This window comes from Mycobacterium sp. E2327, from assembly GCF_001672675.1.
Taxonomy (GTDB): domain Bacteria; phylum Actinomycetota; class Actinomycetes; order Mycobacteriales; family Mycobacteriaceae; genus Mycobacterium.
The window spans coordinates 1-45736 of record NZ_LZKE01000237.1; the positions used below are offsets into that span (position 1 = coordinate 1).

At 70.3% G+C, this 45736-nt stretch carries 42 protein-coding genes and 1 pseudogene; 20 read left to right on the forward strand and 23 right to left on the reverse strand.

Translation table 11 applies throughout. The features are described 5' to 3' along the window. Together A5712_RS27255 and A5712_RS27260 are read right to left on the reverse strand one after the other, a co-directional pair. Nucleotides 1–290, reverse strand: a 290-nt coding sequence (locus A5712_RS27255; RefSeq protein ID WP_156766797.1) for a DUF222 domain-containing protein, incomplete at its 3' end; no start/stop codon positions are given. 80 nt (nucleotides 291–370) lie between these two features. Further along, nucleotides 371–1951 carry a CdaR family transcriptional regulator gene (locus A5712_RS27260; protein ID WP_068112725.1) on the reverse strand — a complete coding sequence of 527 codons (1581 nt, stop codon included), beginning with the start codon at nucleotides 1949–1951 and terminating at the stop codon, nucleotides 371–373. 84 nt (nucleotides 1952–2035) lie between these two features. Between A5712_RS27260 and pruA the strand changes: the two genes are divergently transcribed. The 4 genes from pruA to A5712_RS27275 all read left to right on the forward strand — a co-directional run bounded on the left by pruA (nucleotide 2036) and on the right by A5712_RS27275 (nucleotide 5710). After that, the gene (gene pruA / locus A5712_RS27265; protein ID WP_068112728.1) at nucleotides 2036–3667 is read left to right on the forward strand and encodes an L-glutamate gamma-semialdehyde dehydrogenase; all 1632 of its coding nucleotides are present in this window, start codon (nucleotides 2036–2038) and stop codon (nucleotides 3665–3667) included. Continuing rightward, nucleotides 3667–4626, forward strand: coding sequence for a proline dehydrogenase family protein (locus A5712_RS27270; RefSeq protein ID WP_068112731.1), 960 nt, complete (start codon nucleotides 3667–3669; stop codon nucleotides 4624–4626). Before pruA ends, A5712_RS27270 begins: the two co-directional genes overlap by 1 nt. Before the next feature lie 87 nt (nucleotides 4627–4713). Further along, nucleotides 4714–4953: a hypothetical protein gene (locus tag A5712_RS31125; protein WP_156766798.1), complete on the forward strand. Its 240-nt coding sequence runs from the start codon at nucleotides 4714–4716 to the stop codon at nucleotides 4951–4953. Nucleotides 4954–4963: 10 nt separating this feature from the next. Continuing rightward, nucleotides 4964–5710, forward strand: coding sequence for an MBL fold metallo-hydrolase (locus tag A5712_RS27275; RefSeq protein WP_068112734.1), 747 nt, complete (start codon nucleotides 4964–4966; stop codon nucleotides 5708–5710). 3 nt (nucleotides 5711–5713) lie between these two features. Here the strand turns inward: A5712_RS27275 and A5712_RS27280 are convergent, their stop codons facing one another. Genes A5712_RS27280 through A5712_RS27320 form a run of 9 tightly spaced genes read right to left on the reverse strand, consistent with a single transcriptional unit; the run spans nucleotide 5714 to nucleotide 13461 of the window. Continuing rightward, the gene (locus A5712_RS27280) at nucleotides 5714–6319 is read right to left on the reverse strand and encodes a TetR/AcrR family transcriptional regulator (RefSeq protein ID WP_068112840.1); all 606 of its coding nucleotides are present in this window, start codon (nucleotides 6317–6319) and stop codon (nucleotides 5714–5716) included. Next, nucleotides 6319–7389, reverse strand: a complete 1071-nt coding sequence (locus A5712_RS27285) for a zinc-binding dehydrogenase (protein ID WP_068112740.1) — start codon at nucleotides 7387–7389, stop codon at nucleotides 6319–6321. Before A5712_RS27285 ends, A5712_RS27280 begins: the two co-directional genes overlap by 1 nt. A 9-nt stretch (nucleotides 7390–7398) precedes the next feature. Continuing rightward, the gene (locus A5712_RS27290; RefSeq protein ID WP_068112742.1) at nucleotides 7399–8568 is read right to left on the reverse strand and encodes a lipid-transfer protein; all 1170 of its coding nucleotides are present in this window, start codon (nucleotides 8566–8568) and stop codon (nucleotides 7399–7401) included. Further along, nucleotides 8565–9017 carry a MaoC family dehydratase gene (locus A5712_RS27295; RefSeq protein ID WP_068112744.1) on the reverse strand — a complete coding sequence of 151 codons (453 nt, stop codon included), beginning with the start codon at nucleotides 9015–9017 and terminating at the stop codon, nucleotides 8565–8567. The genes A5712_RS27290 and A5712_RS27295 overlap by 4 nt, the downstream gene beginning before the upstream one ends. Continuing rightward, on the reverse strand, nucleotides 9014–10129 hold the full coding sequence (locus A5712_RS27300) for an acyl-CoA dehydrogenase family protein (RefSeq protein WP_068112747.1): 1116 nt from the start codon (nucleotides 10127–10129) through the stop codon (nucleotides 9014–9016). The genes A5712_RS27295 and A5712_RS27300 overlap by 4 nt, the downstream gene beginning before the upstream one ends. 8 nt (nucleotides 10130–10137) lie before the next feature. Next, on the reverse strand, nucleotides 10138–10536 hold the full coding sequence (locus tag A5712_RS27305) for a Zn-ribbon domain-containing OB-fold protein (protein ID WP_068112750.1): 399 nt from the start codon (nucleotides 10534–10536) through the stop codon (nucleotides 10138–10140). After that, complete coding sequence (locus tag A5712_RS27310; RefSeq protein WP_068112754.1) at nucleotides 10536–11084, reverse strand: MaoC family dehydratase N-terminal domain-containing protein; 549 nt, start codon at nucleotides 11082–11084, stop codon at nucleotides 10536–10538. The genes A5712_RS27305 and A5712_RS27310 overlap by 1 nt, the downstream gene beginning before the upstream one ends. Then, entirely contained in the window at nucleotides 11081–12280 is a 1200-nt protein-coding gene (locus tag A5712_RS27315) for an acyl-CoA dehydrogenase family protein (RefSeq protein WP_068112757.1), read from the reverse strand. The genes A5712_RS27310 and A5712_RS27315 overlap by 4 nt, the downstream gene beginning before the upstream one ends. After that, on the reverse strand, nucleotides 12280–13461 hold the full coding sequence (locus A5712_RS27320) for a cytochrome P450 (RefSeq protein WP_068112760.1): 1182 nt from the start codon (nucleotides 13459–13461) through the stop codon (nucleotides 12280–12282). Before A5712_RS27320 ends, A5712_RS27315 begins: the two co-directional genes overlap by 1 nt. A 201-nt stretch (nucleotides 13462–13662) precedes the next feature. Between A5712_RS27320 and A5712_RS27325 the strand changes: the two genes are divergently transcribed. The 5 genes from A5712_RS27325 to A5712_RS27345 all read left to right on the forward strand — a co-directional run bounded on the left by A5712_RS27325 (nucleotide 13663) and on the right by A5712_RS27345 (nucleotide 21190). Beyond that, complete coding sequence (locus A5712_RS27325; RefSeq protein ID WP_068112763.1) at nucleotides 13663–15132, forward strand: aldehyde dehydrogenase family protein; 1470 nt, start codon at nucleotides 13663–13665, stop codon at nucleotides 15130–15132. Then, nucleotides 15129–17285 (forward strand): CaiB/BaiF CoA-transferase family protein, encoded by a 2157-nt coding sequence (locus A5712_RS27330; protein WP_068112766.1) that lies wholly within the window; start codon nucleotides 15129–15131, stop codon nucleotides 17283–17285. The genes A5712_RS27325 and A5712_RS27330 overlap by 4 nt, the downstream gene beginning before the upstream one ends. Before the next feature lie 47 nt (nucleotides 17286–17332). Continuing rightward, the gene (locus A5712_RS27335) at nucleotides 17333–18241 is read left to right on the forward strand and encodes an alpha/beta fold hydrolase (RefSeq protein ID WP_068112769.1); all 909 of its coding nucleotides are present in this window, start codon (nucleotides 17333–17335) and stop codon (nucleotides 18239–18241) included. 22 nt (nucleotides 18242–18263) lie between these two features. Continuing rightward, a complete protein-coding gene (locus A5712_RS27340) occupies nucleotides 18264–19694 on the forward strand; it encodes an acyl-CoA synthetase (RefSeq protein ID WP_068112772.1) in 1431 nt (476 codons plus the stop codon). Between the two features lie 218 nt (nucleotides 19695–19912). After that, nucleotides 19913–21190 carry an MFS transporter gene (locus A5712_RS27345; RefSeq protein ID WP_068112842.1) on the forward strand — a complete coding sequence of 426 codons (1278 nt, stop codon included), beginning with the start codon at nucleotides 19913–19915 and terminating at the stop codon, nucleotides 21188–21190. Between the two features lies 1 nt (nucleotide 21191). Here A5712_RS27345 and dapD read toward each other — a convergent pair whose 3' ends face one another. Then, a complete protein-coding gene (gene dapD, locus A5712_RS27350; RefSeq protein ID WP_156766799.1) occupies nucleotides 21192–22145 on the reverse strand; it encodes a 2,3,4,5-tetrahydropyridine-2,6-dicarboxylate N-succinyltransferase in 954 nt (317 codons plus the stop codon). A gap of 35 nt (nucleotides 22146–22180) precedes the next feature. On the opposite strand from dapD, the gene dapE reads away from it, so the two are divergent. Genes dapE through A5712_RS27365 form a run of 3 tightly spaced genes read left to right on the forward strand, consistent with a single transcriptional unit; the run spans nucleotide 22181 to nucleotide 23922 of the window. Next, on the forward strand, nucleotides 22181–23245 hold the full coding sequence (dapE, locus tag A5712_RS27355; RefSeq protein ID WP_068112779.1) for a succinyl-diaminopimelate desuccinylase: 1065 nt from the start codon (nucleotides 22181–22183) through the stop codon (nucleotides 23243–23245). Nucleotides 23246–23277: 32 nt separating this feature from the next. Further along, on the forward strand, nucleotides 23278–23526 hold the full coding sequence (locus A5712_RS27360; RefSeq protein WP_068112784.1) for a type II toxin-antitoxin system Phd/YefM family antitoxin: 249 nt from the start codon (nucleotides 23278–23280) through the stop codon (nucleotides 23524–23526). After that, complete coding sequence (locus A5712_RS27365) at nucleotides 23527–23922, forward strand: type II toxin-antitoxin system VapC family toxin (RefSeq protein WP_068112787.1); 396 nt, start codon at nucleotides 23527–23529, stop codon at nucleotides 23920–23922. 134 nt (nucleotides 23923–24056) lie between these two features. Here A5712_RS27365 and A5712_RS27370 read toward each other — a convergent pair whose 3' ends face one another. After that, nucleotides 24057–25553, reverse strand: a complete 1497-nt coding sequence (locus A5712_RS27370) for a cellulase family glycosylhydrolase (protein ID WP_082973692.1) — start codon at nucleotides 25551–25553, stop codon at nucleotides 24057–24059. A 75-nt stretch (nucleotides 25554–25628) separates the two neighbouring features. Next, nucleotides 25629–27770 (reverse strand): AAA family ATPase, encoded by a 2142-nt coding sequence (locus A5712_RS27375; protein WP_068112789.1) that lies wholly within the window; start codon nucleotides 27768–27770, stop codon nucleotides 25629–25631. Between the two features lie 61 nt (nucleotides 27771–27831). On the opposite strand from A5712_RS27375, the gene A5712_RS27380 reads away from it, so the two are divergent. Together A5712_RS27380 and fadD6 are read left to right on the forward strand one after the other, a co-directional pair. Continuing rightward, a complete protein-coding gene (locus A5712_RS27380; RefSeq protein ID WP_068112793.1) occupies nucleotides 27832–28374 on the forward strand; it encodes a TIGR00730 family Rossman fold protein in 543 nt (180 codons plus the stop codon). Between the two features lie 48 nt (nucleotides 28375–28422). Continuing rightward, a complete protein-coding gene (gene fadD6, locus A5712_RS27385) occupies nucleotides 28423–30204 on the forward strand; it encodes a long-chain-acyl-CoA synthetase FadD6 (RefSeq protein WP_068112797.1) in 1782 nt (593 codons plus the stop codon). A 40-nt stretch (nucleotides 30205–30244) separates the two neighbouring features. On the opposite strand, the gene A5712_RS32555 is transcribed toward fadD6, so the two are convergent. Beyond that, the gene (locus tag A5712_RS32555) at nucleotides 30245–32059 is read right to left on the reverse strand and encodes a PE family protein (RefSeq protein WP_068112801.1); all 1815 of its coding nucleotides are present in this window, start codon (nucleotides 32057–32059) and stop codon (nucleotides 30245–30247) included. Nucleotides 32060–32270: 211 nt separating this feature from the next. Further along, complete coding sequence (locus tag A5712_RS32560) at nucleotides 32271–34031, reverse strand: PE family protein (protein ID WP_082973693.1); 1761 nt, start codon at nucleotides 34029–34031, stop codon at nucleotides 32271–32273. Between the two features lie 170 nt (nucleotides 34032–34201). On the opposite strand from A5712_RS32560, the gene folP reads away from it, so the two are divergent. The 5 genes from folP to A5712_RS27420 all read left to right on the forward strand — a co-directional run bounded on the left by folP (nucleotide 34202) and on the right by A5712_RS27420 (nucleotide 37294). Next, on the forward strand, nucleotides 34202–35026 hold the full coding sequence (gene folP / locus A5712_RS27400) for a dihydropteroate synthase (protein ID WP_156766801.1): 825 nt from the start codon (nucleotides 34202–34204) through the stop codon (nucleotides 35024–35026). Beyond that, complete coding sequence (locus A5712_RS27405; protein ID WP_068112811.1) at nucleotides 35023–35979, forward strand: glucosyl-3-phosphoglycerate synthase; 957 nt, start codon at nucleotides 35023–35025, stop codon at nucleotides 35977–35979. The genes folP and A5712_RS27405 overlap by 4 nt, the downstream gene beginning before the upstream one ends. A 38-nt stretch (nucleotides 35980–36017) precedes the next feature. Continuing rightward, entirely contained in the window at nucleotides 36018–36371 is a 354-nt protein-coding gene (locus A5712_RS27410) for a DivIVA domain-containing protein (RefSeq protein ID WP_068112814.1), read from the forward strand. A gap of 2 nt (nucleotides 36372–36373) precedes the next feature. Next, nucleotides 36374–36940: a DNA-3-methyladenine glycosylase I gene (locus A5712_RS27415; protein WP_068112817.1), complete on the forward strand. Its 567-nt coding sequence runs from the start codon at nucleotides 36374–36376 to the stop codon at nucleotides 36938–36940. A gap of 186 nt (nucleotides 36941–37126) precedes the next feature. After that, nucleotides 37127–37294 carry a DUF3117 domain-containing protein gene (locus A5712_RS27420; RefSeq protein WP_003406247.1) on the forward strand — a complete coding sequence of 56 codons (168 nt, stop codon included), beginning with the start codon at nucleotides 37127–37129 and terminating at the stop codon, nucleotides 37292–37294. Nucleotides 37295–37301: 7 nt separating this feature from the next. Here A5712_RS27420 and glgA read toward each other — a convergent pair whose 3' ends face one another. After that, a complete protein-coding gene (gene glgA / locus A5712_RS27425) occupies nucleotides 37302–38465 on the reverse strand; it encodes a glycogen synthase (RefSeq protein ID WP_068112847.1) in 1164 nt (387 codons plus the stop codon). A 155-nt stretch (nucleotides 38466–38620) separates the two neighbouring features. On the opposite strand from glgA, the gene glgC reads away from it, so the two are divergent. Further along, nucleotides 38621–39835: a glucose-1-phosphate adenylyltransferase gene (gene glgC, locus A5712_RS27430; protein ID WP_068112822.1), complete on the forward strand. Its 1215-nt coding sequence runs from the start codon at nucleotides 38621–38623 to the stop codon at nucleotides 39833–39835. Between the two features lie 82 nt (nucleotides 39836–39917). Here glgC and A5712_RS27435 read toward each other — a convergent pair whose 3' ends face one another. The 6 genes and pseudogenes from A5712_RS27435 to A5712_RS27460 all read right to left on the reverse strand — a co-directional run. Next, nucleotides 39918–41600: a CocE/NonD family hydrolase gene (locus tag A5712_RS27435; protein WP_068112825.1), complete on the reverse strand. Its 1683-nt coding sequence runs from the start codon at nucleotides 41598–41600 to the stop codon at nucleotides 39918–39920. Nucleotides 41601–41618: 18 nt separating this feature from the next. After that, on the reverse strand, nucleotides 41619–42293 hold the full coding sequence (locus A5712_RS27440; RefSeq protein WP_068112828.1) for an isoprenylcysteine carboxylmethyltransferase family protein: 675 nt from the start codon (nucleotides 42291–42293) through the stop codon (nucleotides 41619–41621). 13 nt (nucleotides 42294–42306) lie between these two features. Further along, nucleotides 42307–43950: an ABC transporter permease gene (locus A5712_RS27445; RefSeq protein WP_156766800.1), complete on the reverse strand. Its 1644-nt coding sequence runs from the start codon at nucleotides 43948–43950 to the stop codon at nucleotides 42307–42309. Beyond that, nucleotides 43947–44858 carry an ABC transporter ATP-binding protein gene (locus A5712_RS27450; protein ID WP_068112834.1) on the reverse strand — a complete coding sequence of 304 codons (912 nt, stop codon included), beginning with the start codon at nucleotides 44856–44858 and terminating at the stop codon, nucleotides 43947–43949. Before A5712_RS27450 ends, A5712_RS27445 begins: the two co-directional genes overlap by 4 nt. Then, complete coding sequence (locus A5712_RS27455; protein ID WP_068112837.1) at nucleotides 44848–45486, reverse strand: TetR/AcrR family transcriptional regulator; 639 nt, start codon at nucleotides 45484–45486, stop codon at nucleotides 44848–44850. The genes A5712_RS27450 and A5712_RS27455 overlap by 11 nt, the downstream gene beginning before the upstream one ends. Before the next feature lie 80 nt (nucleotides 45487–45566). Beyond that, nucleotides 45567–45736 (reverse strand): annotated as a pseudogene (locus A5712_RS27460) (methyltransferase); the annotation flags it as partial.

Below are 45736 nucleotides of genomic sequence, written 5' to 3' on the forward strand. Positions count from 1 at the left end.
ATGGTCTGGCACACCGACCTGATCAAAGACCCCGACACACTGCGGTTGGTCGACGAGGCGCTGGCCGCCGACGCCAGCGCGTGGCTGATGCCTTGCGCCGCAGCCACTTCGGCCGCTATCGCATCCCAGTTATCGCATGACCAGTGCGCGCGATCCGTCGCGCCGTCGGCGCGGCGGGTGACCAGCTCGGCGATCGCCGCCAGCCGGCGCGCCGCGGCGGCCGCCTCGGCGCGGGCGCCGTCGGTGATGGCATCCACCACGTCGGCGTCGGGCGCCTGGGAATCGAACATATTTTCGAACGTAGTGATCCCCACTGACGTGAGCCAGTAGCGCGAACCCCAATTGTGGACAAACTGCCAACTGTGGATAACTAGGCCGGGCGTTCGGTCACCCGCAGCCCCAGCGAAAACAGCAGCCGCGCTTCGGGATCGGAAAGGGAGGTGCCGAGCAGCTTCTCGATTCGTCGCACCCGGTAGCGGACGGTGTTGGGATGCACCCGCAGCGCGGACGCGGCGGCGCCGACGTCGCCGAAGCTGTCCAGGTAGGTGCGCAGCGTCTCAGCCAGCACGGGATCCTGCTCCCGCAGGTCGCGGATCCGGGGATCGACCAGGCGCTTGTCGGCGCCGACCAGGGTGACGATCTCGTCGAGCAGGACGGTGGTCCGCGCTTCGGCCAGCGTGGTCACCTGTCCGAGAATCGGGTGTCGCTCGGCGCTGTCGAGCACGCGGTCCACCTCCGCGCGCGCCGCGGCGACCTCAGTCAGGGCGGCGACCGGCGCGGCGATGGCCGCGCGTAGCTCGACGCCGAGTTCGGTGCGCAGCGCGCCGATCGTGCCGCGCACCCACGAGGTGACCGACCGGGTGGGCGCGGTCTGCGGCAGCAGCACATAGATGCGCGAGCCGCGCGCGGCGACCTGAGCGTCGCGGCGAAAGGCGCTGGCGCTCAACGCCAGGACGTCGGCCAGCCGCGGATGCCGGGCCCGGGTGTCCCAGCCGATGAGCGCTGCGGCCCCGTCGGCGGCGAGGCCGAGTTCGCGGGCGATGGCGGGCACGTCGGCGGGCTCGTCGTCGCTGAGGCCGAGGAGTTGTTGCACCCGTCGCGCATGGGTGGACGGCCGGGCGGCCAGCCGGGCCATGATCCGGGCGGCCAAAACTGCTGCCCCGCGCAATATCTCGTCGGCGTCGTCGGCCAGCGGCTGCGAGCCTTGCTGCACCCAGATGGTGCCGGCGAACGTCGGCGGCCGTCGCGCACCGGCCGGTGGCTGATGGATCCCGATGGCCAGCCGCGGGCGCAGGCCCAACTCCGGGCGCTCGGCGACGCGCACCACCTCGCCGCTGGACCGCAGCGCATCGAAGATGCCCCACTGGCCGATCCACTCCAGATGCTCGGGCGGGCCGGCGCGCCCCAGGATGGACAGGCGGCGCAGCTCGTCGGCCTCGTCGTTGGAGGCCGAGTAGGCGAGCACGTGCGACTGGGCGTTTTCGATGGAGACCATGCCGTGGATGCGCTCGGCCAGCGACTGCGCCAGGCCGAACAGGTCGGTGCCCGAATCGTCGACCGGATCGCCGCGGTCGCCGTGATGTTCCAGGACATGGTTGACCAATTGGTAGAGCCGTTCCCAGCGCGCCCGCGGTTCGACGGCCACCACCGCCGACCCGGCCGCGACCGCCGTCGCCACCAGGGCGGCCGACGGCTCCTTGGCGAAGATGGCGACCGGCGCGCGCGCTTGTTGATCGAGCCAGCGCAGCGCCTCGTCGTCGCGGACCCCGAGCAGGAAGAAGACGTCGGCCGAACCGGCCGCCGCGGCCAGGCCCAGCCGCACGTCGTCGGAATCGATGAGCGCCGCCGATCCCACCGGAAGGTCGAGGCCGCGGGGGGCGTCGACAAGGCTGACCAGCGTCGCGTCCAGCGCAAGCAGCAGCTGGCCCAGGCCGACGCGCGCCGTTTGCATGTTGTCCGATCTTACTAGCTTGTGCGGCAGTTATTGTCCAATCGGCTAACAGGATCGCGCCCCGCGCGGGGGACCCTTAGCGGCATGGACGCGATCACCCAGGTGCCACTGCCCGCCAACGAGCCGGTCCACGACTATGCCCCGAAATCCCCCGAACGCGCGCGCCTGCTCACCGAGCTGAGCGCCCTGGCCGACAACCCGATCGACCTGCCGCACGTCATCGCCGGCAACCATCGGATGGGCGACGGCGAGCGCATCGACGTCGTCCAGCCGCACCGGCACGCCGCAACGCTGGGCACCCTGACCAACGCCGGTCACGCCGACGCGACGGCCGCCATCGAGGCCGCGATGGCCGCCAAGGACGCCTGGGCGGCGATGCCCTTCGACGAGCGGGCCGCGGTGTTCCTCCGGGCCGCCGACCTGCTGGCCGGGCCGTGGCGGGAAAAGATCGCGGCCGCGACGATGCTCGGGCAGTCCAAGTCCGCCTACCAGGCCGAGATCGACTCGCCGTGCGAGCAGGTCGACTTCTGGCGGTTCAACGTGGCGTTCGCCCGGCAGATCCTGGCGCAGCAGCCCATCAGCGGACCCGGCGAGTGGAACCGCGGCGAGTACCGCCCCCTGGACGGATTCGTCTACGCGATCACGCCGTTCAACTTCACCTCGATCGCCGGCAACCTGCCGACCGCGCCCGCGCTGATGGGCAACACCGTCGTCTGGAAGCCGTCCATCACCCAGACGCTGTCGGCGTATCTGACCATGCAACTACTGGAGGCCGCGGACCTGCCGCCCGGCGTGATCAACCTGGTCACCGGCGACGGGTTCGCGGTTTCCGATGTGGCCCTGGACGATCCGCGGCTGGCCGGCATCCACTTCACCGGGTCGACGGCCACCTTCCAACACCTGTGGCAGCGGGTGGGCGCCAATATCGGCCGCTACCGCAGCTATCCGCGGCTGGTCGGGGAGACCGGCGGCAAGGACTTCGTCGTCGCGCACCCCTCGGCGCGCCCGGATGTGTTGTGCACGGCGCTGATTCGCGGAGCCTTCGACTACCAGGGGCAGAAATGCTCGGCGGCGTCGCGGGCGTTCGTCGCGCATTCGGTGTGGCAGCGCATGGGCGACGACTTCCTGGGGAAGACGGCCGCGCTGCGCTACGGCGACATCACCGACCTGACCAATTACGGCGGCGCCCTGATCGACCGGCGCGCCTTCATCAAGAACGTCGACGCCATCGAGCGGGCGAAGGGCGCGCCCGGGATGACCATCGCGGTGGGCGGCGAATACGACGACGCCGTCGGCTATTTCGTGCGGCCGACCGTGCTGCTGTCCGACGACCCGACCGACGAGTCGTTCTCGACCGAGTACTTCGGCCCGCTGCTGTCGGTGCACGTCTATCCCGACGACCAGTACGAACGAATCCTCGACGTCATCGACACCGGTTCGCGGTACGCGTTGACCGGCGCGGTCATCGCCGACGACCGGGCCGCGGTGCTGACCGCGCAGGAGCGGCTGCGGTTCGCCGCCGGGAACTTCTATGTCAACGACAAGCCGACCGGGGCGGTGGTCGGGCGCCAGCCGTTCGGCGGCTCGCGCGGCTCGGGCACCAACGACAAGGCCGGATCGGTGCTGAACCTGTTGCGCTGGACGTCGGCCCGCACCATCAAGGAGACGTTCGTCCCGGCCACCGACCACACCTATCCGCACATGGCGGCCGACTGATGGGCGGGCTGTTCGCCCGCACCGTGCGCCCGGCCATCATGGCGGCCCGGCGGCACGAGGGGTTGCGCCGGGCCGCCGAGCGGTTGCCGGTCACCCGCCGGGTGGTGCGCCGGTTCGTGCCGGGGGAGACGATCTCGTCGGCGCACGATAGCGTTGCCGCGCTGCGTGATTCGGGCCGCTGGGTCAGCGTCGACTACCTCGGCGAGGACGTCACCGACGGCGACGACGCCGATGCGGCGACGCAGACCTACCTGGATCTGATCGAGGTTCTGGACCGGTCCGGCGACTTGGGTGACGACGGCGGCCGGCCGCTGGAGGTGTCGCTGAAGCTGTCGGCGCTGGGCCAGTCGCTCGAGCGCGACGGCGAGAAGATCGCGCGGGAGAACGCCTGGACCATTTGCTCGGCCGCGCGGCGGGCGGGCGTCTGGGTGACCGTGGACGCCGAGGACCACACCACCACCGATTCGACGCTGTCGATCGTGCGCGACCTGCGCGCCGACTTCCCTTGGCTGGGCACGGTTTTGCAGGTCTACCTGCGGCGCACGCTGGGCGACTGTGAGGAGTTCGCCGCGTCCGGCGCCCGGATCCGGTTGTGCAAGGGCGCCTATGACGAGCCGGCGTCGGTGGCCTACCGGGACGACGCGGAGGTCACCGACTCGTACCTGCGGTGCCTTCGGGTGCTGATGGCCGGGTCGGGCTATCCGATGGTCGCGACGCACGATCCGGCCATCATTTCCGTGGTGCCCGCCATAGCGGACGAATTCTGCCGCGGTACGGGGGGTTTCGAATACCAGATGCTGTACGGCATCCGCGACGGCGAGCAGCGACGGTTGGCCGACGCGGGCAACCGGGTGCGGGTGTACGTGCCGTTCGGCACCCAGTGGTACGGATACTTCCTGCGGCGGCTCGCCGAGCGCCCGGCCAACCTGGCGTTCTTCCTGCGGGCGCTGGCTCATTGAGTGCGCACTGAGGGCGTTGGGCGTGAACGCACGGTGAAAAGATCGTGTTCGCGCCGCCCTTGGAGCACACGCAGATAGATTCGGGCCATGCGTATGAAGCAGCTGTTGGCCGGTTTCACCGTCGCCGCGGCGCTGGGGGTGGGCGCATCCGGTATCGGCGCCCGCGCGGCGCACGCCGACCCGCCGCCACCGCCCGGGCAACCCTCGGGTCCGCCGCCCACGCCTCCGCCTGCCCCGCCGCCGTCCCAGGCCCCGCCGTGGTCGCCGCCCTGGACTTTCCGATTCCCGTGCCGGGCGCGGGATAGCGGCCGCATGCCCCGGGCGTAGCCTCTCGGGCATGAGCCTGGTTATCGACGAGATGCCCGACCTCGGCATCACGCGGGTGTCGCGCTGGATCTTCAACTGTTATGTGCTGAGCGGCGACGACGGCGTGGTGGTCGTCGACGCCGGGCTGCCGCGGGTCACCCGCGACCTGGCGCCGGTCGTGGGTCGGTTCGGCGGAACCCTGCACGCCGTGGTGGCGACGCACGGGCACAGCGATCACGTCGCGGGCGCCTCAACACTCGCCGCTCGCTACGGTGCGCCAATCTGGTTGCCCGACAAGACACTTACCTATCTCGACGGGGTGAAGCCGCGAACGCCGACGCCCGCGAAAGCGGCAACCATCTGGCCCACCATGATCGACCAGCCGTTCGATCGAATCGGCGTCGCGGGGCTTTTCGGCGGCGCCCGGGTGGCGGGGTACGGCACCCCGCTCGGTATGCGCTGGAGGGGGCCGTCGCCCGCCGGTGGGCTCGCCGACGGCCGGCCGCTGCCCGGCGCGTCGGAGTGGACCGTGATCAGCGCGAGCGGTCACACCGACGACAGCGTCGCGCTGTGGAACCCGACGACCCGGACGCTGCTGTCCGGCGATGCCGTGCTCACCGCTGGCGGCAGGGCCTGGCACACACCGGAAATCGTCGACGCGTCAACCGCCGCCGCTACCCGCGAGCGCCTCGAAGAGCTACCCGTCGCGCACCTGCTGCCCGGCCACGGCCGACCCGTCCACCACGCCGAAACCGTTTGGCCACAACAGCGCCGCTGAGTGCTAACCGCGGCGCGGTCGCGGGCGATCGCTGCCGAAGCCCCGCACCACGTGTGCCCGCACAAACTCCGCCGCCACCTCGGGGTCGTCCATGTCCAGGGTCGATGACGGGGTGCTGAAGAGCGAGAAGAGTATTCGGGCGAACCATTCGCCGGCGGACTCGATGTCGAGGTCTTTGCGGACCTCGCCGGTGAGCCGCGCCGCGGCGAGATACGGCGCGAAGAAGTCGACGCACTCGCGCAGCAACACGGCCGCGTCCTTGGTCAGCAGCAGGCTGACCGCGTCCTCGTCGAAGTACTTCTCGGAGGCGATGACCCGCCGCGCCTGGGTCACGAAAACCGCCGCGCGGCTGAGCTTGTCCTCGAGCGAGCTGCCCTGGGCCATCGCCCGGGACATCTCGCGGTAGAACCGCTCGGAGGCGTGTTCGGCGCACGCCTCGATGATTTCGGCCTTGTCGCTGAAGTACTCGTAGATGGTGCTGCGCGACACCCCGGCCGTCCGGGCGATGTCGACGATCGTCGCCTTCTGCAGCCCCTGTCTGCCAAAACAGGCGAATGCGGACTCGACGATGAGCTCGCGCGTATCGGTGGTTTGCGCCGCCTGTGACATCACGGCACCAACGCCCCCCTCGGCACCAGCCCGGCATCGGCGGCGGCGAAGGCCTCGTTGACGTCGTCCAGCCGGAAGGGCTTGGGCATCAGCCGATCGAACGGAAAATCGGTGTGCCGCAGGAAGGACAAGCCGATCGCCAGCGTCACCGGGTCGTAGAGCATCACGCCGCGCACCGACTTGTTGCCGTAGACAAGAGCACTGGGGTCGAGCTCGAAGGTGCGCCCCATCCCGACATTGCCGACCTCGAGCAGGGTGCCACCGTTGTTCAAGAAGCCGATTCCGTCGGGGATGACGCCGGGCACACCCACAACCTCGAGCACCCAGTCGGCGCCGATGCCGTCGGTGTGTGCACGGACAAGCTCGGTCACCTCGTACGACGAGATGTCGCTGGCATCGATGCAATGGGTCGCGCCGAAATCCGATGCGACGTCGAGCCGTTCGGCGATCTTGTCGATGACGATGACGGCCGCCGCGCCGGCGGTCCGGGCCACTGCGGCGGCGTTGATGCCCAGCCCGCCCGCGCCCTGGATGACGACGGTGTCGCCCAGCCGGACGTCGCGCAGCGCGAACAGCACTTGCGCCAGAGCGCAATTGAGCGGCGTCACGGCCTCGTCGGGGAGTTCCTCGGGCACCTTGTACAACGGCTGCCGCCGGCTGGTGTAGTAGTACTCACCATGCGCGGCCACGAAGTGCGGCGCCTGCTCGTGCGTGCGGTATTCGCCGGCCATCAGGTTCTGGCACGCGTACGACCTGCCGCGCGCGCAAGCGTGACACTGCCCGCAGGTCCAGAAGTACGGTGTGACGACGCGGTCGCCGACGGTGAGCGGCTTGCCGGTCGCGTCGGTCGTCATCCCCTCGCCGAGTTCGACTATCTCGCCGACCATTTCGTGACCCAGGGCAAACGGGCACGGCAGCGGCAGCTCGCCGCGGAAGATGTGCAGGTCGGACCCGCAGATCCCCGCCATCCGCAGCCGCAGCGCCGCGGTCCCGGGCGCCGGCGCGGTCAGCGGGAATTCGGCCAGCTCGATCGGCCCCCCGGGTGCGGTCAATACCGCGAGCTTGGGCATGAGTTCCCCCTAATCGGCGGGTGCGAGGATCAGGCCGCTGGTGGGGACGCCGGTTCCGGACGTGACCAGCACGTGCTCGACGTTCTCGACCTGGTTGTGGGACGTGCCGCGCACCTGCCGCACGCCCTCGGTGATGCCGTTCATGCCGTGGATGTAGGCCTCGCCGAGCAGCCCGCCGTTGGTGTTGATCGGAAATTCCCCACCCAGCGACAGCCGGTCGACCGTCGCGAAGTCCTTCGCCTCGCCCCGCCCGCAGAAGCCGAGCTCCTCGAGCTGCGTGAACACGAACGGGGTGAAATGGTCGTAGATGAAAGCGGTTTGGATGTCCTGAGGCTTGAGGCCCGAATCGCGCCACAGCTGGTTGGCGACCACCCCCATCTCCGGAAGCCCGGTGATGTCGTCGCGGTAGTAGCTGGTCATCATCTCCCCGTTGGCGGCCGCGCCCTGAGCGGCCGCGGTGATCACCGCCGGCGGCTGTCGAAGGTCGCGGGCGCGTTCGGCGCTCGTCACCACCAGAGCGACCCCGCCGTCGCTCTCCTGACAGCAATCCAGCAGCCGCAGCACGGGTTCGACGATCCAGCGCGAGTTCTGGTGGTCCTCCAGGGTGATCGGGCGCTGGTAGAACCATGCGTCGGGGTTCTTGGCCGCGTGCGCCCGGTCGACGACGGCGATGCGGCCGAAGTCCTCGTTGGTCACCCCGTACGTCGACATGTAGCGCTGGGCGTGCATCGCGACCCAGGCGGCGGGGGTGAGCAATCCGAACGGCGCGTAGTGCGCCATGAACAGCGGCGTCGCGCTCATGTCGCGCCCGCTGCCGCCGAAGCGGAAGCCGGAGCGCTCGTTGAAGGCGCGCCAGCACACCACCACGTCGGCGACGCCGGTCGCGACGGCCATCGCCGCGTGCACGACCGTGCCGGCCGCCGCGCCGCCGCCGTGGTGTACGCGGGAGAAGAAGCTCAGGTCGCCGATGCCGACGTTGCGGGCGATGTCGATCTCGTCGCTGGAGTCCATGGTGAAGGTGACCATGCCGTCGACGTCGGCGGGTGCCAGGCCGGCGTCGTCGAGTGCGGCGCTGACCGCCTCACAAGCCAACTGCAGCTCGCTGCGCCCGGATTCCTTGGAGAACTCGGTCTGGCCGATGCCGACGATGGCGCAACTCCCGGGCAGCAAGCGGCTCATGAGCCGGCCCCGTCGAGCAGGCTGAGGACGGCGGTGCCGGAGACGTGATCGCCAAGGCTGTTGGAGCCCTTGAACGTCACCTCGACGAAGTTCTCACCGTCCGAACCTTCTGTCTTCGATGTCACGCTGCCGGTGAAGCGCAGCGGATCATCGGGAAAGCACGGCACGCCAAGGCGGATCGACAGGTTCTTCACCATCGCCTCGGGGCCGGCCCAATCGGTGAGGAAGCGCACGCAATACCCGTTGGTCGTCAGAATGTTCATGAACAGGTTCGGCGATCCCTGCTTGTTGGCGTAGTCGCGGTCGTGGTGCACCGGCATGAAATCCCGCGACGCGATGGCGCCGGCGACGATCATCGTTGTGGTGATGGGGATCTCGAGCGGGGTCACCTCGTCGCCGACGCTGATGTCGGCCCACTTGAGGGTGGTGCGGCTTTGGGTGGCTGTCATCGGTTTCCTTCCGAATAGGTGCTGCCGATACTGGCCAGCTGCGCAGTGGCGGGACCGAGGGCGAGCTCGTTGTGCTTGGCCCACAAAAAGTAGCGGTGCAGGGGATAGGTGACGTCGATCCCGATGCCGCCGTGCACCTGTTGGGCGGTGGCGGCGACGCGGGCGCCGGCCTCGGCGGCCCAGAACTTCGCGATGCGAGCCGCCCGCTGCGCCTCTTCGGGGGGACGTCCCCGCGCGACGAGCCAGGCCGCATGCCAGGTGGTCCATCGGATCGCTTCGACGTCGATGAAGGCGTCGGCCAGCCGCTGTTGCACCGCCTGGAAGCTGCCGATCGGCCGGCCGAACTGCTCACGACCGGTGGTGTAGTCGGCCGCGATGCGCAGCGCGCGCTCGGCGACGCCGAGCTGGATCGCGCACAGGCCCACCAGCGCCCGAGTGTGCAACGAGTCGATCGGGCCGGCGAGCCGATCGTCGGCGGAAACCGTTGCACCATCGAGGAACACGTCCGCGTGCGGCTCGCGGTTCGTGGTCGCGACCGGGCGGATCTCGACGCCGCGGGCGTCGGTGGGCAGCAGGAACAGGCCGGCGTCGCCGTCGTCGGTGCACGCGGGCACCAGGATGGTATCGGCCAGCTGTGCCGCCGGCACCAGCTCTTTGGCGCCGTCCAGTCGCCAATTCGGCCCGTCGCGAAGAGCTTTGGTGGACGGCCGCGTCGGATCGGAGCGGCCGGGCTCTTGCAGGCCCGCGCTCAGGATGTGGGTTCCGGCGACGACGCTGGGGAGGAACCGCCGCTGTTGTTCGGCGGTCCCGTGCCGGGCGATCGGGTCGGCGCCGAGCACGAGCGTCGCGTACGCGGGCACCGGCGCGACGCTGAAGCCCACCTCGGCCAGGAGCACCCCCAGCTCCACGAAGCCGCCGCCGTTACCGCCGACCGCCTCGGGCAGCGCGGTGCCCAACAGGTCGGCGGCCGCGAGTTCCGCCCATAGCGCGGCGTCGTAACGGGTCTCGCCGGCCTCCAGCTCGGCGAGCCGTTCGGGGGTGGCCCGGCGCTCGAAGGTGTCGCGGCCGAGTTTGGCGATCGTCTCCTGCTCTTCGGTGAACGTGAAATCCATTGCGCCGCCTACCGAACAGGCCGGAATTGGTGGAGGACCAGATCGTTATCGAACGCCTGATAGTAGACCTCGACGGGCATGCCGACCGTGACGTCGGCGGGGTCGATGCCACACAGGTTCGACACCACCCGCACCCCCTCGTCGAGCTGCACCAGCGCCACGATGTAGGGATAGTCGAAGAACGGGAACCGGGGTTCGTGCGGCATCACGTAGCTGTAGACGGTGCCGCGGCCCGAGGACTCGACCGCCTCCCAGTCCAGGGACCGGCAGTTGGGGCACATGGGGCGGGGCGGGTGGCGCAGCGTCCCGCACCCGCCGCAGCGCTGAATCAGCAGTTTGTGCTCGCGCAGGCCATTCCAGAAGAACTCGGTGTCCGGGCTGATCGCCGGCGCCAGCCGCGGGGCCATCAGGCTGCCGGCCTGAATCGCAGCACGCGGAATCGCTGCCGCCCCAGCACCTCACCGTTCTGATCGGTGTAGGTGATCAACCAGGTCAAGAAGAATCCGGTGCCCAGCGCGGTCTTCTTCTCGTCGGAGACCTCCTCGAACACCGACGTTGCGCGGATGACGTCGCCCAGCCGCGGGTAGCGCTCGATCTCGAACTCCGAGTTGGTGGCCACCGTGCTGGTGTATCCGGCCTCGTCCAGGAATGCCGTTGGGTTGCTGAGGATCTCGACGGGGGAGCCGCCCCGGTCCCCGATGCCCTCCAGTTTCGGGGCCGGCATCGTCCACGTCTGCAGCATCACCGGTGGCGACACGATGCCGCCGAACCGTGACGACGCCGCGAACTCCGGATCGAGGTAGACGGGGTTCATGTCGTCGAGCGCATGGGCCCAGTGCCGGATCATCGGCTGGTTGACCGGATCCGGTGCCACCGACGGCTTTCCGGTCCCGCCGGTGGGCTGGCCCACGAGCGCCCGCAGCTTCGTGAGCACCTCGGCATCTTGGTCGGTCATGTTCCTCCTGTTTCCTGCTGGGGGCGAAGGTCGCGGGGCGCCCTCGGCATCCCCAACCCGGCCATGGCGATGATGTCACGCTGAATCTCGTTGGCGCCACCGCCGAACGTGTTGATGACCGCCCATCGATAGGCGGTCTCCAGGGCGCCGCGCAACGGCGCGTCGTCGCCGCGGCGCACCCCGTTGCCGTCGAGCACCTCCAGCAGCTGGCGCGCGACCTGCTGCGTGAGCTCGGTTCCGAAAACCTTGGCGGCCGACGCTTCTCCCATGTTGAGCTCGCCCTTCGTCATCGCAGCGTTGACCCGCGTGTTGACGAGCTTGTACGCGGCCACCTGCGCCTCGACCCTGGCCAGCGCGAGCCGCACCCAGGGCTGGTCGATGACGCGGCCACCGTCGAGTTCGGTGGTGGTCGCCCAGTCCAGGGTCTTCTCGAAAAGCGGCTCCAGCGCGCCGAGGTTGCCCAGCGCGGCACGCTCGAAGTTCAACTGTGTGGTGATCAGCTGCCAACCCTGGTTTTCGCCCGCCACGATGGCGCTGGCCGGGACCCGGACGTCGTCGTAAAACGTGTAGAAGGTGGAGATGCCCGGCATCGTATGCAGCGGCTGCCAGGAGAAGCCGGGCGACGAGGTGGGCACGATGAAGATCGAAATGCCCTTGTGCTTCTTGACGTTCGGGTCGGTGCGGGCGGCCAGCCAGACGTAATCGGCGTAGGCGGCGCCGCTGGTGAACATCTTCTGGCCGTTGATCACATAGTCCGAACCGTCGCGCACCGCGGTGGTGCGCAGCGACGCCAGGTCGCTGCCGGCCCCCGGCTCGGAGTAGCCGATCGCGAACTCCACGCTGCCGTCGAGGATGGCGGGCAGAAATTTCCGCTTCTGTTCCTCGGTGCCGCACTGCATCAGGGTGGGGCCGACCGTGTTGAGCGTCACCAGCGGGATCGGCGCGTTGACCCGCTGCGCTTCCTGGGCGAAGATGAACTGCTCGATCGCCGAAAAACCCCGTCCGCCATACTCTTTGGGCCAGCCGACACCGAGCAGGTTGGCCGCGGCCAGGGCGCGAACGCATTCGCGCACCTCGGGACCGCCCTCCATGCGCTCGCTGAGCGCCATCGTGCGTTCGGGCGTCATCACCCGCTCCAGCGCGGCGCGGATCTCGGCGCGCAGCTGTTGTTGCTCGGGCGTGTAGTCGAGCTCCATCAGTGGGCCGTCCCGAGCCGCACGGGCATCCGCTTCACGCCGGGCACCATGGTGGCGCGCATCCGGTCCACCTCGCCGACCAGCTCCAGCCGGGGGAAGCGGCGCAGCAGCTCGTCGAACATCACCGAGGCCTCCAGGCGGGCCAATTGCGCACCGACGCAGGAGTGTTCACCACACCCGAACGCGATGTGCGGATTCGGGTGGCGGGTCACCTTGAACTCCTCCGAGTCGGCGCCGAAGATGTCCTCGTCGCGGTTGGCCGACCCGTACAGCATCACCACCGTGTCGCCTTCAGCGATCCGCTGCCCCCGGATCTCGACGTCGGCCGTCGCGGTGCGGGCCATGTGCACCACCGGGCTGTTCCACCGCAGCATCTCCTCGACGGCGCCCGGGATCAGCGAGCGGTCCTCGACCAGCAGTCGGCACTGGTCGGGGTGGGCGATCAGCGCCCACGTGCCCAAAGCGATGAGATTGCGGGTGGTTTCGTTGCCGGCGACCAACAGCAGGAAGGCGAAGTTGAGCAGGTCCTCGTCGGTGAGCCGGATCCCGTCGATCTCCGCGCCCGCCAGGACCGACAGCAGGTCGTCGCGCGCCTCGACGCGCCGCTGGGCGATCAGCTTCTGGAAGTACTCGAAAAGCTGGCCCATGGCCACAAAGGGATCGAGTTCGATCTCCGGGTCGGCGGTGCCGGTGGCGGCGTCCGACCAGGCCCGGAACTGCTCCCAGTCGTCGGGCGGGGCGCCGATGAGCTCGGCGATCATTCGGGTGGGCAGCGGCGCGGCGATCTCTTCGGCGAACTCGTGGACGGAATCGGGCTGTACGTCGTCGAGGATGCCCCGCACGATCTCGCGGATCTTCGGCTCGAGGACGGCCACCCGCCGCCGGGTGAACCCGGAGTTGATCAGCTTGCGCATCTGCCGGTGCCGCGGCGGGTCGGTGAAGATCAGGCTGCCGGGCTGGACCGGGCTCGGCTGTGCGGGATCGGGGATCGTGATGCCCTCGGTGGAGCTGAAGAGCGCCGGGTTGCTCGACACGAAGCGGATGTCCTCGTACTTCAGCAGCGCCCAGAAGTTCGTCACGTCGTTCCAGCACACCGGCGACGACGCGCGCAGCTCCCGGTACGCCGGGTACGGATCGCCCGCGTAGAAGTCGGGGGAGTGCAACGGAAATATGGTCCGCACGGCCAGCCTCCCTGACGGACGATCCGACACATCACACCAATGTGTCTTGCGACGTTGTGTCTACTCGGTCCGGCCAGGTCTGTCAATGGACCGCCAACGCCGTGAAATAGGGGGGAATTCGTTCAATTGATGATTGACGCCGGAGGGCCGCGGGTGAACACTGACTGTCTAGATGACCGACGTTCGGGTGAGGAAGCGCGCATGACCGAGCTACAAACTGCGGGAACTCTTGTCGACACCTACCAGCTCTACATCGACGGCAGATGGGTCGACCCGGAGGACGGTCGCTACGACGACATCAATCCGGCGACCGAGCAATCGATCGGCACCGCGCCCGACGCGAGCATCGCGCAGGTCGGCGCGGCGATCGACGCCGCGCGACGGGCCTTCGACAGCGGGCCGTGGGGCCGCATGGGCCCATCGGAGCGGGCCGGCTGCCTCAACCAGCTCGGCACGGCGCTGCTCAACCATGCCGACGAGTTTTTCGCGCTGTCGCAGGCGGAGTGGGGCTGCGTTTCGAACGAGCGGATGATGCAAATCGACGGCGCCGGATACATGTCGATGGTCGCGGCCCAGCTCGCCGAACAGCTTGGCGAGCAAGCGGTGACCGGCATGAGCGCGGGCACCACGTTGCTGCGTCACCAGCCGCTGGGCGTCGTATCGGTCCTGACGCCGTGGAACTTCCCGCATTGCCTCAACGTCATGAAGCTCAACCACGCGCTGGCCGCGGGCAACACCGTCGTGCTCAAGCCCTCGCCGCTGACCCCGCTCGCGGGGCTCGCGCTCGCGCGGATCATCGACGAGGAGACCGACATCCCGCCCGGCGTGGTCAACGTCGTCACGCCGTCGGGCATCGAGGCGGCCAAGCTGCTCACCACCGACCCGCGGATCGACATGGTGAGCTTCACCGGCAGCTCCGTCGTCGGGCGCCAGGTCATGTCCGCCGCGGGCGACACCATGAAGCGGATCCTGCTGGAGCTGGGCGGCAAGTCGGCCAGCATCGTCCTGGACGACGCGCAAGTCACCGACGAGATGTTGCAGCAGATGCTGTTCGACTCGTGCTCGCTGCACGCGGGGCAGGCCTGCATCCTGCACAGCCGGATGCTGCTTCCCGACTCGCTGCACGACGACGTGGTCGACCGGCTGGTGGCGCTGGCCCGCAACGTCAAGGTCGGCGATCCCGCCGACCCCGACGTGCAGATGGGGCCGCTGATCAGCGCCGCGCAGCGGGACCGGGTCCAGGCGCATGTCGACGGGGCGGTCCACGACGGGGCCCGGCTGGCGACCGGCGGTGGCCGCCCGGCCGGCCTGGACGTCGGATTCTATTTCGAGCCGACGATTCTCACCGGTGTCGACCCGGATTCGACCATCGCCCAGGAGGAAGTGTTCGGGCCGGTGCTGACGGTGCTGCGCTACCGCGACGACGACGACGCGGTCGCCATCGCCAACAACTCTCAGTACGGGCTTTCCGGGGCGGTGTGGGGCGGCGATGTGGACCGTGCCGTCGGTGTCGCGCGACGCATCCGCACCGGGCAGGTCGCGGTCAACGGGTGCGGTCCCGGCGGCGCGCCGTTCGGCGGGTTCAAGCTCAGCGGGTTGGGGCGCGAGGGCGGCGGCATCGCCGGGCTGTACCAGTACATGGAGGCGATGGCCATCGGGGTTCCCGCGTGAGCGGACCCCTTGCGGGGCTGTCCGTCGTCGAAATCACCAGGGAGATCTCCGGCCCTTATGCGGCAAAGCTTTTCGTCGACCTCGGTGCTGAGGTCACCAAGGTTGAGCCGTCGGGCGGAGATCCGTTGCGCCACTGGGGCAGTGGCGGGTTGTTCGAGTACCTCAACGCCGGCAAGCGAATTGTGGCACTACAGGACGCCCCGGACCTGATCGCGCAGGCGGATGTGGTGGTGGAGAACCTCGGGCCCGGAGAGCTGGAAGCGTTGGGCTTCGATCTCGACAGCCTGGTGCTGCTCCGCATATCTGCCTTCGGGCAGTCCGGGCCGTGGCGGGACCGGCCGGCCACGTCGCTGACGCTGCAGGCGGCGTCGGGCTGGGTCAGCGCCCGCGATCCCGACCGCCCGCCGGTGCAGGTCGGCGCGCGGATCGCCGAGTATGTCGCGGGTGCCTACGGCGCGCTGGGCGCATTGACCGCGCTCCGCCTTGCGTCCGATCAGGTTGTCGGAGTTGATGTTTCGGAATTCGAATCATTGCTCTCGACCCTGCCGTATCCCATGCTGATGGCACAGAAGATGCTCAGCCTCGGCTTGCCCCCCAACGCCCGGGGAGCTCCCATGCTGGGTGTGGTCCGCGCCGCGGACGGCTGGGTGGGAATCAACTGCCTGACGGGTCAGCATTGGCTGGATGTGTGCGCGATGCTCGGCCTGCCAGAGTTCGGCGACCAGCAGATCCCGATCATGCTGGGCGGCCCCGAACGCGCCGAATTCTACGCTCGCGCAGAGCCGTTGCTCGCCGAGCAGACCGTCGCCGAGATCGTCGAACTCGCCCAGGCGATGCGCATTCCGGCCACCCCGGTCAACGACGGCGCCACCGTGCTGGAATGTCCGCAATACGCCAAGCGCGAGTTCTTCGTGGACGGTGGGGGATTCCAATATCCCCGCGCGCCGTTCCGGCCGACGAAAGGCCCTGCGGTGCAGCAGGATCCGGTGCCCCCTCGGGCGTCGGCGGCACTTCCGTTCGCGGGACTGAAAGTCCTCGATTTGAGCACCTTCTGGGCCGGCGCGTACCTGACCTGCTACCTGGGCGCGTTCGGCGCCGACATCGTCAAGGTCGAGTCGATCCAGCGGCCCGACGGGTTTCGCTACTCCGGCGCGTTTCCCTTCGAGGGTGACGACTGGTACGAGCGCAGCGGCCTGTGGCAGGCCACCAACCTCAACAAGAGAGACCTGACGCTGGACCTGACCTCGGGGCGCGGCCGGGAGATCGTGCGGCGGCTGGCCGCGCAGGCCGACGTCGTCGTGGAGAACTTTTCCCCGCGAGTGGTGGAGCAGTTCGGTCTGGACTACGAGTCCCTGGTAACGCTGAAGCCCGACGTGATCATGGTGCGGATGCCGGGTTTCGGCTTGCAGGGCCCCTGGCGCGATTACGTCGGCTGGGCGCTGAACTTCGAGCAGACCGCGGGCATGTCGGCCGTCACCGGGTACGCCGACGGGCCGCCGTGCAACCCGCAGGGGCCGGCCGACCCGATCGTCGGCGTGCACGCCGGGGTCGCGCTGCTGGCGGCGCTGGAGCATCGGCGTCGCACGAGGGAGGGGCAACTGATCGAGGTCGCCCAGATCGAGGTCGCCGCCGCCGTGACCGCCGAACCGGTGATCGAGTACTCGATGAACGGCGTCGTGCAAACGCGGGAGGGCAACCGTCGACGCGGCTACCTGCAGGGCGTGTACCCGACAAACGTCGACGACGTGTGGGTGGCGCTGTCGCTGCCCGGGGACCCGAACGTCGACCATGACGCGTTCGACGAGATGGTCGCCGCCTGGACCCGCACCCAGACCCCCGAGGCGATCGTCGAAACCCTTCACGCACAAGGCATTCCGGCCGAACCGTTGATCACCGGCGAGAAGATGTACGACCTGCCTCAGCTCGACGCGCGCGGATACTACGAGGAGTTCACCCATCCCGTCACCGGAGCGCACCGGTATCCCGGCTGGCCGTTTCGCATCACGCCCGGGCCCGCACGCCACCACCGCGGCGCATCGCCGACGCTGGGTCAGCACAACGACGAGATCCTGTCAGGGCTGGGCCTGTCGGCGGACGAGCTGGCCACGCTGCGGGCCGAACGGGTCATCGGCGACCGGCCGCTGAACGCGTAGACCTGTGAGCCTTTGGTAAACCGCGCGTCACATGAAAAGCTTCAGGCATGGCCATCGCGATCGCCCGCCCCAAGCTCGAAGGCAACATCGCGGTCGGTGAGGACCGCCAGATCGGTTTCGCCGAGTTCGGCGCCCCGTGGGGTCGCGCGGTCTTCTGGCTGCACGGGACCCCCGGCGCCCGCCGGCAGATCCCGGTCGAGGCCCGCGTCTACGCCGAACAGCACGACATCCGGCTGATCGGCATGGACCGGCCGGGCACGGGTTCGTCGACGCCCCACCGGTACGAGAACATCCGGGCCTTCGGCGAGGACCTGCGCACGATCGCCGACACGCTGGGCATCGACAAGATGGCGGTCATCGGCCTGTCCGGCGGCGGGCCGTACGCTCTCGCGTCCGGCGCGGTGCTGACCGATCGCGTCGTCGCGGTCGGCGTGCTCGGCGGCGTCGCGCCGTTCCTCGGCGACGAGGGGATCACCAGCGGCCTGATGAACCTGGGCAAGCGGGCGGCGCCGTTCTTGCGGCTGGGGGGCGACCCGCTGCGGATCGGCGCCAGCCTGGTGATCCGGGCGATCCGTCCGGTCGCCAATCCCGCGCTGTACCTGTACGCGGCGATATCGCCGGAGGGCGACCGGCGCCTGCTCACCCGGCCGGAGTTCGCCGCGATGTTCCTCGACGACCTGCTCAACGGCAGCCGCAAGCAGCTGGCGGCCCCGTTCAACGACGTGATCCTTTTCACCCGGGACTGGGGATTCCGGCTCGACGAGGTCAAAGTCCCGGTCCGCTGGTGGCACGGCGACAGCGACCACATCGTCCCGTTTGCCCACGGTGAGCACGTCGTGTCCCTGTTGCCCGACGCCGAGCTGATCGTGCTGCCCGGCGAAAGCCATCTGGCCGGGCTGGGCCGCGGCGAGGAGATCCTGTCCACCCTGATGAAGATCTGGGACGAGCAAGCCTGACGCTGCCGGGTAGCCTGCAGTCGTGCTGCTGGCATCGCTGAACCCCTCGGCCGTTACGACCACCGACATCGCGGACGCGGTCAGCATCGACGGCGTCACGCTCAGCCGCAGCGACCTGGTCGGCGCCGCCACCTCGGTCGCCGAGCGGGTGGCCGGCGCGGAGCGGGTCGCCGTCCTGGCCACGCCGTCCGCGGCGACCGTGCTGGCGATCACCGGCTGCCTGATCGCGGGAGTGCCCTTCGTGCCGGTGCCCGCCGACGTCGGCGTGGCCGAGCGCCGGCACATGCTCACCGACTCCGGCGCGCGGGCGTGGCTAGGGCCCGAACCCGCCGACGACTCGGCAGCCGAAGGGCTGCCGCACATTCCGGTGCGACTGCACGCCCGCTCCTGGCACCGCTATCCCGAGCCGTCCCCCGATGCCACCGCGATGATCATCTACACGTCGGGCACCACCGGGCTGCCCAAGGGCGTCGTGCTGAGCCGCCGGGCGATCGCCGCGGACCTCGACGCGCTGGCCGAGGCCTGGCAGTGGACCGCCGACGACGTCCTGGTGCACGGCCTGCCGCTGTTCCACGTCCACGGGCTGGTGCTGGGACTGCTCGGCTCGCTGCGGATCGGAAACCGCTTCGTGCACACCGGCAAACCCACGCCCGCCGGCTACGCCAAAGCCGCCTCGGAGTCGGGCGGCTCGCTGTTCTTCGCGGTCCCGACCGTGTGGTCGCGCGTGGTCGGCGACGCCTCGGCGGCCGAGGCGCTGCGACCGGCGCGGCTCCTGGTGTCCGGCAGCGCGCCGCTGCCGGTGCCGGTGTTCGACCGGCTGGCCCAGCTCACCGGGCACCAGCCCATCGAACGCTACGGCGCCTCGGAATCGCTGATCACCATCTCCACCCGGGCCGACGGCGAACGCCGCGCGGGCTGGGTCGGCCTGCCGGTCGCCGGCGTGCAAACCAGGCTGCTCGACGACAACGACAACCCGGTGCCGCACGACGGGGAAACCGTTGGGCGGCTTCAGGTTCGGGGCCCGATGATGTTCGACGGCTACCTGAACCGGCCCGAGGCCACCGCCGAGGCGTTCGGGGCCGACGGCTGGTATCGCACCGGCGACGTCGCGGTCGTCGACGACGGCGGCATGCACCGCATCGTCGGACGCGAGTCGGTCGACCTGATCAAGTCCGGCGGATACCGCGTCGGCGCGGGCGAAATCGAAACCTCGCTGCTCGGGCACCCCGGCGTGCAGGAGGCGGCCGTCGTCGGGCTGCCCGACGAGGACCTGGGCCAGCGCATCGTCGCCTTCGTCGTCGGCTCGTCGGATCTGAACACCGACGAACTGATCAACTACGTCGCCCAAGAGCTGTCGATCCACAAGCGCCCGCGCGAGGTGCGCCTGGTCGACGCGCTGCCCCGCAACGCCATGGGCAAGGTGCTCAAGAAGCAGCTGCTGTCCGAGGGCTGAGCGCGGCCGGCCCCGGTCGCGAGCGTGCGCAGATGTACACGTATTACGGCGTGTCGCCGTACAAACACGGGCGCTCGCGGCCGTCAGCGAGGGCTGAGCGCTTAGGTGACACGCAGCGTTTTGCCAGGTTTTCCATCGAGCGTGACGGCGCACCTTCACCTACCGTCGTAGTCGTGACGGAACTGCCGACGATTGCGGCCCAGCCCGCCCGCACGCCCATGCGGCGGGTGGCGGCCGCCTGCCTCGTCGGCTCGGCGATCGAGTACTACGACTTCCTCATCTACGGCACCGCTGCCGCGCTGGTGTTCCCGACGGTGTTCTTCCCGCGCCTCGGTTCGACGCTGGGCGTCGTCGCCTCGCTGGCGACGTTCGCGACGGCGTTCCTGTCCCGGCCGCTGGGCGCCGCCGTGTTCGGGTACTTCGGCGACCGGCTGGGCCGCAAGAAGACGCTGATCGCCACGCTGCTGATCATGGCCGTCTCGACCGTCAGCGTCGGGCTGGTGCCCAGCACGGCCGCCATCGGCGTGGCCGCCCCGTTGATCCTGATCGTGTTGCGACTCATGCAGGGGTTCGCCGTCGGCGGTGAATGGGCGGGGTCGGCGCTGCTGAGCGCCGAGTACGCGCCCGCCGGCAAGCGGGGCCGCTACGGCATGTTCACCCTGCTCGGCGCCGGCACCGCTTCCGTACTCGCCAGCCTGACCTTCTTGGGCGTCAACTTCAGCATCGGGGAACGCAGCGCCGCGTTCATGCAGTGGGGATGGCGGCTGCCGTTCCTGTTCAGCGCCGCGCTGATCGGGATCGCGCTCTACGTGCGGCTCAACATCGACGAGACCCCGGTGTTCGCCGAGGAGAAGGCCCGCGACCTGGTGCCCAAGGCGCCGCTCGGGGAGGTGTGGCGGCTGCAGCGCCGCGAGATCCTGCTGGCCGGCGGCAGCCTGCTGGGCGGATTCGGTTTCGGCTACCTGGGTCACACCTATCTGCTCATCTACGCCAATTCGCACCTCGGCTACACCCGCGGCTTCATCTGGTCGGTGGGCGCGCTCACCGGGCTGGTCAGCATCGCGACGGTGGCGGCCTCGGCCACCCTGTCCGACCTGGTCGGGCGCCGCCGCCTGATGTTGCTGGGCTGGTCGCTCCTGTTGCCCTGGGCGTTCGTGGTGATGCCGCTGCTGAACACCCGCAACCCGGCGCTGTACGTGGTTGCCGTCGTCGGGATGGCGATCGGTGGGGCGATCGGCTCCGGGCCCACCGCCGCCTTCATCCCGGAGCTGTTCGCCACGCGGTACCGCTACAGCGGGTCGGCGCTGGCCCTCAACCTCGCCGGGGTCATCGGTGGGGCCCTGCCGCCGCTGCTCGCCGGGACGCTTTTGGCGACGTACGGCAGCTGGGCGATCGGCGCCATGTTGGCCGCGCTGACGTCGGTCGGCCTGGTCTGCACTTATTTGCTGCCGGAAACCAACGGCACGACACTGGGCCTGGAGGACGTGCCCCGCTGACTCAGTTGGCGTGCAGGTCCTCGTTCAGCGCGATGCCCTGACCGTCGCGGGCCACCACCTCGACCGCCCCGGTGACCGAATTGCGCCTGAACAACAGGTTGTTGGTACCCGAGAGCTCGCGGGCCTTGACCGCCTTGCCGTCGGGCGTGGTCACCTTGGTGCCCGCGGTGACGTACAGGCCGGCCTCGACGACGCAGTCGTCGCCCAGTGAGATGCCCAGGCCCGCGTTGGCGCCGAGCAGACAGCGCTTGCCGATCGAAATGACTTGCGTGCCACCGCCGGACAGCGTGCCCATGATCGACGCGCCGCCGCCGACGTCCGACCCGTCGCCCACCACGACCCCGGCGGAGATGCGCCCCTCCACCATCGACGCGCCCAGGGTGCCGGCGTTGTAGTTGACGAAACCCTCGTGCATCACCGTCGTGCCGGGCGCCAGGTGCGCGCCCAGGCGCACCCGGTCGGCGTCGGCGATGCGCACCCCGGTGGGCAGGACGTAGTCGACCATTCGCGGGAACTTGTCGACGCCGTAGACGGTCACCGGCCCGTGGCGGCGCAGCCGTGCCCGGACCGCCTCGAAACCCTCGATCGCGCAGGGACCGCGATTAGTCCACACGACGTTGGTCAACACCCCGAACAAGCCGCCGGCGTTCAGCCCATGCGGCGCCACCAACCGATGCGACAGCAGGTGCAGCCGCAGGTAGGCGTCGTAGGCGTCGGCGGCCACGTCGTCCAGTGAACCGATGACGGTGCGCACAGCGACGGTCTCGGTGCCGCGATCGTCGTCGCGGCCGACCAGCGCGACCAGTTCCGGCGGAACGTCGGACAACGCGAGGCGCGAGGTGCCGCCGGTGGCCGATTCCGTCAGTTCCGGTGCGGGAAACCACGTGTCGAGCACCGACCCGTCGTGGGCGAGCGTCGCCAGCCCAATGCCTACAGCTCCAGTCACGGCGGTCAGGTTACTTGCCGGGCCGAACCACTACCCTTGGGGGCGTGCTGGACCTACGCGGGGACCCGATCGCGCTGACCGCGGCGCTGGTCGACATCCGCAGCGAGTCGCGGGACGAGGCGCGCCTGGCCGACGAGGTGGAGGCCGCCCTGCGCGCGCAGACCGCCGGCTTCGAGATCGTCCGCAATGGCGACGCCGTGCTCGCGCGCACTTCGCAGGGTCGGCCGTCGCGGGTGCTGCTGGCCGGGCACCTCGACACCGTGCCGGTGGCCGAAAACCTGCCCAGCCGCTTGGACAACGGCGAGCTGTGGGGCTGCGGCACCGCGGACATGAAATCCGGCGACGCGGTCTTCCTGCACCTGGCCGCCACCGTGGCCGAGCCGGTGCACGACCTGACCCTGGTCTTCTACGACTGCGAGGAAATCGACGCGGCGGCAAACGGTTTGGGCCGCATCCAGCGCGAGCTGCCGGACTGGTTGTCCGCCGACGTCGCGATCCTGGGCGAACCCACCGGCGGCTTCATCGAGGCCGGCTGCCAGGGCACGCTGCGGGTGGTGATCAGCGCCGCCGGCACCCGCGCGCATTCCGCACGATCCTGGTTGGGCGACAACGCAATTCACAAACTGGGTGCCGTTCTGGACCGGTTGGCTTCCTACCGCGCGCGCAGCGTGGACATCGACGGCTGTGAGTATCGCGAGGGGTTGTCGGCGGTGCGCATCGACGGCGGCGTGGCCGGCAACGTGATCCCCGACGCGGCCGCGGTGACCGTCAACTTCCGCTTCGCCCCGGACCGGTCGGTCGAGGCGGCGCTGCAACACGTGCACGCGGTGTTCGACGGGCTCGACGTTCACATCGAGTTGACCGACTCCGCGGCGGGCGCGCTGCCCGGCCTGTCCCAGCCCGCCGCCAAGGCGCTGGTCGAGGCCGCCGGCGGCCAGGTGCGCGCGAAATACGGCTGGACCGACGTGGCGCGGTTCGCCGCGCTGGGGATCCCGGCGGTCAATTTCGGCCCGGGTGATCCGAACCTGGCGCACACGCGCGACGAGCGGGTGCCGATCGCCAACATCACCGCCGCGGTGGAGATGCTGCGCAGATATCTCGGCGCGTAGCGCCATGTAGCACAATCTGCTACAGTAGGCGGATGCCTAGGACAATCGCCCAACGCGAACTACGGAATGACAACGCTAGGGTGATCGAAGCGGTTGCGAGCGGTGAGACCTTCGTTGTCACGCGAAACGGTGAGCCGGTGGCCGAACTGCGTCCAATCAGAGCGGGTCGTCGCTCGTTTGTCTCGCGCAATGAGGTCGCGGCGCTGGCGACATCCGCGGTGCGCATTGATCATCGTCGGTTCCGCGCGGACTTGGATCGGTTGATAGATCAGGGCCTCTGAGTGTCGTCCGGTCTCCTCGACACTTCCGTCGTCGTCGATTGGCATGACCCGGCGGTGGTCACCGCGTTGCCCGACGAGATGGCGATATCCGCAATCACGGTGGCGGAATTGGCGGCGGGCCCGCACTTGGCCGCCGACGCTCTGGAAGCTGCCAAGCGCCAAGCTCGATTGCAAGAAGTCGAATCGATTCTGGAACCAATCCCATTCGACGCGGCCGCCGGACGCAGCTACGGGCTCGTGGTTGCCGCGGTGGTCCGCGAAGGTCGGAAGCCAAGGAGCCGATTCGCCGACCTGCTCATCGCAGCTACCGCGCATGCCAGTCGTTTGGACCTTTACACGCGAAACGGCGATGACTTCGCGGGGTTAGAGGGGCTTGTTCGCGTCGTGGCGATCTGACGAGACGATCGCGGGTCGGCGGGCCGGCTCGAGCCTCGCGCCAGCGCAGCGCTCGGCGCCGACGGCCACGCCAGCGCGTCCCCCGCAAGCGGGTGGTACCCCCAGCTCGGCGGAGGATTGCGGGCGTCAGGGCGTCACGGTGTCACGACCACGTCGACCCGGCCCGCGCCCGCGTTCGCCACCACGGCTAGCACGGGCGCGTTGGGCGGCGAAACAACTTGTCCCCCGGTGACATTCGCGTGGTAGCCGTTCGGAAACTCGACGGGCGGCACCGAGATGAATGTCTGCGCGCCGGCGGCGAAGCTGCCGGCGTGGTCGGCCCGCTCGGTGGTGTAGCAGAGCCGGAAGACGCCCGACTGGAACGACCACTCCCGCGGCGTGCCCGCCACCACCTGCGGGTACGGCGCGGCGAGCACCGCCAGCTTGGCCGCGTTGACATTGGCGCCCGTGGGCGGCTGCCTCGGGTCGAAGACCAGCGCCTGGTCGGTCGGCGACGAGCTCGTCTTGTCGTTGCCGGTGTACGCCCACTCCAGCCAGCCCATCCGCTGCCGGTCGGTGTGGCGCATCACCTCGGCGATGTTCTTCAGGTCGTTGGTGGCGCCGAACTCGGTCAGCAGCGGCGGGATGTGGTGGAAGAACGCGTAGAGGTTCGCGTTGGTGATCGTGAGGCCGTCCTGGAAGCGGCAGGTGATGTTCTTGTGCAGCACCGATTCGATGGCGCAGTAGTCGTGGAAGGAGAAGCCGGTGCTCGGGTCGACCACCCCGCCCAGGTCGGTGTGCACGCCCTCGTCGGACAGCGTGTTCGGCTCGAAGAACACGAGCGTGGTGGGGTCGGCCGCGCGGATGACCGGCACCACCTTCCGGTAGAACACGGTCAGCTTGTGGTCCTGCACCGGGCAGCCCAGGACGAAGTCGAAGCAGCCCTCCCAGATGAAGCCGGGCCACGGCTCGTTCAACACCTCGTAGCCGAACACCCCAGGGTTGCCGTGGAAGAAGCCCGCGACGTGGGCCCACGCCCGCGCGTAGTGATCCTGCAGCCCGATCCCGTCAGGCGCGGGGGCGTTGCGCCAGAAGGCATTCCAGGCGTACTCCTCGGCGGGGTTGAGGAAGTAGTTGCCGGGAAAGCCGAGTTGCGGGTTGGGCAGGCCCGCCTGCGCCACGGCCCACGCGGGGGCGCCCTCGCCCTGGAACGCCTCGTTGTAGAGGTCCTGATGGAAGTCGAGCAGGCTGACGATGCCGTGCGACGCCAGGGTCGCCACGGTCTGCGCGATCGAGCTGAGGTAGTTGTCGTCGTAGCTGAGCGGCTGCGGCTCCACGGCGGCCCAGATGACACCGACCCGCATCGCGTTGAACCCGTTGGCCTGCAGGAAGGCCGCGTCGTCGTCGCCGAACCCGTCGGCCGACGGCGTGTACGGCGGAATCTTGTACACCTGGTTGAGCCCGTGCAGGATCACCACGCGTCCGTCGGCGTCGGTCATCCAGCGGCCGGCGTGGCCGAGCGGCAGCGTCGGGCCGGTGGGCGCCGCCAAGGCGCGGGGCGGGGCGACGACCGACGACGCGTCAGTCGTCAGCGCGGCGATCAGCAAACCGGCCGCGAGCAGCCGGGCCGCGCGCGAAGGGCGGATACGCATGCAGCCTCCAAGCCCCGAGCGAAATCACTTTCGGAAACAGTGAGGCGCAATAGTCACAGTGGTAACGCGGGCGCGTCACGGTTGGCGCACAATGCGGCGCGCCTGCGCGGCGGCGTCGGCGGCCGCGGCGCGCATCCCGGCCGCCGCCAGCTCGTCTGACACGGCCCGCAGCGCGGCCTCGTCGCCGGACGCCAGGGCGCGGGCGTGGGCGAGCGCCAGGCCCCCCACCGCGCAGTCGACCTCGGCGCCCAGCCGGGCCAGCGGGTCCACCGCGCGGGTGTCGCCGAGGCGGACGGCCTCGTGCCAGGCGCGCAGCGCCACCGCCGACTGCCCGCCGCGCTCGGCCATCCGGGCGGCGTCGCGGGCGGCGGCGACGGCGCCGGCCGAGTCGCGCGTGGCCGCCAGCCGCCGCGCCCGCGCCATGCCGAGCTCCGGGCCGAACAGCGCCGACTTCGTGCCGTGCCGAGACTCGGCCCGGCTCAAGGCCTTCGCGGTGGCGGCGATGTCGCCCTGCTGGGCCAACGCGGTCGCCAGCAGCGTCAGCGACAACGGCCCCCACGAGTAGCCGGTGCGTTCCAGCGTGGCGGCGGCCGGGCCAAGCAGCGCCGCCGCCTGCGCGAACTCGCCCTCGGCGATCAGCACATGCGCCAGCAGCACCTCGCCGATCGCGCGGCCCGGCTGCTGCAATTCGGCGAAATCGGTGAACTGCTGGGCCAATTCGCGCGCGTCGGGCAGCCGGCCCGCCATCAACAGCGCGGTGGTCTGGCCCAGCCCGATCGTGAACCGCAGCAGCCCGGGGTGTTCGGCGGACAGGGCGCGCTGCGCCAGCGGCTCCACGTCGCCGAACCGGCCCTGCCGCGCCGCGCACAGCGCGGCGGCACTGGCGGCCCAGGCCACCGCCTGGTCGCCGGCCGACGGTGAATCCAGCACGTCGCCGGCGATCTTGACGGCGTAGCCGACGTTGCCGGCGTTCATCGCGAACGTCGCGCTGAGGGCGTCGAGGGTGGTGCGCGGGCCCGGATCCGTCACCCGATTGCGGACGGTGCGCAGGAACGCGGTGGCCCGCTCGGGTTCGCTGAGCATCCAGAACTGGTTGGCGGCCCGCAGCAGCGCCCAGTCCATCAGCGCCGGCTCGGCCAGCGCGGCGGAGTCGACCTCGGCGAGCAGCGCGTCGGCCTCGCGGCCGCGGCCCTGCCACCCGAGGGCGTGCGCCAGCGACAGCCGCGCCGCCAGGCCCCCGGACCGCTCCAGCGCCGAGCGGGCCAGACGTTCGCCGAGCGCGAGGTCGCCCAGGCGCAGCGCCTGCTGCGCGGCGTCGGCGACGTCGGCGACGCGCTGGGGGGCGTCGCTGTCCAGGGCCAGGGACGCCAGCCGCAGCCGATCGCTGAGGTGGTCCGACGCGCGTTGGGACAGCAGCTCGACGACGTCGGTGCGCCGTCGCCGGGCGTCGTCGGGACCGAGCGCGGCGCGCGCCCGCTCGGCGAACAGCGGATGCGCGGTGTACACGACCGGCTCGTCAGGAACATCCGAACTGCCGCCGCGCACCCGGGTTTCCGCCGCGCCGAGATCCTCCGCCTCGCCGACCGCGCCCGCCCCGGCGAGGGCGGTCAGGTCGGCGACCGACAGCGGCTCGGCCACGGCGAGGTAGTCCAGCACCGCCCGCGCCGGGGCGGGCAGCTCGGCGATGAACGCGTCGACCTGGGCGGCTGTGGTCGCGCCGCCGGGCGCCTCGACATCGATTCGCGGCAGCAGGCCGTCGGTCCACAGCGCCGCGATGGCGTCGGGCGCCGCCGAAAAATCCGGGCCGCGGGCGGTGACCACCATCCGGCCCGTGCCGGCCAGCGCCAGCTGGTAGACCAGCGTGGCCGACAGGATGTCGAGCTGGTGGGCGTCGTCGACGACGAGCAGCAGGTCGTCCCCGCCGGCCAGCGACGCCCGCGCGGCCCGCAACAGGGCGGCCGGCTTGCCGAGGTCGGAGATCGCGACCAGGTGGCTGAACGCCCCGAACGGAACGGCGCGCTCGGTCGGGGTGCCGGTGACCCAGCGGGTGAGGGTGCTCGGGTGCGCGCGGCCGTAGCCCTCGGCGGCCAGCCGGGCCAGGGTGGATTTGCCGCAGCCGTCGGGGCCGAGCACGACGGCGCCGCGGCCCGCCCCGAGCGCGTCGTTCAGCCGCTCCAACGCCGCCTCGTGTTGGGGGACGTTCCAACGAATCGGCACCAGCCGGAGTTTATTGCGCGCAGTGTGCGCGCCGCACCGGGCTTGGTCTACCTTTCGTTGTATGCGCGAATGGGCGGTGTGCGTGTACTGCGCGTCGGGCCCGGAGCACCCCGAATTGCTTGAGCTGGCTTCGGAACTCGGCGAGGCGATCGCCGAGCGCGGCTGGACGCTGGTGTGGGGCGGCGGCCGGGTTTCGGCGATGGGCGCGGTGGCGAGCGCGGCGCGCGCCCGCGGCGGGCGGACCGTCGGCGTCATTCCGCAGAACCTGATGCGCCTCGAGGTCGCCGACCGCCACGCCGACGAGCTGATCGTCAGCGACACCATGCACGAGCGCAAGCAGATCATGGAGGCCCGCGCCGACGCGTTCGTCGTGCTGCCCGGCGGGGTCGGCACCCTGGACGAGCTGCTCGACGCGTGGACCACGGGTTATCTCGGGGTGCACGACAAACCCATCGTGATGCTGGACCCCTTCGGGCATTACGAGGGGCTGTGGCTGTGGTTGTGCGGATTGCTCGACAGCGGGTACATCACGCAAGCGGCGATGGACCGGTTGGTGCTGGTCGATAAGGTGGGGGCCGCAGTGGAGGCGTGCGCACCCGCCTGAGTGCCGGGCGAACGTGCGCCGTGAGGACTTACAGGAATAGAGGGAAACGTGTCCGACGACGGGGGAGCGCGCACGGCCGTCAGGCTCACCGACATCGCATCTCGGGTGCCGGGCCTGCTGGCCGACATGCCGACGATCGTGCGCGGGGCACTGACCGGGCTGTTCGCCCAGCCGGGTTCCAAGAAATCGATCGGCACGGTCTTCGCCGACCGGGCTGCCCGCCACGGCGACCGGGTCTTCCTGCGGTTCGGCGATCAGCAGCTGACCTACCGCGACGCCAACGCGACCGCCAACCGGTACGCCGCGGTGCTGGCCGCGCACGGCGTCGGCAGCGGTGACGTCGTCGCGATCATGCTGCGCAACTCGCCGCATGCGGTGCTGGCCATGCTGGCCGCGGTCAAGTGCGGCGCGGTCGCCGGGATGATCAACTACCACCAGCGCGGCGAGGTGCTGGCGCACAGCCTGGGCCTGCTGGACGCCAAGGTGCTGATCGCGGAGACCGACCTGGTCAGCGCCGTGGCCGAGTGCGGCGGCACCGGCGCCACCGAAACGCTGACCGTCGACGACCTGGACCGCTTCGCCGTCAGCGCGCCGGCGACCAACCCGCCGTCGGCGACGGCCGTGCAGGCGCGCGACACCGCGTTCTACATATTCACCTCGGGCACAACGGGTTTCCCCAAGGCCAGCGTGATGACGCACCTGCGCTGGCTCAAGGCGCTGGCCGCGTTCGGCGGCATCGGGTTGCGGCTGAAGAGCACCGACACGCTGTACAGCTGCCTGCCGCTGTACCACAACAACGCGCTGACGGTGGCGTTGTCGTCGGTGATCAACTCTGGGGCGACGCTGGCGTTGGGCAAGTCGTTTTCGGCGTCGAAGTTCTGGGACGAGGTGATCGCCACCGAAGCCACCGCGTTCATCTACATCGGCGAGATCTGCCGCTACCTGCTCAACCAGCCGCCCAAGCCGACCGACCGGGCGCACAAAGTGCGGGTGATCGCCGGCAACGGGCTGCGCCCGGAGATCTGGGACGAGTTCACCCGGCGGTTCGGCATCGAGCGGGTGTGCGAGTTCTACGCCTCCAGCGAGGGCAACACCGCGTTCATCAACGTCTTCAACGTGCCCCGGTCCACCGGGGTCTTCCCGATGCCGCTGGCCTACGTGGAGTACGACCCGGACACCGGCGAGCCGCTACGCGACGAGAACGGCCGGGTGCGGCGGGTGCCCGCCGGCCAGCCCGGCCTGCTGCTCAGCCCGGTCAACAAGCTGCAGCCGTTCGACGGCTACACCGATAAGGAGTCGACCGAAAAGAAGTTGGTGCGCAACGCTTTTCGGGAGGGAGACGTGTGGTTCAACTCGGGCGACGTGATGAGCCCGCAGGGCATGGGGCACGCCGCGTTCGTCGACCGGCTCGGCGACACGTTCCGGTGGAAGGGCGAGAACGTCGCCACCACGCAGGTGGAGGCGGCGCTGGCCTCCGACGCGTCCGTCGAGGAATGCACGGTGTTCGGCGTGGAGATCCCGCACACCGGCGGGCGCGCCGGGATGGCCGCGGTCCAGTTGCGCGAGGGCGCCGAATTCGACGGCCAGTCATTGGCCCGCGCGGTGTACTCCCAGCTGCCGCCCTATGCGCTGCCGTTGTTCGTGCGGGTGGTCAAGACGCTGGAGCACACCACGACCTTCAAGAGCCGCAAGGTGGAGCTGCGCGAGCAGGCCTACGGGTCCGACGTGAAGGACCCGCTGTACGTGCTGGCCGGCCGCGACGAGGGCTACATGCCGTTCTACGACGAGTACCCGGAAGACGTCGCGGCGGGTAAGCGGCCGAAGGGCTAAGTTGGCTGGCCGCACAGTCGCGGACGTCTGTCGTCCCGTGCTAGCCGCCGTTGCCGCCGGTGCCGCCGAAGGCGCTGCCGGCGGCACCCATAACGACGGCGGCGCCGCCGCCCCCACCTCCGCCAGTATGTCCGGTACCACCGGGACCGGCGCTGCCGCCGGCGCCAACCGCGCCGTGAGCGCCGTCTTGACCCTCGGGACCGCCTGGGCCGCCGCTAAGCAAGTCGGCACCACCGCCGGCGCCGCCGACGCCGCCGGTGCCGCCGAAGATACCGCCGATACCGCCGCCCCCGCCGCCGCCCCCGCCGGCGGCATCAAAGGTGTTGGCGCCGCCGGAGCCCGCGCCAGCGAGGCCGCCGTGGCCACCGCCGGAGCCACTCGCGCTGACGCCGTCCTGGCCACCGATGTTGACGGTGTTGGCACCGACGGTGGCAATCCCGCCGCCGCCGCCACCACCACCGGGACCGCCGATGGCACCGGTGACCCCGGCGGGGCCGCCGCCGCCACCACCGTTGCCGCCGGTGGCGCTGGCGTCGGCGATGGTGTGGCCGATGCCGAAGGACTGCGCCCCGCCGCCGGTGCCGCCGGTGCCACCGGTGCCGCCGGTGCCACCGCCGGTGCTATCGCCGCCTGCCCCCCCACTGCCGCCACCTCCGCCCATGACGAAGCCGGTGGGGTTGCTGACGGTCGCGCTGAAGCTGCCGGTACCGCCGTTACCGCCGTTGCCGCCGTTGCCGCCGTTCGCGGTGCTGGCACCGCCGTTGCCGCCGTTTCCGCCCTGGCCGGGGCCGTCGAGGCCGAAGGTGCTGTTGCCGCCGGGGCCGCCGTCGCCGCCGTTGCCACCGGTACCTGCGGCGCCCGCGATGCCGCCGGGGCCGCCGGCGCCGCCACCCAGGCCGGCGGCGCCGCCGTTGCCGCCGTTGCCACCATTGCCAGCGCCGTTGACGGTGCCATCGTCGAAGGCGCCGCCGCCGCCCTGGCCGCCCTGGCCGCCGTCGCCGCCGGCGCCGCCGTTGCCGTTGGCACCCGCATGGCCGCCGAACATTCCCGACAATCCTTCGGCTTGGCCGCCGACCCCACCCTTGCCGCCGTTGCCGCCCTGGCCGCCGTCGGTGCCGCTGAAGGCGTTGACTGGGCCGCCGAACACGCCGTCGGGGCCGTTGCCGCCGTGCCCGCCGGTCCCGCCGACACCGCCGGCACCGCCGGCACCGCCGTTGCCGAAGATCAACCCGCCGTTCCCGCCGGGCCCGCCCGTGCCCCCGTTACCGCCGAGGCCGCCATTGGTGCTCTGGGTCGCGTCGCCCGTGGTGCCGGTGATCCCCGTCCCGCCGGCGCCGCCGCGGCCACCGCTGCCGAACAGCCAGGCGTTGCCCCCACGCCCGCCGGGCTGCCCGGGCGCGCCGGAACCGCCATCACCGCCGGGGCCGAACAACAGCCCGCCCGGCCCGCCGGGCTGCCCGGTACCCGGCGCGCCGTTGATCCCCTTGCCGATCAACGGGGTCCCCAGCAACAGCTCGGTGGGCAAATTGATCACGCCGCGAACGGGCTGCCACACGGCGTCCAGCGGCGAGGCGTTGGCCGCCTCGGTGGCCGCATAAGCAGCCCCCGCACCGCTCAAGGCCTGCACGAACTGGGCATGAAACACCGCCGCCTGCGCGCTGAGTGCTTGGAACTCCACTGCGTGCCCGGAAAACAGCGACGCCACCGCCGCCGACACCTCATCCTCGGCGGCCGCCAACACGCTGGTTGTCGGCCCCGCCGCCGCGGCGTTTGCGGCGCTCAGCGCTGAGCCGATGTTGTGCAAATCCGTCGTCGCCGCCCCAATGAATTCCGGCGCCGCAATTACAAAGGACATGGCCGCTCCCGTCGATCCAGGCCGTTGCCGTGAAGTGTGCGCGCGGAGGCGGTGCCAGTTGATGGGGAATTTTCCCCATTTATTACTCGCGCGCCCGGAGATTGCCGGGTGGGTGCGCCGAGTATGCGGCAGGCCGCACGTTCGCCATCCACGGTGCGGCAGGCCGCACATTCGCGTCTGAATGCAGCGACGTCGCCGACGCCCGTCGGTGCTAGTTGCCGTCGCCGCCAGCGCCGCCCGTGGCGATGGCGACGGTAGATTCGCCCGCGCCAGCGCCGCCGCCGCCACCCCCGCCGATGTTGGCCGCGCCGAAGCTACCGCCGAACGCGCCGACCCCATTGCCCTTGCCGCCGGGGTTGCCTCCTGTGCCGCCGGAGCCCCCGCCAGCGCTGACACTCCCGCCGGGGACATCGGCACTGGCTGCGCCCCCGTCGCCGCCGGTGCCGCCGAAACCGCCGTTCACACCGCCGCCTCCGCCGCCACCACCGCCGGCGGCGACGGCATCGCCGGCTGCGCCAGCGGTGACGGAACCGCTAAGGCCGCCTACGCCGCCGCCGCCGGCTGTACCGTTGGCGCCGACGCCGCCGAAGAGCCCGGTCCCCGCAGCGCCGACCTGCGCGACACCGCCGCCGCCACCACCACCGCCGGGACCGCCGGAGGTGCCGGAGGGGCCACTACCGTTGCCGCCGCCTGCGATCCCGGTGGCGGCGCCGAAGTTGGTGCCCGGGTTCACCTGGGCCGAACCGCCGGCTCCGCCGTCACCGCCGGTGCCGCCGGTGCCGCCGGGTATGCCGTCGCCGCCGAACCCGCCGCCGCCACCACCACCACCGGCGATGGCGCCGTGGGTCACGTTGGTGAGGATGCCGCTGGCGCCGTCGCCACCCTTGCCGCCGTTGCCGCCATTGAAGCCGAAGCCGCCGCCGCCGCCGTTCCCGCCGTTCCCGCCGACGGAGCCGTCGGTGTTTGTGCTGGCGCCGCCACCGCCGTTGCCGCCGTTGCCGCCGTTGCCCGCGACACCCGCGACGGCGCCGGACCCCCCGCCGCTGCCACCGAAGCCGGCATCTCCGCCGTCACCGCCGTTGCCACCATTGCCGGCGAAGAACGAGCTGCCACCCTGGCCGCCCTGGCCGCCGCCACCCCCGTTACCGCCATTGCCGCTGGCGCCGGCGTGGCCGCCGAACATTGCCGACAATCCCTCGGCTTGGCCGCCGGCCCCGCCGTTGCCGCCGGTGCCGCCGTGGCCGCCGTTGGTGCCGTTGCCGACGATGATGCCGGAGCTGCCGGTGCCGCCGGGTCCGCCGAGACCGCCGATACCGCCGACACCGCCGGCACCGCCGTTGCCGAAGATCAGCCCGCCGTTCCCGCCGGCACCGCCGACCCCGCCGGTACCGCCCAGGCCGCCCTTGGCGCTGGCGGTGCCCGCGGTGCCGGTGGTGCCCGTTCCGCCGGCTCCGCCGTTGCCGCCGCTGCCGAAGAACCAGGCGTTGCCGCCGCGGCCGCCGGGTTGGCCGGGCGCGCCGGATCCGCCGTCGCCGCCGGGGCCGAACAGCAGCCCGCCCGGCCCGCCGGGCTGCCCGGTGCCCGGCGCCCCGTTGATGCCCTTGCCGATGAGCGGCGTGCCCAACAAGAGCTCGGTGGGCAAGTTGATGACTCCCCGCACGGGTTGCCAGACGGCGTCCAGCGGCGAGGCGTTGGCCGCCTCGGTGGCCGCATAGGCCGCGCCCGCGCCGCCTAACGCCGCCACGAATTGGGAATGAAAGGCCGCCGCCTGCGCGCCGAGTGCCTGGAACTCCACTGCTTGCCTGGAAAACAGCGACGCCACCGCCGCCGACACCTCGTCGGCGCCGGCGGCCAGCAGCGCGGTCGTCCGGGTCGCTGCGGCCGCATTCGCGGCGCTGACCGCCGAGCCGATGTCGGACAAATCCGTCGCCGCCGCCGCCATGAACTCCGGCGCGGCAATCACAAAAGACATCTCGGGCCTCCCGTCGCTGTGAGTGTGCGCGTCGCGGCGGGGGCAGTTGATGGGGAATTCTCCCCATTTATTTGTGCCGGGGCCGAGCGGCGCGACGGGTAAGGACCAGGCACCATAGACCCGTGCAGACTCTGTGCGGCCGGCCGGTCGCGGGCGACCGCGCGCTGATCATGGCGATCGTCAACCGCACCCCGGATTCGTTCTACGACCGGGGCGCGACCTTCAGCGACGGGGCCGCCCGGGACGCCGTCCACCGCGTCATCGCCGAAGGCGCCGACGTCATCGACGTCGGCGGCGTCAAAGCGGGCCCCGGCGAGAACGTCGACGAGGCCACCGAGATCGGCCGGCTGGTGCCGTTCATCGAGTGGCTGCGCGGTGCCTACCCCGACCAGCTGATCAGCGCCGACACCTGGCGCTCCGGGGTGGCCCGGGTGGCCTGCGCGGCGGGCGCGGACCTGATCAACGACACCTGGGGCGGCATCGACCCGGCCCTGCCCGAGGTGGCCGCCGAGTTCGGGGCGGGGCTGGTGTGCTCGCACACCGGGGGCGCGTTGCCGCGCACCCGCCCGTTCCGGGTGAGTTACGGAACCACCACCCGCGGCGTGGTGGACGACGTGATTCGCCAGGTGACCGGCGCGGCGGAGCGGGCGGTCGCGGCCGGGGTGGCCCGTGACCGGGTGCTGATCGACCCGGCCCACGACTTCGGCAAGAACACCTTCCACGGGCTGCTTTTGTTGCGACACGCAGGCGAGCTTGTTAACACCGGATGGCCCGTCCTGATGGCTTTGAGTAACAAGGACTTCGTCGGGGAGACTTTGGGGGTGGAGCTGACCGAACGGCTGGAGGGGACGCTGGCCGCCACGGCACTGGCGGCGGCGGCGGGCGTCCGAATGTTCCGCGTGCATCAGGTCGAGGCCACCCGGCGGGTGCTGGAGATGGTGTCCTCGATCCAGGGGGTGCGCCGACCGGCGCGCACGGTAAGGGGGCTGGCATGACGGAGCTGGTGGACCTTGCCAGCGAGGGCGTGCTCGCGGCACGGCCAGGGGACGTCTGGCTGGCCGACCGCAGGTGGAGCCGCCGCGGCCGGACGGTCCGCGAGCTGGAAGAGGCGAAGGCGGGGCGGACCATCTCGGTGGTGCTGCCGGCGCTCAACGAGGAAGCGACCGTCGAGTCGGTGATCGACAGCATCTCACCGCTGGTCGATGGCCTGGTCGACGAGCTGATCGTGCTGGATTCCGGTTCGACGGACGACACCGAGATTCGCGCCATCGCCGCCGGCGCCCGCGTCGTCAGCCGCGAACAGGCGTTGCCCGAGGTGCCCGTGCGGCCCGGCAAGGGCGAGGCGCTGTGGCGCTCGCTGGCGGCCACCCGCGGCGACATCGTCGTCTTCGTCGACTCCGACCTGATCAACCCGCACCCGATGTTCGTGCCCTGGCTGGTGACCCCGCTGCTCACCGGCGACGGGATCCACTTGGTCAAGAGTTTCTACCGGCGGCCGCTGCACGGTGCCGACGGGGGCGGCGGGCGGGTGACCGAGCTGGTGGCGCGCCCGCTGCTGGCGGCGTTGCGCCCGGAGCTGAGCTGCATCCTGCAGCCGTTGGGAGGCGAGTACGCGGCCACCCGGGAATTGCTGACCTCGCTGCCGTTCGCGCCGGGCTACGGCGTGGAAATCGGGCTGCTGGTGGACACCTTCGACCGGTTGGGCCCGGATGCGATCGCCCAGGTCAACCTCGGCGTTCGGGCGCACCGCAACCGGCCGCTGGCCGAGCTCGGCGCGATGAGCCGCCAGGTGATCGCGACCCTGCTGTCGCGCTGCGGAATCCCCGACTCCGGGATCGGGCTGACCCAGTTCTTCGCCGAAGGCCCCGACGGTTACGGCTACACCGCGCGCACCTCGCCGGTGTCGCTGGACGATCGGCCGCCGATGAACGGGCTCAGGCCGCGCTGATCGCCGTCTTGTCGGCGGGATAGGGCAATATCGACGACGTGGCGTTGGTGTTGCTGTACCTGGTGGTGTTGGTGCTGGTGGCGGTCGTCTTGTTCGGCGCGGCCAGCCTGCTGTTCGGTCGCGGTGAGCAGTTGCCGCCCCTGCCGCGGGGGACGACGGCGACGGTGTTGCCCGCGTACGGCGTCACCGGCGCCGACGTCGACGCCGTCAAGTTCACCCAGGTGTTGCGGGGATACAAGACCAGCGAGGTGGACTGGGTCTTGGACCGGCTCGCCCGCGAACTCGAGGCGCTGCGCGGCCAGCTGGCGGCGGTGCACGCCGCGTCGGCGCCCGACGACGAAGCCGCGCCCGACGCCGCGGAACCCCAGGGCGCCGAGGATCGTCAGGACTAGATGTGAGCGATGACGGCCGGGTTCGGTGCGGTTGGGCGGGCGGCACCGAGATGTACCGCGACTACCACGACCAGGAATGGGGCCGCGTCGTGCACGACGGGGTGGCGCTGTTCGAGCGGATGAGCCTCGAGGCCTTCCAGAGCGGCCTGTCGTGGCTGATCATCCTGCGCAAAAGGGAGAACTTCCGGCGGGCTTTCGCCGGGTTCGACATCGAGACGGTCGCCGGCTACACCGACGCCGACGTGCAGCGGCTGCTGGCCGATGAGGGCATCGTGCGCAACCGCGCCAAGATCGACGCGACGATCGCCAACGCGCGCGCGGCCGCCGAGCTGGGGTCGGCCGAGGACCTGTCCAAGCTCCTGTGGTCGTTCGCGCCGTCCCCGCGCCCCCGCCCGGCCGACGCGTCGGAGATTCCCTCGGCCACCGCCGAATCGAAGGCGATGGCCAAGGAATTGAAGCGACGCGGATTCCGCTTCGTCGGGCCCACCACCGCCTATGCGCTGATGCAGGCGACCGGCATGGTCGATGACCATATTCGCGGTTGCTGGGTGCCCGCCACGCCACTTTGACGGGCTGATCAGGCTTCAGAAGCGGGTCTTTGTGTAACTGCCGCCCCGGATAGGGAACAATGGAGGCGTGATTTGGCAGTCGATGCATTTCAAAGTCGGGTATGGCTGGAAATCCACTGGCGGGGCATGCTCGGCGCCGACCAGGCCTGCGAACGCGGGCCAGCTCGAATCTGGAGGGAGCACTCGATGGCGGCGATGAAGCCCCGTACCGGAGACGGTCCTTTGGAAGCAACGAAGGAGGGGCGCGGCATCGTTATGCGGGTACCGCTCGAAGGAGGCGGTCGGCTGGTGGTGGAGCTGACACCCGACGAAGCCGCCGCCCTGGGCGACGAGCTCAAGGGCGTAACCAGCTAAGGCGCCTTTACGCGCACACCTTCCGGTAGATCTCCAGCGTCTGCTCGGCGACGTGCGCCCACGAGAAGTCCTCCACGCAGCGCTGGCGCCCGGCCTCGCCATAGCGCTTTGCCCTGTCGGGGTCGGCCACCAGCTCATTGACCGCTCTGGCCAGGCCGGCCCGGAATGCGGCCGGGTTGTCGGGGTCAAAGCGCACCAGCGACCCGGTGACCCCGTCCGATACCACCTCGGGGATCCCGCCCACGTCGGAGGCCACCACCGCCGTCGCGCAGGCCATCGCCTCGAGGTTCACGATCCCCAACGGCTCGTAAACCGACGGGCACACGAAAACAGTTGCCGCCGATAGTATTTCGCGCAATTCCCCGATGGGGAGCATCTCCCGGATCCAGAACACCCCGTCGCGCTCGCGGGCCAGCTCGGCGACGGCGGCCCGGACCTCCTCGGCCAGCTCCGGTGTGTCGGGGGCGCCGGCGCACAGCACCAACTGCACCTCCGGGCTGAACCGGTGCGCGGCCGCCACCAGGTGCGCGACGCCTTTCTGCCGGGTGATCCGACCCACGAACGCGACCATGGGCCGCGCCGGGTCGACGCCGAGTTCGGCCAGCACCGACCCGCTCTCCGCCGGGCCGGCCGGATACCAGACGTTGGTGTCGACGCCGTTGCGCACCACGTGCACCTGGCTCGGATCCAGCGAGGAGTAGACCCGCAGAATGTCTTCGCGCATCGCCGAACTGACCGCGATGACGGCGTCGGCGCCCAGCACCGCGGTCCGCTCCACCCACGTCGACACCCGGTAGCCGCCGCCGAGTTGCTCGGCCTTCCACGGCCGCAGCGGCTCGAGCGAATGCGCGGTCAAAACGTGGGGAATGTCGTAGAGCAACGCGGTCAGATGCCCGGCCAGCCCGGTGTACCACGTGTGCGAGTGCACGACGCTCGCCGCCGACGCGGCGTTGGCCATCATCAGGTCGGCGGACAGTGTCAAGAGTGCCGGGTTGGCGTCGTGGATGCGCGGGTCGGGCTGCTGCGCGAAGGCGTCCGGCCGGGGCGCGCCGATGCAGTGCACGTCGACCGCGCACAGCCGGCGCAGCTGCGCGACGAGTTCGGTGACATGTACCCCGGCTCCGCCGTAGACGTCTGGTGGGTACTCCCGAGTCATCATCGCCACCCGCATACCCGCACCGTAGTTCGGCGACGGGTCGGCGCGCATCTCGGGTTGCGGATCGAGCGGCGGTGCGGAGCCAAAACCATTGACGGACAGCCCGTCAGCGTGCCGCCAATAGCGCGCTCCCCCTGGCAGCGGTTCGCGGGGGCCGATAGTTTGTAGTCATGAGGGAAGCGCCACACGTGCTGGGGATTGTCCTGGCCGGCGGGGAGGGCAAGCGGTTGTACCCTCTGACCGCCGACCGGGCCAAACCCGCCGTTCCCTTCGGTGGTGCCTACCGGCTGATCGATTTCGTGCTCTCCAACCTGGTCAATGCCCGCTATCTGAGGATCTGCGTTCTCACCCAATACAAGTCGCATTCACTCGACCGTCACATTTCGCAGAACTGGCGGCTGTCCGGCCTGGCCGGCGAGTACATCACCCCGGTGCCCGCGCAGCAGCGCCTCGGCCCGCGCTGGTACACCGGCTCCGCCGATGCGATCTATCAGTCCCTCAACCTGATTTACGACGAAGACCCCGACTACATAGTCGTTTTCGGCGCCGACCACGTTTATCGGATGGACCCCGAGCAGATGGTCCAGTTCCACATCGACAGCGGGGCCGGCGCGACGGTGGCCGGCATCCGGGTGCCGCGCGCCGACGCCAGCGCGTTCGGCTGCATCGACGCCGACGAGTCCGGCCGGATCCGCAATTTCGTGGAGAAGCCGCTCGAGCCGCCGGGCACCCCCGACGACCCGGAGTCGACGTTCGCCTCCATGGGCAACTACATCTTCACCACCAAGGTCCTCATCGACGCGATCCGCGCCGATGCCGACGACGACCACTCCGATCACGACATGGGCGGCGACATCATCCCGCGGTTGGTGGAAGACGGGATCGCCGCGGTGTACGACTTCTCCGACAACGAGGTGCCCGGGGCCACCGACCGCGACCGCGGCTACTGGCGCGACGTCGGGACGCTGGACGCGTTCTACGACGCGCACATGGACCTGGTCTCGGTGCACCCGGTGTTCAACCTCTACAACAAGCGCTGGCCGATCCGGGGCGAGTCGGAGAACCTGGCGCCGGCCAAGTTCGTCAACGGCGGCTCGGCCCAGGAGTCGGTCGTGGGCGCCGGCAGCATCATCTCGGCGGCGTCCGTGCGCAATTCGGTGCTGTCGTCGAACGTCGTGGTCGACGACGGCGCCATCGTGGAGGGCAGCGTGATCATGCCGGGCGCCCGCGTCGGCCGCGGCGCGGTGGTGCGGCACGCGATCCTGGACAAGAACGTCGTCGTGGGACCGGGCGAGATGGTCGGGGTCGACCTGGAGAAGGACCGCGAGCGCTTCGCGATCAGCGCGGGCGGCGTGGTCGCGGTCGGCAAGGGCGTCTGGATCTAGCGCGGCTCGGCTTCTTCCGCGAGCAGACGCGGAATCGCATATCTGAGCGGCGAAACGTGCGATTCTGCGTCTGCTCGGCGGGCTAGGGGACTTCCGGGATCAGCAGGTGCGCGTCGTGGTCCGGGCCCCAGTGCAGGGTGACGCGACCGCGCGGTGAGCCCTGATACGCCGCGGGCAGCTGACCGGTCAGCGGGTTGGTCGGGCACAACCAGCGCCCGGCGACCACCAGCCGCAGCTGCTCGCCCGCGCGGAACAGCGTGGCCGAGGGGCCCAGCGCGACGTCGACGGCGACCACCTCGCCTGCGGAGACCGGCTGCGGCTCGGCGCATCGTGCGACGGGTTCCCACGGCCGCGAGAGCTCCGGGTCCAAAGCCCGCAGCGAGACCCGCTGCCACCCGGTGGTGACCCGGTCGCGGCCGTACCCGTACGACCCCTCGAACCCGACGAACCGGCCGTCCCGCCACTTCTCCACGCCGACGAACAGGTTGGCGTCGTCGCAGCCGTCAAGTTCGATCCAGAGCCGGGCAGCCATCGGGCCGGTCAGCTCGAGGTCGTCCGGGACCGTCCAGCTGAACGCCGCTGCGTTATAGGCGGTTTCGAACGCGACGCTGCCGACCCGCGTCGGCGGCTCGGGCGCCAAGAGGCCGGCGCCCGCGAGATACATTGGCCGCCAACGGGTCCGGGGGAGCGGCCAGTCGGATTCCTCGCGCACCGCGGCGACGGTGTCGCGGTCCTCGCGCACTTCGAGGCGCACGCTGCGGGATTGCTCGGCGCCGTCGAGCACGCCGCGGAAGAACTCGAGCTGTTCGGCCCGCGCCGCCTCGGAGTAGAACGTCGCCCACTTGCCGCTGCGATGGGTGTAGAGCCGGGCGTGGGCGGAACCCGCGCGCATGAACGCCCGGATCGAACCGCGGCTGTGCAGGTTGTTGTCCGAGAAGCTGCCGCAGACCAGCATGGGCACCTTGATCGCCGACACGTCGGGCACCACCGAGCGCCAGAAGTCGTCGCGCAGCGGGTGGGCGTCCTGCATCCGCTCGAGGTCGTAGCGCTGCCGGGTGTCGCGACGCACGTTGCGCGACCACAACCGGGTGAAGCCGAGCTCGCGCACGCCACCGGGAAAGGTCAGGTCGCGATACGCGTCGGTGAAGCCCTCCCACGGGCAGATCGCCCGCAGCGCCGGCGGTTGCAGGGCCGCGACGGCGTATTGGGTGATGGCCAGGTAGGACACCCCGAGCATCACGACGCGGCCGTCGCACCACGGCCGGCTGGCGATCCACTGCACGAGGTCGTAGGTGTCCTCGGCCTCCTGGCGCGACAGCAGGTTTCCGGTGCCGTCGGAGTGGCCGCAGCCGCGCATGTCGGCGTTCACCACGGCGAAGCCGTTCGCGGTCCACCACGCCGGATCCGGCGCCTCCCAACCGGTCAGCGCGGAGAAGGTGATCGGCTCGGTCTGGCGCAGCGCCCGAAATTGCACCGAGAACGTCCACCGGCCGGCCCGCCGCCGCGGGAGGTTGTCCTTGCCATACGGATGCACGCTCAAGATCACCGGTCGAGCCGTGTCGTCGGGCGTGCGGTAGACATTGATCCGCAACACCGTCCCATCGCGGGTGGGAACGCCGACGTCACGCTCGACGAGGACGCCGGCCGGCGCCGGGGTGACGGTGATGGGCGGCTTAACGATGCCGCGGAGCCGGGTCAGCGCGTAACGGAGGGCGCCGGGACGTCGCCATGGTCGGTCGAGGGCGGGTGCCGGATTTCGCGCCACGCCAATACCTTAGAGCGTCTACCAGACATTGGGCACCAAGCGATAGCGCACGTGCTGCGCGTATTCGCGGTACCCCGGCAGGTCCTGGACGAGCAGCTTCTCCTCGTCGAGGATACGGAAGACGAGCACCGCGACCCCCGGAATGACGAAGTGCAGCCCCCAGTACGAGCCCAGCGCCAACGGCATGCCCACCATCATGATGACGTTCCCGACGTACATCGGGTGCCGGACGAACTTGTAGACGCCACCGGAGGCCACCTTCTGGCCCGCTTCCACCGTGACGGTGGCTGCGGCGTAACTGTTTTGGATGATCACCAGCATGGCTAGGCCGAGCCCGGCGGCCACCAGCACGTCGCCGAACAGGGACAGCCACACCGGCACCGTCGACCAGCCCATCCGGTGATCGAGCGCGCTGAACGCCATCATCACAAAGAGGACCAGGAACGAGCTGGTGATGATGACCTTCTGAGCCGCCCTCGTTTCCGCCCGCGGGCCGGCGTGCATGCGGCGCCGCAGGGCCGCAGGGTTGACCTTGGCCAGGTAGATGGTGGGGACGAGCGAGGCCACCGTGAACACGGCGAGAAAAACCCATGCCTGCCAATAGTGGAACGTGCCCGCCGGTCCGAACAGGATCAAACAGGTTGCGGCCGTTCCGAAGATCGAGGATGCCGTCAGTCGAATCGCGGTTTTCATGATCGTGCCCTCCCTAGCAACGTAGATCACGGCGTCGAAAAGCCATGGCTCCCAAGATGATCAGCGCGGCGTCGATGGCCAGTAGCCAGAGCAGCGGCGCGGCGGTGAAGTCGGCGCCGACCCGCGGAACGTGGGCGAACGGCTCCAGGTCGAGCAGCCAATGCGGGAACCGCGCCAGCTCGCCGATCAGGTAGATCGCGACGAAGCAGACCAGCACGCCCCACGCCACCGGGGTGAACCGCGGGGCTACGCCGAATAGCGCGACGGTGACCGCGGCCAGCAGCCAGACGGCGGGCAGCTGGACGGCGGCGGTGCCGACCACGACGGCCAGCTTGCCGCCGACGTCGCCGGCCGCTACACCGTAGACGAGCCCGCCGGCCACGCCGCTGGCCAGCATCGCGACCGCGGACCCGAGCAGGGCGGCCGCCAAATGGCTTGCCAGCCAGTGGGTTCGGGAGACCGCCCCGGCCAGCGTGGTCTCGGCGCGCTGGCCGGTTTCCTCCTGGTGCAGGCGCAGGGTGAGCGAGATGGCGAACGCCGCGGCCACCATGCCCATCATGGCGAAGGCGACCGCGATGAACGCCTCCTCCAGGACGCTGGTGCCGCCCATCCGCGCGACGATGTCGCGCACGATGGTGCTGTCGCCGAGCTCGTCGCCGATGCCGTGGACCACGCTGCCCATCAACAGGCCGTACAGGCACAGCCCAACGGTCCACAGCACCAACGCGCCGCGGTCGAGCCGCCACGTCAGGCCGTCGACGCCGCCCAACCGCGGTCCGGCCTTGCCGGGACCGGGACGTTCCGCTATCAGCCCGGCCCCCACGTCGCGCCCGGCGAGCAGTCGGTAGGCCACCAGGGTCAGCACGGCCGTCGTCGCCAGGTGCAGCAGCAACACCCACCAGCGATCGCCCGCGTAGGGCCGGACCTGCAGCGACCATCCCAGCGGCGAGAACCACGACAGCGTTCCGTCGCCCGCGTCGCCGACGGCGCGCAGCGTGAACGCGGTCCCCAACACCGCGAACGCGGTGCCGCGCGCGACGCGAGCGCTCGGCGACAGCTGCGCGGCCACCGCGGCGACCGCGGTGAAGACCAGGCCGGAGCACGCCAGGGCGGCGCCGAACGCCAGCGACCCGGCGCGCGGGATGTCGGTGGTGAGCAGCCCGGCCGCGCCGATCGCGCCGGTGGCGATCGACGCCCCGAACGACAACAGCAGGGCCGCGGTCAGGCTCGCGTATCGGCCGACCGCGGTCGAGTCCACGAGTTCGGTCCGGCCGGTCTCCTCGTCGGCGCGGGTGTGGCGGATCACCGTGAGGATGACGGCCACCGCGATCAGCAGGTGGAACATCCCGGCCTTCCAAATGCCAACGGCGCCAACGCTGTGGTTGTAGACCTGGCCGTAGAGCGCGCGCTGGGCCGGGCTGGCCATGATGGATGCCGCGAACCCCGCGCGGGCGGTCTCGGTGGGGTAGACCTTCAGGACGCTGCCGACGTAGACACTGGCCAGTGGCACCGATAACAGCAGCACCCACAGCGGCAACGAGACCCGGTCGCGGCGCAGGTAGAGCCGCAACATGCTAAGCGTCCCGGAGAAATTCGAGCCGGCCCGAGGCGCCGGGTGCGCCGGGTGGCGGGGCCGATCCAGGGTCGCGGTGCTCATGCCGACACCTTGTCCGTGGTGTCGTAGTGGCGCAGGAAGAGTTCCTCCAGCGTCGGGGGCTGGCTGACGAGGCTGCGCACGCCGGCGTCGCCGAGGGCGCGGATGAGCTCACCCAGGCTTTCGCTGTCGACCTGGGCACGCAGCGTGTTGCCCTGGATGCTGACGTCCTCGACGCCCTTGATGCGCCTGAGATCGCCCGGATCGCCGACGATTTCGGCCCGTATCGAGGTGCGGCTGAGATGGCGCATCGACTCCAGCGTGCCGCTCTCGACGGTCCGGCCCGCGCGGATGATGGTGACCCGCTCGCAGAGCGCTTCCGTTTCGGCCAGAATGTGGCTGGACAGCAAGACCGTGGTGCCGCGGTCGCGTGCCTCGGCGACGCACTGCTGAAAGACGTTCTCCATCAACGGGTCCAGTCCGCTGCTGGGTTCGTCCAGCAGGAGCAGCCGGGCGTGTGACGAAAAGGCTGAGATCAGGGAGACCTTCTGCCGGTTGCCCTTCGAGTAGGTACGCGCCTTCTTGTGCGGGTCGAGGTCGAAGCGCTCGATGAGCTCGGCTCGGCGCGACTCGTCGATGCCGCCGCGCATGCGGGCCAGCAGGTCGATGGTCTCGCCGCCGGTCAGTGAGGGCCACAGCGTCACATCGCCCGGCACGTAGGCGATTTGGCGGTGCAGGTCGACCGCGTCGGTCCACGGGTCGCCGCCCAACAACCGCGCGCTTCCGCCGTCGGCCTTGACCAGGCCCAGCAGGATGCGGATGGTCGTCGATTTCCCCGCCCCGTTCGGCCCGAGGAAGCCGTGCACCTCTCCCTCACGCACCGTGAGGTCGAGGCCGTCCAGCGCGCGCACCGCGCCGAAGTTCTTGGTCAGGCCCCGGATTTCGATGGGTGCGACTGTGTCAGCCGGCATGTGATCCTCCTTGATCTTCTGCTGCCAGGAACGCGTCGTACATGGTGCGGTCGACCATCAGGCCCTCGGTGTAGATCTCCAAGGCCGGCAGGATCATGTCCCGCGCGTAGTCGCGCAGGACCGCACGCAGATCGGTTGGGGTGTCGTGCATCTGCAGATAAAGCAGGAGCCCGCCGCCTCCCGTGATGCCCAGGTACTTGGCCCTGGCCCGTGGGTCACGGCTGGGCTTGATGGTCCCGGCCCGCACGCCGTCTTCCAGGTATCCCTCGGCGTTGTCAATCATTCTCTGCCACAACATCTTCGCGAGGTCGCCGCCGGTCTGCATGCTGCGTAACACGTAGGCGGTCAGCGGGGCGAATTCTTCGATTTCGGCCAATTGCCCGAACCACACGGCCGGGTCGTTGGATTGCAGCGCCTCCGCCTTGGTCTCGCGGATCTGTTCTGCGACGTAGTCGTCGCAAGCCTTGCGCAGGCCCTCCTTGGAGCCGAAGTGGTGGATCACCAGCGCGGCGCTCACCCCGGCCGCGTCGGCGATCTTGCGCAGACCCACGCCGAAGCCATGCTCGCCGAACCGCTCGATGGCCGCGTCTCGGATCCGGGCGGCGGCGGTCAGGTCGGCTGAACGCATGTTCAGTACACTAAACGCGCGTTCAGTCGAGCGTCAAGGAGGCGCCCCGTCAGGAACCCGTAAAGATTTGGCCGCCGGAACTAGTCGCGGACCGCGGCCAGCAGCCCGTCGCCGAGCGGCACCAGGGCGGGGGTGAGCCGCTCGTCCTCGGCGATCAGCCGGGCCGCCTCGCGGACCGCCGTCACCTCGGCGTCGCGGGCCGCGGGATCGCCGGCCCGTCCGCCCAGCGCCGCGCGGTGCACCACGATGA

Coding starts and splice junctions, on each gene's coding strand:
- A5712_RS27260 (WP_068112725.1), bottom strand. CDS start 1,951: ATGCAAACGGCGCGCGTCGGCCTGGGCCAGCTGCTGCTTGCGCTGGAC.
- pruA (WP_068112728.1), top strand. CDS start 2,036: ATGGACGCGATCACCCAGGTGCCACTGCCCGCCAACGAGCCGGTCCAC.
- A5712_RS27270 (WP_068112731.1), top strand. CDS start 3,667: ATGGGCGGGCTGTTCGCCCGCACCGTGCGCCCGGCCATCATGGCGGCC.
- A5712_RS31125 (WP_156766798.1), top strand. CDS start 4,714: ATGCGTATGAAGCAGCTGTTGGCCGGTTTCACCGTCGCCGCGGCGCTG.
- A5712_RS27275 (WP_068112734.1), top strand. CDS start 4,964: ATGAGCCTGGTTATCGACGAGATGCCCGACCTCGGCATCACGCGGGTG.
- A5712_RS27280 (WP_068112840.1), bottom strand. CDS start 6,319: ATGTCACAGGCGGCGCAAACCACCGATACGCGCGAGCTCATCGTCGAG.
- A5712_RS27285 (WP_068112740.1), bottom strand. CDS start 7,389: ATGCCCAAGCTCGCGGTATTGACCGCACCCGGGGGGCCGATCGAGCTG.
- A5712_RS27290 (WP_068112742.1), bottom strand. CDS start 8,568: ATGAGCCGCTTGCTGCCCGGGAGTTGCGCCATCGTCGGCATCGGCCAG.
- A5712_RS27295 (WP_068112744.1), bottom strand. CDS start 9,017: ATGACAGCCACCCAAAGCCGCACCACCCTCAAGTGGGCCGACATCAGC.
- A5712_RS27300 (WP_068112747.1), bottom strand. CDS start 10,129: ATGGATTTCACGTTCACCGAAGAGCAGGAGACGATCGCCAAACTCGGC.
- A5712_RS27305 (WP_068112750.1), bottom strand. CDS start 10,536: ATGGCCCCGCGGCTGGCGCCGGCGATCAGCCCGGACACCGAGTTCTTC.
- A5712_RS27310 (WP_068112754.1), bottom strand. CDS start 11,084: ATGACCGACCAAGATGCCGAGGTGCTCACGAAGCTGCGGGCGCTCGTG.
- A5712_RS27315 (WP_068112757.1), bottom strand. CDS start 12,280: ATGGAGCTCGACTACACGCCCGAGCAACAACAGCTGCGCGCCGAGATC.
- A5712_RS27325 (WP_068112763.1), top strand. CDS start 13,663: ATGACCGAGCTACAAACTGCGGGAACTCTTGTCGACACCTACCAGCTC.
- A5712_RS27335 (WP_068112769.1), top strand. CDS start 17,333: ATGGCCATCGCGATCGCCCGCCCCAAGCTCGAAGGCAACATCGCGGTC.
- A5712_RS27345 (WP_068112842.1), top strand. CDS start 19,913: ATGCGGCGGGTGGCGGCCGCCTGCCTCGTCGGCTCGGCGATCGAGTAC.
- A5712_RS27360 (WP_068112784.1), top strand. CDS start 23,278: ATGCCTAGGACAATCGCCCAACGCGAACTACGGAATGACAACGCTAGG.
- A5712_RS27370 (WP_082973692.1), bottom strand. CDS start 25,553: ATGCGTATCCGCCCTTCGCGCGCGGCCCGGCTGCTCGCGGCCGGTTTG.
- A5712_RS27380 (WP_068112793.1), top strand. CDS start 27,832: ATGCGCGAATGGGCGGTGTGCGTGTACTGCGCGTCGGGCCCGGAGCAC.
- A5712_RS32555 (WP_068112801.1), bottom strand. CDS start 32,059: ATGTCCTTTGTAATTGCGGCGCCGGAATTCATTGGGGCGGCGACGACG.
- A5712_RS32560 (WP_082973693.1), bottom strand. CDS start 34,031: ATGTCTTTTGTGATTGCCGCGCCGGAGTTCATGGCGGCGGCGGCGACG.
- folP (WP_156766801.1), top strand. CDS start 34,202: ATGGCGATCGTCAACCGCACCCCGGATTCGTTCTACGACCGGGGCGCG.
- A5712_RS27405 (WP_068112811.1), top strand. CDS start 35,023: ATGACGGAGCTGGTGGACCTTGCCAGCGAGGGCGTGCTCGCGGCACGG.
- A5712_RS27420 (WP_003406247.1), top strand. CDS start 37,127: ATGGCGGCGATGAAGCCCCGTACCGGAGACGGTCCTTTGGAAGCAACG.
- glgA (WP_068112847.1), bottom strand. CDS start 38,465: ATGCGGGTGGCGATGATGACTCGGGAGTACCCACCAGACGTCTACGGC.
- glgC (WP_068112822.1), top strand. CDS start 38,621: ATGAGGGAAGCGCCACACGTGCTGGGGATTGTCCTGGCCGGCGGGGAG.
- A5712_RS27440 (WP_068112828.1), bottom strand. CDS start 42,293: ATGAAAACCGCGATTCGACTGACGGCATCCTCGATCTTCGGAACGGCC.
- A5712_RS27445 (WP_156766800.1), bottom strand. CDS start 43,950: ATGAGCACCGCGACCCTGGATCGGCCCCGCCACCCGGCGCACCCGGCG.
- A5712_RS27450 (WP_068112834.1), bottom strand. CDS start 44,858: ATGCCGGCTGACACAGTCGCACCCATCGAAATCCGGGGCCTGACCAAG.
- A5712_RS27455 (WP_068112837.1), bottom strand. CDS start 45,486: ATGCGTTCAGCCGACCTGACCGCCGCCGCCCGGATCCGAGACGCGGCC.